Consider the following 56,164-nt stretch of genomic DNA (forward strand, 5'->3'; position numbering starts at 1 on the left):
GCTGTTCGCGAGCAAGCTCGCGCCTGCAGGTCAGGTCGGTCAGAGCGGCTTGACGATGAACAGGCCGTCGTCGTGGCCGTCTTCCGAACCGCTGTAGACCTGCTCGGCCACGGTGCGGATGCTGCTGCCGCGGGCCTGGAGAATCTGGTCCATGGCGCCGGCGAACCAGCCGGTGAACATGTAGTCGACCTTGCGGTTGACCTTGCCGTACACGTACACGAAGGCGGAGTGCTTCAGGCGCACCTGGGCGGTGCCCTTGTCGAGGTCGATCTGCTCGATCTGGAACAGGCCCCAGCCGCGCTGCGACAGGCGCTTCATGTAGTGCTCGAACACCGCCACGCCTTCGATGCCATGGCATTCGGCCTCTTTCTCGCACCAGTGCCAGGCGGACTTGTAGCCGGCCTTGTAGAGGATTTCGGCATAGCGCTCGGCGCCCAGCTCTTCCTCGATGCCCATGTGGTTGTTGACGAAGAAGTGCCGCGGCACGTAGAGCATCGGCAGGGCGTCGGTGGTCCAGACGCCGGTTTCGCTGTCGACTTCGATGGGCAGTTCGGGGGCGTGTTTGGCCATGGTTCGGTTCTCGGAATCCGGTTGATGATCTTGGCCGGCGGGGCGCCGGCATGGTGGGTATCGCTGCGCGCCACCCACCCTACGAAGGAGGTCGGCGACCCGGGCTTACTCGCCCCAGACGTCCGCCAGGACGCGCACCCAGTTCTCGCCCATGACCTTGCGCACCACGCGCTCGGGCATGCCGCGCTTGAGCAGGGTCTCGGTGAGGTTGGGGAACTCGCCCACGGTGCGGATGCCCAGCGGGTTGACAATCTTGCCGAAGTTGGTCAGGCGGCGGGCGTAACCCTTGTCGTGGGTCAGCCACTCGAAGAAGTCCTGGCCATGGCCCTGGGTGAAGTCGGTGCCGATGCCGATGGCGTCCTCGCCGACGATGTTCATCACGTACTCGATGGCCTCGGCGTAGTCGTCGATGGTCGAGTCGATGCCCTTGGCGAGGAAGGGCGCGAACATGGTCACGCCGACGAAGCCGCCGTGGTCGGCGATGAACTTCAGTTCCTCGTCGGACTTGTTGCGCGGGTGCTCTTTCAGGCCCGAGGGCAGGCAGTGGGAGTAGCAGACCGGCTTTTTCGATTCGAGGATGACTTCCTCGCTGGTCTTGCTGCCGACGTGGGACAGGTCGCACATCACGCCAACGCGATTCATCTCGGCGACGATCTCGCGGCCGAAGCCGGAGAGCCCGCCGTCGCGCTCGTAGCAGCCGGTGCCGACCAGGTTCTGGGTGTTGTAGCACATCTGCACGATGCCCACGCCCAGCTGCTTGAACACCTCGACGTAGCCGATCTGGTCCTCGAACGCGTGGGCGTTCTGGAAGCCGTAGAGGATGCCGGTCTTGCCCAGCTCCTTGGCGCGGCGGATGTCGGCGGTGCTGCGCACCGGGATGACCAGGTCGCTGTTCTCGCGGATCAGGTTATTGCTGGCGACGATGTTGTTCACCGTGGCCTGGAAGCCTTCCCACACGGACACGGTGCAGTTCGCGGCGGTCAGGCCGCCCTTGCGCATGTCCTCGAAGAGTTCGCGGTTCCACTTGGCGATGATCAGGCCATCGATGACGATGCTGTCGGCGTGAAGTTCGGCTGGGCTCATCTGGCGTCTCTCTATATCAGGCAAGGCTTGTCGGGCTCGGCGCGCCGGGGCTTGTGCCGGCGCTTTGGAGGCAGCATATCCCCGGGTGGCGGGGCGGCCCGGTTCGAAAACGACCAGGGTCGTACCGAAAGCGTCAAGCCGGCGACATGCGCGACACCGAAGGCGTCGCGGGCGGGCATATGGGTATGAGGGGGGATGGCTTTTCGCGGGACAATGGCTGTTTCGCGGGACGATGGCTTTTCGTAGGAGCGAGCTTGCTCGCGAATGGGGTTTGCCGGAAGGAATTGGCGCAGGATGAAAGAGCACCCTCTCCCTAACCCTCTCCCTGAAGGGAGAGGGGACCGTTCGGAGCGCTTGGATATTCCTGAGTCAGCCGGCAGCTCTGCAGTTTCCGGCTAAAGCCATGCTCATCTCGGCACGGACTAGCCCCCTCTCCCTTCAGGGCGGGGCGCGCAGCCGAGGGCTGGGGAGAGGGAGCGGAGTCAACCCAACACACCAGAGCCGCCGGGAAACACCGTTCGCGAGCAAGCTCGCTCCTACGAAAAGCAGCCGAACCCTCAACGATTGCGCCAGCAGGCCACCAGGTTCCACACCATCAACCCGCCAACGACCACCGAACTGCCATAGAACAGCAGACTATCCACGCTCTCCCCTCCGAAATGCAGGCGCCCCCAGTGAAGGGGGCGCCGGGTGGACCTGGGTTTACTCGTGAGCGACCAGCCGCGCGTGGGCGGACTCTTCGCCGAGGTTGTTGAGCATCCGCTCGCTGTACCAGTCAAGGAAGTTGATCACGCCGAACTCGTAGGTCTTGGAGTACGGGCCCGGCTGGTAGGCGGTGGAGTTGATGCCGCGCTGGTTTTCCTCGGCCAGGCGGCGGTCCTGGTCGTTGGTGGCGTCCCACACTTCGCGCAGGCGCTGCACGTCGTAGTCCACGCCTTCCACCGCGTCCTTGTGCACCAGCCACTTGGTGGTGACGACGGTTTCCTGCGCGCTGATCGGCCACACGGTGAAGACGATCAGGTGGTCGCCCATGCAGTGGTTCCAGGAGTGAGGCAGGTGGAGGATGCGCATCGAGCCCAGGTCCGGGTTCTTGATGCGGCCCATCAGCTTCTTGCTGCCCTGCTTGCCGTCCATGGTCATGGACACGGTGCCGTCGAGCAGCGGCATGCGCACGATGCGGTTGCGCAGGCCGAAGCTGGCGTGGGCGTAGGGGATCTTCTCCTCGTCCCAGGCCTTGGTGCAGGCGGCCACCTGGTCCTTGAACGCCTGGCTGGCGCGGGGGTCGGTGACGTCGTCCCACTCCAGCAGGGTCTTCAGCAGCTCCGGGTGCGAACCGTTGCAGTGGTAGCACTCGCGGTTGTTCTCGAGCACCAGCTTCCAGTTGGCCGCTTCGCGGATGGTGGTCTGCACGGCGACCTTGGTGTTCTCCATGTCGTACGGCTCCATGTAGTGCTCGAGCGTACGCAGGAAGTCGTCGATGGCCGGCGGGTTCTCGGCCAGGGAGATGAAGATGTAGCCGCCGGCGGTCTTCACGTTCACCGGCTTCAGGCTGTAGTCCTTCATGTCGAAGTCGGCGCCCATCTCGGTGCCGGCGAACAGCAGGCGGCCGTCCAGCTCGTAGGTCCACTGGTGGTAGGGGCACACCAGCTTGGCCACCTTGCCCTTGTCGCTCACGCACAGGCGCGAGCCGCGGTGGCGGCAGACGTTGTGGAAGGCGTGGATCTTGCCTTCGGCGCCGCGCAGCACGATGACCGGGTTGTCGCCGATCTGCAGGGTGAGGAAGTTGCCCTTGGCGGGAATCTCGCAGGTCATGCCGGCGATCAGCCATTCCTTCTGGAAGATCTCCTGCATGTCGAGCTTGAACAGGCGCTCGTCGTTGTAGAACGGCTGCGGCAGGGAGAAGGAATGGTCGCGGGTGCGCAGCATCTCGGCGGTGGCCTTGCGGGCCGGTTCCAGCGGATCGCCCAGACTCAGGGTGGTAGTGACGTCCATCGGTTGGTCCTCATGCCGCGCCGGGGATCGGCGGCGGCGAAATTGGGTGGCTGATACGGTTCGACGCTACGCAAGGTGGCGTTCACGGCCTTCGGCACTCCGGTGGCTCCGGAATCCCGCCCTGCCGATGGGCGGGGCCCGCGGCGGCGGGCGTGAAGGTCAGGCGCTCTGGTGGATTACCTTCGTTTCGGCTGGGGGCAGTGTGCGTCCGGGCCTTTGCGGTGCCTTATCCATGGGCGACACGACCACATCCGTTTCCGACCTGGCAGCCCCCGCCCCAGGCGGCAGGTCGCGATAAGCATGCAAATGTCGCTGGCAGGTAAGTGAGGGGCACGGGGCGTGCGCACAATCGGCCCCATCAGGCATGCCGAAAAGGCCGGGGCGAGCGTCCCCGCCCGGCGCTGCCCCATTCGGCCGGGAAACGGCCTGCGTGCGCGGAGAGACACCATGTCGACGAGCAACTTCCTCAACCCGGTGAACACCCAGACCTGGACCAACGGCCGCCACCTGGTGCGCTGCGTCAAGGCCATCCAGGAGACCTGGGACGTACGCACCTTCTGCTTCATGGCCGACCAGCCGATCCTGTTCTTCTTCAAGCCCGGGCAGTTCGTCACCCTGGAGCTGGAGATCGACGGCCTGCCGATCATGCGTTCCTACACCATCTCCAGCTCGCCCTCGGTGCCCTACAGCTTCTCCATCACCATCAAGCGGGTGCCCGGCGGCAAGGTCTCCAACTGGCTGCACGACAACCTCAAGGAAGGCGACGTCGTTCCGGTGCACGGCCCGGTGGGCAACTTCAACGCCATCGACTTCCCCACCGACAAGGCGCTGTTCCTCTCCGGCGGCGTCGGCATCACCCCGGTGATGTCCATGGCGCGCTGGTTCTTCGATACCAACGGCTCGGTCGACATGGTCTTCGTGCACAGCGCGCGCACGCCGAAAGACATCATCTACCACCGCGAGCTGGACCACATGGCCTCGCGCATCGCCAACTTCAAGGTCCACCTGATCTGCGAGAAGTACGAGATGGGCGAGGCCTGGGCCGGCTACCGCGGCTTCCTGAACAAGGCCATGCTGCAGCTGATAGCCCCGGACTTCCTCGAACGCGAAGTCTTCTGCTGCGGCCCCACGCCCTACATGCACGCGATCAAGCGCCTGCTCGAAGCCGAAGGCTATGACATGTCGCGCTACCACGAGGAAGCCTTCGGCCCGACGCCGCCGGAAGTCCGCGAGGAAGTGAAGGAACTGGCCGCCGAAGCCGCCGAGGCCCCGGAAATCCCCGCCGCCGACCTGAACAACGTGGAGTTCTGCGAAACCGGCAAGAGCATCCGCGTGGGCCCCGGCGAAACCGTCCACGCCGCCGCAGCCAAGCTCGGCCTGCATATCCCGAAAGCCTGCGGCATGGGCATCTGCGGCACCTGCAAGGTGATGAAGCGCTCCGGCGAAGTGGAGATGGAACACAACGGCGGGATTACCGACGAGGATGTGGCCGAGGGCTACATCCTGTCGTGCTGCAGCGTGCCGAAGGGGGATGTGGTGATCGAGTATTGAGTGCGCTCGGGTAGGCCGCGGAGCGATGGTTCGAGCCCGCTCCCTCTCCCTAACCCTCTCCCTGAAGGGAGAGGGGACCGTTCGGAGCGCTTGGATGCTCTGGAGTCAGCCGGCCGCTCCGTCAATTTCCGGCTGAAACCATCACTTCTCTCGGCACGGACTGGCCCCCTCTCCCTTCAGGGAGAGGGCTGGGGAGAGGGCGCTCTCCCCCAAGCACCAGTCCCCCAAGGAATCCCAACCCGAAGATTTTTCAATTGCCCTCCCCGCCCCAACGGCTAAACACTCGTTCAACAACTCAAGGGACGAGTCCGCCATGCCCACCTTCACCCAGACCTACTACGAAGCCACCTCCGCAAAGCCGACCTACCCCACCCAGACCGGCCACCTCGACACCCGCGTCTGCATCCTCGGCGGTGGCCTCGCCGGCCTCAACACCGCCCTGGGCCTGGCTGAACGCGGCATAACCGACGTGGCGCTGCTGGAATCGCACTACGTGGGCCACGGCGCCTCGGGCCGCAACGGCGGCTTCGTCTTCGGCGGCTACAGCCTGGGCAACGCCGACCTGCTCGCCACCCTCGGCGCCGAGCAGGCGCGGCGGCTCTACCACCTGACCCTCGAAGCGGTGGACCTGATCCGCCAACGCGCGCGCCAATACGCCATCGACTGCGACCTGGTGGACCAGGGCGTGATCCTCGCCAACTGGTTCAACGACCCGTCACGCCTGGAAAAACCCCGGCGCCTGATGAAGGAAGCCTACGGCGTGGACTGGGAGCCCATCGCCACCGGAGCACTCCGCGAACAACTCAAGACCGACCGCTACTTCGGCGGCCTGCTGGAACGCAACGCCTTCCACTTCCACCCGCTGAAATACGTGCGCGGCGTGGCCCGCGCCGCCGCCGGCCTGGGCGTGCGCATCCACGAAGGCTCGCCAGCCCTGGGCATCGAAAAACGCGACGGCCGCTTCGTCGTGCGCACCGCCGGCGGCGAAGTGCACGCCGAACAGGTGGTGTTCTGCGGCGGCGGCTACGCCCGCGGCGTGTACCGCCCCATCGAACGCGCGGTGCTGCCCATCGCCACCTACGTCATCGCCACCGAGCCCCTGGGCGAGCGCCTGCAGGACGCCATCGCCTGCCAGGCCGCGGTCTACGACACCCGCTTCGCCTTCGACTACTACCGCCCGCTGGCCGACAGCCGCATCCTCTGGGGCGGGCGCATCTCCATCCTCGACCGCGGCCCGGAGGCCATCGCCGCCCTGCTCAAGCGCGACCTGACGCTGGTTTATCCACAGCTGGCCGAGGTGAAGGTGGACTACTCCTGGGGCGGCCTGATGAGCTACGGCCGCCACCAGATGGCGCAGATCGGCCAGGACGAAGCCGGCATCTGGCACGCCATCGGCTTCGGCGGCCACGGCATGGCGCCGACCACCGTGGCCGGCGAAGTACTGGCCGACGCCATCAGCGGCGCCAGGGCGGTGCCGCCCGGCTTCGCCCGCTTCGGCCTGACCCACGCCTTCGGCCTCGCCGGCCTGCTCGCCGCCCAGGCCACCTACAGCGCCTACGAGGCCCGCGACGCCTTCGACAGCCGCCGCCTCAACGGCTAGGGCTGGTGCCCGGCGCGCTCGCGGTCTAAGGTCGATGCAAGCCTCAAGACCGGAGCCCCCATGGCAATCAAGACCACCCCCAACCGCCAGCAGACGCACCTGGCCGTACTGATCGACGCCGACAACGCCCCCGCCGCCATCGTCGAAGGCCTGTTCGAGGAGATCGCCAAATACGGCGTGGCCAGCGTCAAGCGCATCTACGGCGACTGGACGCAGCCGCAACTGGGCAAGTGGAAGCAGGTGCTGCTCGACCACTCCATCCAGCCGATCCAGCAGTTCGCCTACACCAAGGGCAAGAACGCCACCGACAGCGCGCTGATCATCGACGCCATGGACCTGCTCTACACCCGCCGCTTCGACGGCTTCTGCCTGGTCTCCAGCGACAGCGACTTCACCCGCCTGGCCGCCCGCCTGCGCGAGGAAGGCCTGATGGTCTACGGCTTCGGCGAAAGCAAGACGCCCGACCCCTTCGTGCGCGCCTGCGACAAATTCATCTACACCGAAATCCTCCGCGCCGACCCGGTGACCCCGGCGGAACCTGCGGAAACCGGCCAGCCCCAGGAGCCCAAGGCCCCTGCCGCCAAGCCCAAGCCCCAGCGCGTGCCGCTGGACTTCATCGCCAAGGTGCTCGACGACATCGCCGACGACGAGGAAGACTGGGTGCAGCTCGGCGCCCTCGGCCAGAACATCAGCAAACTGCGTCCCGCCTTCGACCCACGGCTGTACGGCTTCAAGAAACTCAGCGACCTGATCAAGGGCCACCCCAAGCGCTTCGAACTCCAGGCCCGCGGCGGCAGCAACAGCGGCGGCAAGGACCTGTACGCGCGCAACGTGCGCAAGTGAGCCGCGTCAAAGGCCCGGGCCGGAGCGAGCCGGTATGCTGGGCCGGTCATCAAGGAGGAAAGCCATGACAGCCCTACCCCGCAGCCTCTTCGCCGCCCTGCTGCTCGGCCTGGCCCTGTGCACCGGCGCCCAGGCCTCGACGCTGCGCTGCGGCACGCAGCTGATCAACGAAGGCGACAAGATGGACGTGGTGCTGGAGAAGTGCGGCGCGCCGGCGAAACGTGAAGTCTTCCCGCCGGCCCCACCCCGCCGCGGCCCGGACGGCAAATTCATCCCCGGCGGCGCCACCATCGAAGTCTGGACCTATCCCCCACAGAACGGCGCCACGCGGGTGCTGCGCTTCCGCGAAGGCATCCTGATACTGATCGGCACCGAGTTCCGCTGAACCCCAGCTCTTCGTAGGATGGGTTGAGCGAAGCGATACCCATCACCACGACAGCATGGGTTTCGCAGGCTCAACCCATCCTACGAAGAGCGCCTCGGCACAGCCTGCAAGACAGCGAACCGCCCTTACCCCAACCGCGCCGCCATTTCCGCAATGACAATCGTCACCACGGCCCGCAGCAAGCGAAGCTCACCGGCCAGCGTAGGACGCAGTTCAGGACGAGCGGCCGACAGTTCCTGGTTCTCCCGCTCGACCTCCGCCAACAGCGCCTGCGCCTGCTCCCGCACTGCCCTGGTGAGCCTTGCCACATGCTCGCGCGCCGTAGCCGGCTTGATGCCCATGGCCTCTCCGGCAGCCACCAGCAGCGCCCCATCGATCTGTTGCAGGCGATCGATACCGAGAATCGGCCAAGCCATCGCGGCCTGCTGCGGCCAGCGCTCCTGCTCGAATGCCCGAGTCCCGTAGACAGCCGTGCAAAGCAGATCGTAGAAAGGCGCCAGGCTGAATCCCCGGCGCGTGACCAGCAGGCTCAGGTTCTTCAGGTGCGCATCCTCGTTGCCCACCAGCACGTTGAATACCAGCCAGCGGAACAGGCCCAGGCGCGCCCTCACCGAAGGCCGGCTATCGCTGGCGATCTCGCGCAGGCGCTCGATGCTGCCCTGGTTGTACTTGAAGGCGCGGTCCAGGCCGAGCAACTGGCAGGCATCGATGCAATGCAGGCGCTCCCATTCGCCCTCCACCTGGCGGCGGTCGAAACGCTGCACCAGATACACCGGCTGCGGCACATAGCACCGATGCACAGCGGGCACCTCCAGCCCGACACGTGCAGCCAGGGTCATCACGAACCACTCGTTGACCACCGAATGCGCCCAAGCCGGGTCCGGATGATCGGGCTTGAGGATATGCGTAGAAGGCGTGCTGCCAACCGGCTCGAACAGATCCCGCCCATCGAAGACGACGGCAACCTTGTGCTGCGCCCCCGCCAGCGACATGCGCTTGGCCGCGCGTTCGGCCAGCGGCACCTGGGGCATCTGCTCGATACGCCGGGACAGCTCCGCATCGGGCAATGCACGCAACTCGCCAGGAGCCGGCGATTGCCCCGGCGGCAGCAAGGTGAGCGACCCGGCCGACTCTGCGCCGAAGTGCTCCAGCAGGCCAAAGGCATCCGCCTCCGCCAGACGCACCGCACCCGCCAACAGGCGACGCTGCCCCTCCTCCGGGAGCAGATTGTCGAAATACCACTGCACCGGGCGCTGGCTCGCACCATCCACATGAGGCTCGCCACGAAGCGGCAGCCCCGGGCACAACGGATAGGCCTCGGGCGTATCCAGCCATTCGCGGGAATAGGTGAACGCCCAGACGCCGTTGTTCTCCTCCAGGGCGCCGACGCGGGTCTGGTTGATCCAGGCTTCCAGCTGCCGAGTCATCAGTCCTCCTTGCCGCTATCAGCCTTGTGGATAAGCCGTTGCAGCTGCTGCCGGGTCGAGTCCTCGTACGCCTCCGGCACCTCGACGGAAACCTGCAGGCCAAGCTCCTGCAGCACCTGGAACAGCTTGCCCCACTGCACACGCTCCGCACCGCGCTCGACCTTGCCGAGAAAGTTCTCGCTCACACCAATGCTGCCGGCGGCATCGTCCTGACGCAGGTTCATGGCCTTGCGGCTCGCTCGCACCAGCAGTCCGAGGGTGGCGGGTGAGTCGATTTCGATCTTCATGGAGAATCCTCATGATTGTGAGGATTATGCCAGCACCAGAGCGATGCCCCTATAAATCCTCACGACTGCGAGGATTTTAGTCAGCTGCTGTGGATATTCAAGGGAATCCTTATGGCCGTGAGGATTAATGTGCAGCGGTCACGAGCTGTTCGCGAGCAAGCTCGCTCCTACACCCACATCGGAAATATCGCCGTATCCCGGCCAGGGTCGCTTCCTATCCTGCTCCGGTCACAGCACGTGCCGCGATCGGGTTTGGCGACCCAAGGAAGTAGGTGGCGGCACTCGCGAACCACCACACGCCACGGTACAAGGCTTTTCATCAGGCATCCTTCCGGCTGGCTACCAACTGCCATAGGGAATTCCATGCTTTTCCATGTAGGCCTTGGATGCTGGTTCAAGCGGCAATGCATATTTGCCGTCCGTTTTCCCTTGGGATGGTCCTTTGGGCTCGACTTCGGCCTGGGCTTGCAGGATTTCGATACTTTCGCCGCAAGTGCTTCTCACCCAGCCACGCACCACTCCGCCGGGGGCCAACCCGATAGCCAGGGCCTGGCGGTATTGCATGGTTTTGCAAGGTGGATCGAGTTTCTCGACCATCAACTGACGAGCCCGCTCCGGAATGTCGAGGGTCACCCGATAGGTCTGCGGTTCGGCCAGGGATTGCCAACGCACGAAAATGCGCTTGGGGAGGTCCGCGTTGTCGACATTGCGACCAGCCCCCCAGTTGCTCCTCCACACCTTGGGCTGCCCACTGTCGTCATCCGGCACATGCACTGCCACGACTCCGCCACCCATATGGGGAAAGAAGCGGCCACGGATATCCTCCACATCCGCCGTCTCCACCCACACTTCCATATAGTCCGGCGCCAGGAAGCCCAACCGCCAATACCGGTAAGGCAGATCACCGGCGCCCTTATCGGCTTGGGCGCAGCCGCCTAGCAGCGCCAAGCACAGCATCAGTACAAGGCTTTTCATCAGGCATCCTTCCGGCTGGCTACCAACTGCCATAGGGAATGCCATGCTTTTCGATGTAGGCCTTGGATGCTGGCTCAAGCGGCAATGCATATTTGCCGTCCGTTTTCCCTTGGGATGGTCCTTTGGGCTCGACTTCGGCCTGGGCTTGCAGGATTTCGATACTTTCGCCGCAAGTGCTTTTTACCCAGGCCCGAACTACGCCGCCAGGAGCTAGCCCAATGGTCAACGCCTCTCGGTAGGCACTGTAGGGACAGGGTGGATCGAGTCTTTCAACCATCAATTGGCGTGCTCGCTCGGGGATATCAACAGTCACCCGATAGGTCTGCGGCTCGGCCAGGGATTGCCAACGCACGAAAATACGCTTGGGCAGATCGGCTCCATCGACATACCGGCCGGCTCCCCACCCCACCCGCGGCCCCCAGCCCTTGGCGTTCCCTCCCAAGTTTTCTGGAGTGCTGATGGACACGGTCCCTCCACCCATATGGGGAAAGAAACGGCCACGGATATCCTCCACATCCGCCGTTTCCACCCACACTTCCATATAGTCCGGCGCCAGGAAGCCCAACCGCCAATACCGGTAGGGCAGGTCACCAGCGCCCTTGTCGGCTTGGGCGCAGCCGCCCAGTAGCGCCAAGCACAGCATCAGTACAAGGCTTTTCATCAGGCATCCTTCCGGTTGGCTACCAGCTGCCATAGGGAATGCCATGCTTTTCGATGTAAGCCTTCGAGGCTTCGGAAAGCGGTCGATGTTTACCGCCTGAGGTGCCGTTATAAGGTCCCTTGGGCTCGACTTCAGCCTGGGCTCGCAGGATTTCGATGCTCTCGCCGCAAGTGCTTTTTACCCAGGCCCGAACTACACCGCCAGGAGCTAGCCCAATGGTCAACGCCTCTCGGTAGGCACTGTAGGAGCAGGGCGGATCGAGTCTTTCAACCATCAGTTGCCGCGCTCGCTCGGGGATATCAAGAGTCACCCGATAGGTCTGCGGCTCGGCCAGGGATTGCCAACGCACAAAAATGTGCTTGGGCAGATCAGCTCCATCGACATACCGGCCGGCTCCCCACCCCACCCGCGGCCCCCAGCCCTTGGCGTTCCCTTCCAAGTTTTCTGGAGTGCTGATGGACACGGTCCCTCCACCCATATGGGGAAAGAAACGGCCACGGACATCCTCCACATCCGCCGTCTCCACCCACACTTCCATATAGTCCGGCGCCAGGAAGCCCAACCGCCAATACCGGTAGGGCAGGTCACCAGCGCCCTTGTCGGCTTGGGCGCAGCCACCCAGTAGCGCCAAGCACAGCATCAGTACAAGTCTTTTCATCAGGCATCCTTCCTTGGTGGCTGGTCGGCATAGCGAGCACGGCCGCCATCGGCCGGGCGGTTGGGGAATACCACATCGACGCGGCTGGAGCCCTGACCAATTTCCGCATTCCAGTTCGAAGACTGATGAATATAGCGCTGACGCAGAAGCGCCTCTTGCTCAGGTGCAAGCCGGCCATTGCCGCGCCTAGCCCAGTCGATCAAGGCGGCGCTGATAGGCTGCAACTCCTCGGGCAACGACAGCGAGTCATCGCTTTCATCAATGAAATCCAAAGGCACCCCCGCCTCCCGCGCCAGCGCATGCATCACCCGCAAATAAACCCGCGACAGGTGGCCACGGACCCGGCGCCGCAGCAGCGGCGCCGCCAGTACGTATTTCATGCTATCGCGCCGGTCGCCACTGTAGGGCGCATAGTGCTCCCAGACGTCGGTCGTCAGGCTGGCCGAATCATCCTGCGGGTCGAGCAGGTCGGCTCGCTGGAGGTAGGCCGTGGCTTGTTCGGCATTGCGGTAGGCGAGGGTTCGCTGCGCCGGGGTATCCCGGCTGACCCAATCGCTGAGTGGGCGTCCCAGGTAGAGGCTTTCCTCCATCTCCGGCGGGTAACCGCCGCCGAGATCGGAGTGGGCGCCTGGCAGGCTGAGTTCCTGGAAGGGCGCGCTCACGCGGCTGAGCGGGAAGTTGTAGCGGTGTTCGTCGCGCGCGGTGAGGTGCACCACATGCTCGGCACAGCCCCATGGCAGGTAGAGGTCCACTTCGCCATTGAGTGCATCGCCGGGCACGCCCCAGGCGCCCAGGCCGCCTACCGAGAGCACGGTATCGAACAGGCCGATGAAGGTAATGCGCACATCGGTGCTCAAGGCGAAGCCCGGGGCGAACGCCTGGCGATTGTTCTGGACCAGTTCGTCGAGCGGCCCCTGCTCAGCCTTGAGTACCTGGTTTACGAAATGTCGCGCAGCCGCCGCCCCACGACTGAAACCGAAGATATCCAACTCCAGCGTTTCAATGGCATGTTCATGGTTCATATCCATGATCTGCCGGACAGTTTTCTTTAACGAGACAAAGGCCTCCTCAACTTTGGCAAGTACACCGGTGCTACCACGCCCCAGAGCCTGTCCTGGTAAAAGTGTGTCCGGGCCGCCTATTGTGGTTCCTATGCCTGTGACATAGATGCGTACAAGGCTCAGTGATTCCGATGGCTTGAGTACTCTGCCCACGTTATCCCGATACAACTCATGCATCCGCCAAACATTGCTCACATCGTTGGCATAGCTGCTATCGGGGTCGAGCTGATAGCGCTTGCAGCGCTCGTAGACCCCACGGGCCGCCTCGTCGTCGAGCTGTTGCGCGGCGGCGCGGCATTGCTTGCCGACTTCGCTGTTCGCGGCATTGTTGCCGGTGCCGTCGAAACCGATGAACACCCGCAGGCGGAGGCGCTGGCGGGTATCGGCTTCGAGTTCCTCTTCCTCCTCCTCTTCTTCCAGCACCTGCGGAAGCTCGTCGGGTGGGTTCGCGGAGGGAGTTGCCGAGCGGGCCATCGCGCTGGGCGCGGCCATTGCACCGGCGCCCTGCAGAGGCGCAGGCGGCGTGAAAGGCGCGGGGGTGTGCTGCTGGCCAATGATCACGCTGCCAGAACCACCGATGACCACGCCGCCGTGGCTGTCGATACTGCCCTGGACCACAGCGGGCCGGCCATTGATCAGGACGTTGGGAATGACCTGGCCGCTGATGGCGGCGCCACAGGTACAAACGTCGCCCTGGCGCGCAGCCGACAGGCCGTCGAACTGGACATCGGCAGAGCCACTGGCGATGGCCGACATGCCGCATCGGGGGCAGGCGACGGCATCGGTGAGACGGGCAGCGGGTTTACCGGTCATGGGCGTCCCCTTTTCTCCATGAAAAGGAGGACGTTGATTGGCCCCGCACACCCTGACAACCGGATAACTCTTAATCCGGTGTGCGAAATATTTGTTCCATCCTGAGGCTCTGTCGACGACAAACGAGAGGAACAGGCCTCTGCTCATCAGCAAGCCCACTCCTACGATCTCATCAGAAATATCACCATATGCGCTCCACCGGCCGCTCCCTATCCTGCACCGGTCACGGCCAGTCCGTGACTTGGGTTTGGCGACCCAATCACTAGCAGGCGCGTAATGCCAAAGGGAGTGCTCTTGCAGCTCCCACAAGCTCGCAGATTCTCTGCAATGCTCGATGGCAGATCGCGCGGGGAGACCTTCGGGTCTGCCGGGTCCTGTTAGCCGGTTCGCCAACCCCGCGCGGCCTGCCTCCCTACGCTTGGCGACGTGTGGTGGCAGCTCTCTTGATGGATAACAGGAGCTAGCAATGCACGACGCATACACCCCCACCTTCTTCATCCGCCACAACCGCCCCCTGCGCGCGGTCATGATCGACAACCAGCCCTGGTTCGCCTCCTACGACCTCGCCCGCCTCCTGGGCATCCGCCGTCCCCACACCTTCCAATACCGCGTCCTGCCCCACGAAACCCGGCGCATCCACCTGCTGTACGAAAGCGGCAGCGAAGAAGCCATCGACGTCCTCAACGAGGCTGCGCTCTACAAGGCCCTGGTGCGCTTCGGCAGCCCGGAAAGCCAGCACCTGGATACCTGGCTGACACGCGAAGTCATCCCCAGCCTGCGCGACCAATTAATGCCGGATGGCCAAGCACCGAGACGGGTGATGATGAGCTGGCAGGCGCGGCGGGTGATGTTGCTGGAGTGGCAGGGCGCGCTTTGGGTGCCCTTCGAGGAAATGCCGCGGCTGCTCGCCGATTGATGGGTATCGCTGCGCTCCACCCATCCTACGGGGGTATCTGCACGCTCCGGCATCAACGCCTGGCACGGACCCGTAGGATGGCGTTGAGCGCAGCGATACCCATCACCCCAAGGCCAAGGACGCGCCATGACTACTTACCGCCGTGACCGGACCCCAGGCGCCACCTGGTTCTTCACCCTGGCACTGCACGACCACCGATCCCGCCTGCTGGTCGAGCACATCGGCCCGCTCCGCGAGGCTTTCCGTTACGTCACCGAACGGCATCCCTGGGCAATCGACGCCATCGTCATCCTCCCCGACCATCTGCATGCCCTTTGCACCCTGCCCGAGGGCGACAATGACTATGCCCTGCGCTGGCGGCTCATGAAGGCGCACTTCTCCAGGGCCCTGCCACGCGGCGAAGCGCGCTCGCCAAGCCGCGCCAGCAAAGGCGAGCGCGGCATCTGGCAGCGCCGCTACTGGGAGCACCGCATCCGCGATGAGCAAGACTTTTCACGGCACGTCGATTACATCCATTTCAATCCGTGCAAGCACGGGCATACGCTGCGGGCGGTCGATTGGCCGTGGTCGTCGTTTCATCGCTATGTGCGCAATGGGGTGTTGCCGGCGGATTGGGCGGGAGGTAACGGGGAGGTCGAGTGGGCGGGGGAGTGAGGGAAATGATGGGTATCGCTTCGCTCAACGCCATCCTACAAACACCGATCCCCCAAGGCCCCGTAGGATGGGTTGAGCGAAGCGATACCCATCACGCCCCACAAACGAAAAAGGCCGATCAAATGACCGGCCTTTCCCTTACCTCACGCCACCTCAGCTATTGCTGGGGAACGCGAACTGCGCCGCCTCGTGGCTCTTGCGTTGCGGCCAGCGCTGGGTGATGGCCTTGCGCTTGGTGTAGAAGCGCACTCCGTCCGGGCCGTAGGCGTGGAGGTCGCCGAACAGGGAGCGCTTCCAGCCGCCGAAGCTGTGGTAGGCCACCGGGACCGGCAGCGGGACGTTGACGCCGACCATGCCCACTTCGATCTCGTCGCAGAACAGGCGGGCGGCTTCGCCGTCGCGGGTGAAGATGCAGGTGCCGTTGCCGTATTCGTGGTCGTTGATCAGTTGCATGGCTTCTTCCAGGCTGTTCACGCGGACGATGCACAGGACCGGGCCGAAGATCTCTTCCTTGTAGATGGTCATTTCCGGGGTCACGCGGTCGAACAGGGTGCCGCCGAGGAAGAAGCCGTTCTCGTGGCCGGCGACCTTGTAGCCGCGGCCGTCGACCACCAGCTCGGCGCCCTGGGCTACGCCGGTGTCGATGTAGCCGGTGACCTTGTCGCGGGCAGCGCCGGTGACCAGCGGGCCCATGTCCAGGCCGCAGGAAGTGCCGGCGCCGATCTTCAGGCCTTTGACCTGCGGGACGATCTTCTGCACCAGGGCATCGGCGATCTGGTCGCCCACGCACACCGCTACCGAGATGGCCATGCAGCGCTCGCCGCAGGAACCGTAGGCGGCGCCCATCAGAGCGCTGACGGCGTTGTCCAGGTCGGCGTCGGGCATCAGCACGGCGTGGTTCTTGGCGCCGCCCAGGGCCTGCACGCGTTTGCCGCGCTTGGTGCCTTCGCTGTAGATGTATTCGGCGATCGGGGTCGAGCCGACGAAGCTCAGGGCCTTCACTTCCGGGGCTTCGATCAGCGCGTCCACCGCGCCCTTGTCGCCGTGCACCACGTTCAGCACGCCTTTGGGCAGGCCGGCTTCCTGGAACAGTTCGGCGATCAGCAGGGTGGAGCTGGGGTCGCGCTCGGACGGCTTGAGGATGAAGGTGTTGCCGCAGGCGATGGCCAGCGGGTACATCCACAGCGGGACCATGGCCGGGAAGTTGAACGGGGTGATGCCGGCGACCACGCCGATCGGCTGGAAGTCGCTCCAGGCGTCGATGTTCGGGCCGACGTTGCGGCTGTACTCGCCCTTGAGGATTTCCGGGGCGGCGGTGGCGTATTCGACGTTCTCGATGCCGCGCTTGAGTTCACCGGCGGCGTCTTCGATGGTCTTGCCGTGTTCTTCGCTGATCAGTTTGACGATGCGCTCTTCGTTGGCTTCCAGCAGTTGCTTGAAGCGGAACAGCACCTGGGCGCGCTTGGCCGGCGGGGTGTTGCGCCAGGCCGGGAAGGCGGCCTTGGCGGCGTCGATGGCCTGCTGCATGGTTTCGCGGTCGGCCAGCGGGACCTTGCGCACGGCTTCGCCAGTGGACGGGTTGAAGACGTCGGCGGTACGGCCGGTGTCGGCGATCAGCTCGCCGCCGATCAGGTGCTTGATGATGGTCATCGTCTTGTCTCTTCTCGCTGAGTGGGGTTTGGAGGAGGAGCGTAAGAGCCCCTCTCCCTAACCCTCTCCCTGAAGGGAGAGGGGATTGTTCGGTGTGTTGGGTGGGCCGCGGGGCTCGCCGGGACGGCCAGGGTAAGCCCGGCCGAACCGGCATGCCTACGCGCGGGCCCGCGGGCTCAGTGTTGCTTGAGCTCGATCTCGATGAAGGCCACTTCGTGGTCGCAGGGGTTGATCACGTTGTGCTCGGTGCCGATCTGGCGGGTGTAGCTCTGGCCCAGGACCAGCGGCGCACGCCGCTCGCCCTCGGGGGTTTCCAGCAGCAGTTCGCCGTTGGTCACCGGGACCACCACGTATTCCATGCCGTGGCGGTGCCAGCCGGTCTCCGCTCCCGGGGCGAAGCGCCACTCGGTGACCAGGACCTTGTCGTTGTCGATCTGCACCGTCGGCACGGCCTTGGGACGCTCGCTCACTTACGCCACCCCGTTCAGCGCTTCGCCGACCGCGTCGAACAGGCGGTCGAGGTCTTCGGGCTTGGCGTTGAAGGTCGGCCCGAACTGCAGGGTGTCGCCGCCGAAGCGCACGTAGAAGCCTTCCTTCCACAGCTTCATGCTGGCTTCGAACGGGCGCACGATGGCGTCGCCGTCGCGGGCGGCGATCTGGATGGCGCCGGCCAGGCCGCAGTTGCGGATGTCGATGACGTTCTTCGTGCCCTTGAGGCCGTGCAGGGCCTTCTCGAAGTGCGGCGCAAGCTCGGCGGACTGCTGGATCAGGTTTTCTTTCTGCAGCAGGTCCAGCGCGGCGATGCCGGCGGCGCAGGCGACCGGGTGCGCGGAATAGGTGTAGCCGTGGCCGAACTCCACCGCGTATTCCGGCAGGTTCTGGTTCATGAAGGTGTCGTAGATTTCGCTGCTGGCGATCACCGCGCCCATGGGCACGGCGCCGTTGGTGACCTGCTTGGCGACGTTCATGATGTCCGGGGTCACGCCGAAGTATTCGGCGCCGGTGGCCTTGCCCATGCGGCCGAAGGCGGTGATCACTTCGTCGAAGATCAGCAGGATGTTGTTGGCGTCGCAGATTTCCCGCAGGCGCTGCAGGTAGCCCTTCGGCGGCACGATCACGCCGGCGGAGCCGGACATCGGCTCGACGATCACCGCGGCGATGTTGGAGGCGTCGTGCAGCTCGATCAGCTTCAGCAGTTCGTTGGCCAGCTCGACGCCGCCGGTCTCGGCCGCGCCCCTGGTGAAGGCCATGCCCGGCTGCAGGGTGTGCGGCAGGTGGTCGACGTCCATCAGCGGGCCGAACATCTTGCGGTTGCCGCCGATGCCGCCCAGGGCGGTGCCGGCGACGTTCACGCCGTGGTAGCCACGGGCGCGGCCGATCAGCTTGGTCTTCTGCGCCTGGCCTTTGATGCGCCAGTAGGCGCGGGCCATCTTGATCGAGGTGTCGGCGCACTCGGAACCGGAGCCGGTGAAGAACACGTGGTCGAGGGTGCCGGGGGTCATCTGGGCGATCTTCTCGGCCAGCTGGAAGGACAGCGGGTGGCCGTACTGGAAGCCCGGGGAGTAGTCGAGGGTGCCGATCTGCTTGGCCACCGCGTCGGCGATTTCCTTGCGCGAGTGACCGGCGCCGCAGGTCCACAGGCCGGACAGGCTGTCGTAGATGCGCCGGCCCTTGTCGTCCACCAGCCAGCTGCCCTCGGCGGCCACGATGATGCGCGGGTCCTTGTGGAAGTTGCGGTTGGCGCTGAAGGGCATCCAGTGGGCCTTCAGGTTCAGGTCGGCGGCGGCCGACGGCGCTACGTTCACTTGCTGGTTCATGGAGCTCGTCCTCGACGACTGTCTTGTTGGGCGCGCAGGCCGCGTCACGCCTGCTGCGATGGCTCAAGATTGGGCCTGACTTAACGTGAGTTAAAGCCTATTCTTCTCACGTTCAGTTTCGATTCGGTAAAACAAAAATGGCGAAAACCCGCAGCCCGTCCCTGGGCCAGGTCAGCGATTTCGAAATACGCCTGCTGCGCATCTTCAAGACCATAGTCGAGTGCGGCAGCTTTTCCGCCGCGGAAAGCACCCTGGGCATCAGCCGCTCGGCCATCAGCCTGCACATGGGCGACCTGGAGAAGCGCCTGGGCATGCGCCTGTGCCAGCGCGGCCGCGCCGGCTTCGCCCTGACCGACGAGGGCCGCGAGGTGTACCGCGCCACCCAGTCGCTGCTGGCGGCGCTGGAAGGCTTCCGCGCCGAGGTCAACGAGCTGCACCAGCACCTGCGTGGCGAGTTGAACATCGGCATCATCAACAACCTGGTGACCCTGCCGCAGATGCGCATCACCCACGCCCTGCGCGCGCTCAAGGCGAGCGGCCCGGGGGTGCGCATCAACATCGGCATGACCACGCCCAACGAGATCGAGCTGGGTGTGCTCGACGGCCGCCTGCATATAGGCGTGGTGCCGCTCATCAGCCCGCTGTCGGGGCTGGAGTATTCGCCGCTGTACGACGAACGGTCGCTGCTGTTCTGCAGCCGCGAGCACCCGCTGTTCGAACGCGAGGACGCCGGCATCACGGTGGCGGAAATCCACGCCTGCGACGCGGTGGCGCCCAGCTACCGCATCCCCGCCGAGGCCCAGGAGCGCCACCAGGAGCTGAACGCCAGCGCCAACGCCTCGGACCGCGAGGGCATGGCCTTCCTGATCCTCACCGGCAGCTACATCGGCTACCTGCCCGACCACTACGCCGCCGACTGGGTGGCCCAGGGCCGCATGCGCGCGCTGCGCCCAGAGCGCTTCCACTACGACATCCCGCTGACGGTGGTGACGCGCAAGGGGCGGCGGCCGAACCTGGTGCTGGAGCGGTTTCTGGAGGCGGTGGCGGAGAGCCGTTGATTCAAAGCCCTTGCCGGCTGCGCCGAGGCGCTCTGCGTAGGATAGGTTGAGCCTGCGAAACCCATGCGGCCACGGTGATGGGTATCGCTTCGCTCAACCCATCCTACGACTGACCCCCAATGCGCACGAATCGCGGACAGAGTCCGCTCCTACAGTTCCAGGGAAGCTCGGACGTAGGAGCGGACTCCGTCCGCGATTGGACACCGACCGCGCCGAACATCCCGGCGCCCCCGTCGCCACACCATCGAATTTGTCTTCCCTGCCACGCAAAAACCTATACCCCCTCCCCGCCGCCCCGCGCGGCGCTTGGCTCGCGGGCCCACAGTTTTTCCCTAGCCTGCGACTACAAAAATCATAATTTCGCTAATGCCCGGGTCTGAACAGAATGCGGCCAACACGCGGTGGACAGTCGCGACCGCAGAACAACAACGATCAGAGTCCGAGGAATCACCCCATGGCCGATCCGAACCAGACCGCCTTCGGCAAGCCCGCCGGCAAATCGCTCGATGGCATTGAAACCGACACCCTCGTGGTGGGCGCCGGGCAGGCCGGCGTGGCCATGAGCGAGCACCTGACCGCCCAGGGCGTGCCGCACATCGTGCTGGAGAAGAGCCGCATCGCCGAAGCCTGGCGCACCGGCCGCTGGGATTCGCTGGTGGCCAACGGCCCGGCCTGGCACGACCGCTTCCCGAACATGGAATTCTCCGTCGGCCCCGACGAGTTCCCGCACAAGGAGCAGGTGGCGGACTACTTCGTCGCCTACGCCAAGCAGTTCAACGCGCCCATCCGCACCGGCGTGGAAGTGAAGAAGGTGACCCGCAACGAAGGCCGCCCCGGCTTCACCGTGGAAACCTCCGAAGGCACCCTGCAGGCCCTGCGCATCGTCTCCGCCACCGGCCCGTTCCAGCGCCCGGTGATCCCGGCCATCGCGCCGAAGGACGAGCGCATCCAGCAGATCCACTCGGCCCAGTACTACAACCCGCAGCAGCTGCCCGAAGGCGCCGTGCTGGTGGTGGGCGCCGGCTCCTCCGGCGTGCAGATCGCCGACGAGCTGAACCGCGCCGGCAAGCAGGTGTTCCTCTCGGTGGGCGCCCATGACCGCCCGCCGCGCTCCTACCGCAACCGCGACTTCGTCTGGTGGCTGGGCGTGCTCGGCCTGTGGGACGCCGAGGAAGTGCAGCCGGGCCGCGAGCACGTGACCATCGCCGTGAGCGGCGCCCGTGGCGGCGAGACCATCGACTTCCGCCGCCTGGCCACCGAGGGCATCACCCTGGTCGGCCTGACCAAGGCCTTCGAAGGCGGCAAGGTGAGCTTCCAGGAAGACCTGGTGAAGAACCTGCAGGCGGGCGACCAGAACTATCTCGACCTGCTGGACGCCGCCGACGCCTACATCGAGCGCAACGGCCTGGACCTGCCGGAAGAGCCGGAAGCGCGCCGCGTCTACCCGGACGCCGAGTGCATCCGCAACCCGATCCTGGAACTGGACCTGGCCGCCGCCGGCATCACCTCGATCATCTGGGCCACCGGCTACGCCGTGGACTTCAACTGGCTGCAGGTGGACGCCTTCGACGACAAGGGCAAGCCCAAGCACCAGCGTGGCGTGTCCCGCGAGCCGGGCGTGTACTTCGTCGGCCTGCCGTGGCTGTCGCGCCGGGGCTCGTCGTTCATCTGGGGCGTGTGGCACGACGCCAAGCACGTCGCCGGGCACATCGCCACGCAACGCAAATACGTCGAATACCAGGACGCCTCGCAGCGCGGGGCCTCCGCTGAATCGCAAGCCAAAAAAGCCGCTTCCTGGGAGTAAGTGATGCCTACCCACACCCGCATCCGCATGTTCAACACCAAGGACACCTACCCGAACCAGTCCCTGGACAACGACCTCTGCCAGGCCGTGCGCGCCGGCAACACCGTGTACGTGCGCGGCCAGGTCGGCACCGATTTCAACGGCAACCTGGTGGGCCTGGGCGACCCGGCGGCCCAGGCCGAGCAGGCGATGAAGAACCTCAAGCAACTGCTGGAAGAAGCCGGCAGCGACCTGTCGCACATCGTCAAGACCACCACCTACATCATCGACCCGCGCTACCGCGAGCCGGTCTACCAGGTGGTCGGCAAGTGGCTCAAGGGCGTGTTCCCGATCTCCACCGGCCTGGTGGTCTCGGCCCTGGGCCAGCCGCAGTGGCTGATGGAGATCGACGTGATCGCGGTGATTCCGGACGACTGGGAAAAATAAGGAGCGGCCCATGACCTTCTCCATCGTCGGCCGTTGCGCCGAAACCGGCCAGCTGGGCATCGCCATCAGCTCGTCGAGCATCGCCGTCGGCGCGCGCTGCCCCTGGGTGCGCGCCGGCGTCGGCGCGGTGGCCACGCAGAACGTGACCCTGCCGGCCCTGGGCCCGCAGATCCTCGACCGCCTGGAAGCGGGCCTGGCGCCGGCCGCCGCGCTGGACCAGGCGCTGTCCAGCAACGGCTACAGCGAGTACCGCCAGGTGACGGTGATCGACCAGCACGGCCAGGTGGCGCTGTTCACCGGCAGCGAGGCGCTGGGCATAAACCACGCAGTGGCCGGCGAGAACTGCGTGGCGGCGGGCAACCTGCTGTCATCCACCGCGGTGATCGAAGCCATGACCAAGGCCTTCGAGGCGGCCGACGGCTGCCTGGCCGAACGCCTGCTGGCGGCGATGCAGGCGGCCATGGCCGCCGGCGGCGAAGCCGGGCCGGTGCATTCGGCGGCGCTGAAGGTGGTGGGCGACCTGGTCTGGCCGATGGTGGACCTGCGCGTGGACTGGGCCGACGAGGCGCCGATCGACGAACTGGAAAAACTCTGGGTAGCCTACAAGCCGCAGATGCAGGACTACATCACCCGCGCGCTGGACCCGACCAAGGCGCCGAGCTACGGCGTGCCCGGCGACGAGTGATATCCAACCTGTAGGAGCGAGGGGGACGCCCAGTTCTTGCTCGCGAACGGCCTCGCAGCGGGGCGGGTTCGCGAGCAAGCTCGCTCCTACGTTTAAAAGAAAGAATGCAGGAGCCGAACATGCCCAGCAGCCGTGACATCCTCGCCAGGCTGATCGCCTTCGACACCGTCAGCCGCAATTCCAACCTGGCGCTGATCAAGTACATCCAGGACTACCTGGCCGGCCTGGGCGTGGACAGCGAGCTGTTCTTCGACGAGGCCGGCGGCAAGGCCAACCTGTTCGCCACCCTCGGCCCGCGCGACCGTGGCGGCGTGTGCCTGTCCGGGCATACCGACGTGGTGCCGGTGGACGGCCAGAACTGGAGCGTCCCGCCCTTCGAACTGACCGAGAACGGCGGCCGCCTGTACGGCCGCGGCACCGCCGACATGAAGGGCTACATCGCCTGCGTGCTGGCCGCCGTGCCGGCCTTCCTCGCCCAGCCTTTGCGCGTGCCGCTGCACCTGGCCTTCTCCTACGACGAGGAGGTCGGCTGCCTGGGCGTGCGTTCGCTGCTGGCGGACCTGGAGCGGCGCGAGCACAAGCCCATCGCCTGCATCATCGGCGAGCCCACCGAGCTCAAGCCGGTGCTCGGGCACAAGGGCAAGCTGGCCATGCGCTGCCAGGTGCACGGCGCGGCCTGCCACTCGGCCTACGCCCCGCAGGGGGTGAACGCCATCGAATACGCGGCGAAGCTGATCAACCACCTGGGCGAGATCGGCACCCGCCTGGCCGCGCCGGAGCGCCACGACCCGCGCTTCGACCCGCCCTACTCCACGGTGCAGACCGGGGTGATCGGCGGCGGCCGCGCGCTGAACATAGTCCCGGCCGAATGCCAGTTCGACTTCGAGGTCCGCGCCCTGCCCAGCGACGATCCGCAGCAGGTCGCCGAGCAGCTGCGCGACTATGCCGAAACCGAGCTGCTGCCGAAGATGCGTGCGGTGAAGGCGGAGGCGGATATTCGCTTCAGTGAGCTGTCGGCTTACCCGGCGCTGGCTACCGATCCGGAGAGCGAGGTGGCGCAGTTGTTGGCGCGGCTCAGTGGGTCGGATGAGTTTTCCACGGTGGCTTTTGGTACCGAGGGGGGGCTGTTCGATCAGGCGGGCATTCCGACCGTGGTGTGCGGGCCGGGGAGCATGGACCAGGGGCACAAGCCGGATGAGTTCGTCAGTGTGGAGCAGTTGGCGGCTTGTGATGGGATGTTGGGGCGGTTGGTGGGGTGGATGAGGGCTTGATGGGTGTCTGCTGGGTGGGTTGGTGCTGTGCTTGAGAGCGCCCTCTCCCTAACCCTCGGCTGCGCGCCCCGCCCTGAAGGGAGAGGGGACCGTTCGGAGTGCGCTGACGTTTCGGCGTTAGCCGGCTCATACCAAGTATCCGGCTGACACCAGATCCCTTCTCGGCACGGACTAGCCCCCTCTCCCTTCAGGGCGGGGCGCGCAGCCGAGGGCTGGGGAGAGGGGCTCTTCAGGACACCGCACCCCCGGTTGGCCCCGTTCGCGAGCAAGCTCGCTCCTACGAAAAGCAGTCCGGTGTCAGCCAATCAGTTTGCGTGCTGCCTGGGTGTGCGCAGCGATCAGGCCCTTCAGGTCCAACCCTTCCACCTCGCCATCCACCACCCGCCAATTCCCCCCGACCATCACCCTGTCCGCCTTGTCCGCCCCACACAGCAACAGCGCCGACAGCGGATCATGGCTCCCGGAAAACCGCAGCTCGTCCAGCTTGAACAGCGCCAGGTCCGCCTGCTTGCCCGGCGCCAGTTCGCCGATGTCGCTGCGACCCAACAGCTTCGCCGACCCCCTGGTAGCCCAACCCAGCGCCCGCTCCGGGGTGATCTCTTCCGCACCGTAGCGCAGCCGCTGGATGTACAGGGCCTGACGCGCTTCGAGGATCATGTTCGAGGCGTCGTTGGAGGCCGAGCCGTCTACGCCGATGCCCACCGGCGCGCCGGCGGCTTCCAGGGCCACGGTGGGGCAGATGCCCGAGGCCAGGCGCATGTTCGAGCTGGGGCAGTGGCAGATGCCGGTGCCGGCTTCGCCCAGGCGCTTTATTTCCTCGTCGTTGAAGTGGATGCCGTGGGCCAGCCAGGTGCGCGGGCCGAGCCAGCCGACGCTGTCGAGGTAGTCCACGGTGCGCTGGCCGAAGCGCTGCAGGCAGAAGTCTTCCTCGTCGAGGGTTTCGGCCAGGTGGGTGTGCAAGCGCACGTCGTGGTGTTCGGCCAGGTCGGCGCTGGCGCGCATGATTTCCGGGGTCACCGAGAACGGCGAGCAGGGCGCCAGGGCGATCTGCACCTGGGCGCCGTCGCCGCGCTGGTGGTAGTCGCGGATCAACCGTTCGCTGTCGGCGAGGATGTCTTCGGCGCGCTGCACCGTCTGCTGCGGCGGCAAACCGCCATCGGCCTCGCCCAGGCTCATGGAGCCGCGGGTGAGCATGGCGCGCATGCCCAACTCGGCGACCACCCCGGCCTGCACGTCGATGGCCTGCTCCAGGCCGTCGGGGAACAGGTAGTGGTGGTCCGCCGCGGTGGTGCAGCCGGACAGCAGCAGCTCGGCCAGGGCCACCTTGGTGGCCAGCGCCAGCTGCTCCGGGGTCAGCCGCGCCCATACCGGGTAGAGGGTCTTCAGCCAGGGGAACAGCGGCTGGTTGACCACCGGCGCCCAGGCGCGGGTGAGGGTCTGGTAGAAGTGGTGGTGGGTGTTGATCAGGCCCGGCAACAGCACGTGCTGGCTGGCGTCGAACACCTGCTCGCAGGGTTGCGAGGGTTGCTGGCCAAGGGCGAGCAGTTCGACGATGCGGCCGTCCTGCACGACCAGGCCGCCACGGGCGTCGAGGCCGTTGGCGGTGAAGATGGCGAGGGGGTTGCGCAGCCACAGGCGGGGGGATGACATGGGTGAATCCTCTGAGTTGCGGAGCCGCCGCCCGAGGCGAGCCGGCTCCCGGTTGTACGGGAAGCCAGCTCAGTGTTCACCCTGTCTGCTGATCCAGGTACGCCTTGACCCGCAGGTCAGGCGTCGGCGCATGGTAACGCCGCCGCCGGCATCCGTCACCAGTCGATCGTCGTCCCCTGGTAGTTCAGGTAGTGCTGGCCGCCGCGCCCGGCGTAGGCCTCGACCTGGTCGATGAGCCCGGCGGCGCTGGTTTCCACGTCCAGCGGCGCGGCCTCGCCGCCCATGTCGGTGCGCACCCAGCCGGGGTGCAGGTTGAGCACCGTCAGGCCGGTTTCGCCCAGCCCGGCGACCAGGCTGCGCGTCAGCGAGTTCAGCGCCGCCTTGCTCGCCCGGTACAGGCCCATGCCGCCGGATTCGTTGTCGGCCACGCTGCCCAGTTCCGAGGTCATGAAGGCCAGCACCCCGCGCTGCGGCTCCAGCAGCGGCAGCAGGCGCTCGGCCAGGCGCAGCGGGGCCACGGCGTTGACCATGAACAGCTCGCCGACCTCGGCCAGGCTGGCGTCCAGCGCCGACTGGTGCGGCGGGCCGTAGATGCCGGCGTTGATGTAGACGAGGTCGAAGCGCTGCCCGGCCAGGGCTTGGGCGAGGCAGTCCTGGGAGGCCGCGTCGTCCAGCACCAGGGACTCGACGCGCACCGGCAGGCTGTCCAGCACGCCGGCATTGGCGGCGTCGCGCACGGTGGCGGTGACCTCCCAGCCGCGCGCCAGCAGCTGGTTCACCAGGCCCAGGCCGAGGCCGCGGGAGGCGCCGATGATCAGGGCGGAATTGGCAGTGCTCATGGGGCTCTCCCCTCGGGATGGAAAAGCCCCAGCATACCCGCTCAATCCTCGCCGCGCAGGCGGTCCAGGCGCAGGCGGTCGCGCTCGTCGGTGAGCCGCCAGGCCGACAGGTACACGGCGCCCAGGGCCGCGGCGAACCCTGCGCCGACCAGCAGGAACATCAGCAGGATCTGGTAGCGCGCGGCGTCCAGCGGGTCCATGCCGGCGAGGATCTGCCCGGTCATGATCCCCGGCAGGGTGATGATGCCGGCGGCGGCCATCTGGTTCAGGGTGGGGATCAAGCCGGTGTAGAGCGCGCGGCGCAGCACCCCGCCAAGCGCGGTGTAGCGGTCGGCGCCCAGGGCCAGGCGCGCCTCGATGGCGGCGCGTTCGCGGGTGACGCTGGCGAACACCTGGTTCAGCGCCAGGCTGGCGGCGTTCATCGCCGTGCCGAGGATGATGCCCACCAGCGGGATGGCATGCCGCGCGTCGTACCACGGCTGCGGCCGCAGACTGCCGGCCAGGGCGAAGAGCGCGATGCCCAGGGTGGCGATGCCGACGCTGCCGCCGCCGATGCCCAGGTGCCAGAACCCGGGCAGCCGGCGGCGTTGCCGCGAGCCGACCTCGAAGCTGGCCGCGGCGAGCATCGCCAGCACCACCCCGGCGGTCAGCCAGGGCGAGGACAGGGCGAACACCTGGCGCAGGAACAGCCCCACCAGCACCAGTTGCACCACCAGGCGCACGGCGCAGACCAGCAGGGTGCGCTGCAGGCCCAGGCGCAGCGCCCAGGACAGCCCGGCGGCGGCCACGATCAGCAGCGCCGCCAGGGCCAGTTCCGGCAGGCCGAGCTGCAGCGGCGTCATGGTTGCACCTCGCCCAGGCCGTGTTCGTCGAGTTGCAGGTGGACGTCCGCCAGGCGCCGCGCCTGCCCGGCATCGTGGCTGACCACCAGCAGGCCCAGGCCCTCGGCCTTCAGTGCCTGCAGCAGTTGCTCGACGCCCTCGCGGCTGGCCGCGTCCAGCGCCGCCGTGGGTTCGTCCAGCAGCAGGAAGCGCGGCCGCTGCACCACCGCGCGCAGCAGGGCCAGGCGCTGGCGCTCGCCTGTGGATAACTGCGCCACCCGCGCCTGCAGCAACGCCGGGTCGAGACGCACCCGCGGCAGCAGCGCCCGCACGGCATCGAGGTCGGCGAAGTGCGCGGCGACGCCCTCCTCCCACCAGCCGGACTCCGCCGCCACGTAGGTGACCAGCCGCCGCCAGGCGCTGGCCGGCATACGCTCGCGCGCCACCCCGGCCAGGCTGACCTGGCCCTGGTTGGGGTCGAGGTCGGCGAGCATGCGCAGCAGCAGGCTCTTGCCGATGCCCGAGGGGCCGCTGAGCACCGTACAGCGACCGGGCGCCAAGTCGAGGTCGAAGGGCCCGCTCAGCGCCCCGCGCAGGCCGCGGGCCCGCAGAGGCCCGAAGGGAATTTCCAAAAGGCTCATGAACTCGCTTCGTCAACGCCAAGTCGCCGAGCATAACGTAGGGCGTATAACCGTTCGCGGTTATACGCCGCTACCCCCATCTCCCCGCCCCTCATAAGCCCAGCCCAGGCGACCCCAAAACGACAAGACCCGGCATCTGCCGGGCCTCGCGGATAAAACGCCCCGGAGCAACCCCGGGGCCAGGGCACGCGCCCTATCAGTCGGTAGTGATCTTCGAATGCGTCCGGGTGTCCTTCATGGTCACGTAGACCAGCAGCGAGCAGGCGATGCAGCCGGTGACGTACCAGTAGAAGCCGCTCTCCATGCCGATGCTCTTGAACCACAGCGCCACGTACTCGGCGGTGCCGCCGAAGATGGACACGGTCAGCGCGTACGGCAGGCCCACGCCCAGGGCGCGGATTTCGGTGGGGAACAGCTCGGCCTTCACCACGGCGTTGATCGAGGTGTAGCCGCTGACGATCACCAGCGCCGCCATGATCAGGAAGAACGCGCCCCACCAGGTGTCGATGCTGTGCAGGGTGCTGAGGATCGGGTAGGTGAAGACGGTGCCCAGCACGCCGAAGGCGATCAGGATGGGGCGCCGGCCGATCTTGTCCGACAGCGCGCCGACGATGGGCTGCAGCAGCATGAACAGGAACAGGGTGGCGGCCGAGATCATGGTCGAGTCGGTCTTGCTCATGCCCACGGTGTTCACCAGGTACTTCTGCATGTACGTGGTGTAGGTGTAGAAGGCCAGGGTGCCGCCCATGGTCAGGCCGACCACGGTGAGGACTTCCTTGGGATGGCGCAGCAGGGCGCGCATCAGGCTTTCCTTGGGCTCTTCCTTCTTCTTGGCGAAGGACTCGGTCTCTTCCATGCCGCGGCGCAGGAACATGGCGGTCACCGCGCACAGCGCGCCGATGAAGAAGGGCACGCGCCAGCCCCAGCTTTCCAGCTGTTCGACGGTCAGGGTCTGCTGCAGCACGATGAGCACCGCCAGGGCGATGAGCTGGCCGGAGATCAGCGTCACGTACTGGAAGCTGGAGAAGAAGCCGCGTTGCTCCTTGTTGGCCATCTCGCTGAGGTAGGTGGCCGAGGTGCCGTACTCGCCGCCGACCGACAGGCCCTGCAGCAGCCGCGCGAGCACCAGCAGGATGGGCGCGCCGACGCCGATGGTCTCGTAGCTGGGGGTGAGGGCGATGATCAGCGAGCCGAAGCACATCAGCAGCACCGAGGCCAGCAGCGCGGCCTTGCGGCCCTTGCGGTCGGCGTAGATGCCCATCAGCCAGCCGCCGATCGGGCGCATCAGGAAGCCCACGGCGAAGATCGCGGCGGTGTTGAGCAGTTGGGCGGTCATGTCGCCCTGGGGGAAGAAGGCCTTGGCGAAGTACAGGGAGAAGGCGGCGTAGACGTACCAGTCGTACCACTCCACCAGGTTGCCCACCGAACCGCTGAAGATCGACTTGATGCGCTGGGAGGTCGTACGGGGCGCGGCAGAAGCGGAGACGGCGCTTGCGCTATCCATGGGTAATCCTCTTGTCGTTGTTGTCGTCGGGTGCGCGGACCACGAAACCACGCACCGGCGCGCCGCGAGGTGCGGCGCAGTGGGGAGGGCGATAGCAGGCAACGTGCCAAGGGCGCAAAGCCGCGTGGGGCAAGGGATTACGGGGTTTTCGTACAGTGTGGGCAGGCGGTTGGATGCCGATGGGCGGGGTGGGTGAGCGGAAATCCGCTTATTTGGAGTGGCTTTTCGTTGGGGCGAGATGGCTCGCGAATGGTGGTCTGCCGGGGCTTCGGTGTTTGTCTGAAGAGCGCCCTCTCCCTAACCCTCTCCCTGAAGGGAGAGGGGACCGTTCGGAGCGCGTGGGCATTCCTGAGTCAGCCGGCAACACCGAAGGTTTCCGGCTGAAACCATTCCTCCTCTCGGCACGGACTAGCTCCCTCTCCCTAAAAAGAGAGAGGGGACCGTTCGGCGTGCGTGGGTATTCCGGAGTCAGCCGGCAACGCCGAAGGTTTCCGGCTGAAACCATTCCTCCTCTCGGCACGGACAAGCCCCCTCTCCCTTCAGGGAGAGGGCTGGGGAGAGGGGCTCTTCAGGGCATGCACCACACCCAGCCGGTTGGCGCCGTTCGCGAGCAAGCTCGCTCCTACAGGAAGAAAGACCGCAGCGGCTCAACGCTGCTTGAACAACTCCCCCGGCGTAAAACCGAACAACCCCTTGAACGCAGCGATATAGGCCGAAGTGGAGTCATAGCCACAATCCAGCGCCGCAACGGTCACGCTGGCGCCATCCTCCAGCACACCCAGCGAGCCGAGCAGCCGCTGGCGTTGGCGCCAGAGGCGGAAGCTCATGCCGGTCTCGCGCTGGAACAGGCGCGAGAGGGTCTTTTCCGAGGTGCCCAGGCGCTGCGCCCAGTCGCCCAGGGTGAGGCTGGTACTGGGCTGTTCGATCAGCGCCTGGCACAGCTGCAGCAACCGTGGCTCCTGGGGCATGGGCAGGGAGAAGGCGACTTCCGGCAGGGTGCGCAACTGGTCCAGCAGCACGCTCACCAGGCGCTGCTCGGGGCTGTCGCCCTGTGGATAATCCACCGCCAGCTCGCAGAAGCTCTTGATCAGCTCGCGGGCCAGCGGCGTCACCTCCAGCACCCGGCAGCGTGGCTCCGCCCAGGCGCAGGCCTCGGCGCTCAGGTAGAGGCTGCGCATCTCCGCGCGGCCGGAGGTGACCACCTCGTGCTCCAGGTACGCCGGTATCCAGATGGCCCGCTGCGGCGGGGCGAAGAAGCTGCCCTCGGCGGTGTGCACGCCGAGCACCCCGCTGATGGCGTAGGACAGCTGCACCCAGGCGTGGTGGTGGCGGCCGGTCCAGGAGCCGGCGCGCAGGCTCTCGGCGCGCGCATAGACCGGCCGCGGCAGGTCGTCGAGCGTGGGAATCGCGCGTTGCAGATGGGGGTGCTGTCCGTTCATCGCTATGCTTTGGCTTTGTATCGCTAGTGGACAGAGTCTGGCAGGGCTACCCTGCCGCCTCAAGCCGTCAACGGAGCCCGCCCATGCTGAATTTCTCCGCCCAGGAATATCCCTATGCTTCGCAGCGCTCGCTGGTGTACGCCCGGCGCGGCATGGTGGCCACCTCGCAGCCGCTGGCGGCGCAGGTCGGGCTGGACATGCTCAAGCGCGGCGGCAACGCGGTGGACGCCGCGGTGGCCACGGCGGCGGCGCTGACGGTGGTGGAGCCCACCGGCTGCGGCATCGGCGGCGATGCCTTCGCCTTGGTGTGGGTCAAGGACAAGCTGCACGGCCTGGACGCCGCCGGCTACGCGCCCGGGGCGCTGGACATCGGCACGCTGCGCGGCGCCGGCCACGCGCGCATGCCGCTGTACGGCTGGACGCCGGTGACCGTGCCGGGCTGCCCGGCGGCCTGGGCCGAGCTGTCGGCGCGCTTCGGCCGGCTGCCCTTCGCCGAGCTGCTGGCCCCGGCCATCGAGCTGGCCGAGCAGGGCTTCCCGGTCTCGCCGGTGATCGCCGGCCTCTGGCAGAGCGGCCTGGACAAGTTCCGCGGGGTGCGCGACGCGCACCCGGAACTGGCGGCCTGGTTCGACGAATTCCTCATCGACGGCCGCGCCCCGCGCGCCGGGGAAATCTTCCGCAATCCCGGCCAGGCACAGACCCTGCGCGAACTGGCGCAAAGCCGCTGCGAGAGCTTCTACCGCGGCGCCCTGGCCCAGCGCATCGCCGCCCACGCCCGGGACAGCGGCGGCTACCTGGACGAGGCCGACCTGGCCGGCTACCGCGCCCAGTGGGTCGAGCCCATCGCGCTGAACTACCGCGGCTACGACGTCTGGGAAATCCCCCCGGCCGGCCAGGGCCTGGTGGCGCTGATGGCCTTGAACATCCTCAAGGGCTTCGAATTCGGCGAGCGCGACAGCCCGGACACCTGGCACCGCCAGCTGGAGGCCATGAAGCTGGCCTACGCCGACGGCCGCGCCTACATCGGCCAGCCGGACGCCATGCGCTTCAGCGTCGCCGACCTGCTCAGCGACGACTACGCCGCCAGCCGCCGCGCGCTGATCGGCGAGCGCGCCCTGGAACCGCACCCGGGCAAGCCGCGCGCCGGCGGCACCGTGTACCTCGCCACGGCCGACGGCGAGGGCAACCTGGTGTCGTTCATCCAGAGCAACTACCACGGCTTCGGCTCCGGCGTGGTGGTGCCCGGCACCGGCATCGCCCTGCAGAACCGCGGCGCCGAGTTCAGCCTCGACGCCGGTCACGTCAACGCCCTGGCCCCGGGCAAGAAGACCTTCCACACCATCATCCCCGGCTTCCTCAGCAAGGGCGGCGTGCCCCTGGGCCCGTTCGGCGTGATGGGCGCCTACATGCAGCCCCAGGGCCACGTGCAGATGGTGATGAACCTGGTGGACTTCGGCCTCAACCCCCAGGCCGCGCTGGACGCCCCGCGCTGGCAGTGGCTGGGCGACAAGCGCATCGGCATCGAGCACGGCGCGCCGCGCAGCCTGGCGGCGGTGCTCACCCGTCGTGGCCACCATGTGGAAGTGGCCCACGACCTGAGCAGCTACGGGCGCGGCCAGATCATCCTGCGCGACCCGCGCAGCGGCGTGCTCTGCGGCGGCACCGAGCCGCGCACCGACGGGCAGATCGCCGCCTGGTGAGGGCCGCCGCCGGGCCGGCGGAGGTGCTTGCGCGGCGCGGCTCTGGCATCATCCGCGCCCGGAAAGGCCGCGGCCGCCCGCAAGGTGGCCGCCGGGGCGCTTGTGTAGATTCTTCACAGCAAACCTGTATACACATTTTGAATTGATTCCATTCAACTCAACGCAATCGTGTATTCAATAAGCCCTGTCCATGCTCGCCAAAATGGCGCTTCGGCTCGTTGCACTGCCCTGTTTGAAGGCACGACTTGTCCCAGGAGTCAGGTTTTGCCCGATGCCAGGCCTTCGCCGGCCGCGGCGCAGGCCCATGAAACAGCATGGCTTTTCCCAAAACACAGAAGAAAACCGGGCCCGCGCCCCGCGTTGGCCCCGATCTTGCCTCGGCAGGCCAAGCCTGACCGAGTGGACAGGTTCAGAATTCCAATTAGATCGCAGCACTTCAAAACCTAGGAGCACCACATGACTCGCACCCTCGCATCCCTGCTGCTCGCCGGCGGGCTGCTGGCTACCGGCCAGGCCATGGCCGGCGGCGAAGACCTCACCCCCGCGCCGGCCAGCAACGACGGCCCGCTGATCTGGCACAACGAAAGCCTGACCTACCTGTGGGGCAAGAACTTCAAGGTCAACCCGCCGATCCAGCAGACCTTCACCTTCGAGAGCGCGAGCGCCTGGACCTGGGGCGACATCTGGTTCTTCGTCGACCAGATCAACTACAACGGCAAGGAAGACAGCCAGAACGGCAAGAACACCTACTACGGCGAGTTCAGCCCGCGCCTGTCGTTCGGCAAGATCACCGGCGCCGACCTGTCGCTGGGCCCGATCAAGGACGTGCTGCTGGCCACCACCTACGAATTCGGCGAAGGCGACACCGAGGCCTACCTGATCGGCCCGGGCTTCGACCTGGCCCTGCCTGGCTTCGACTACTTCCAGCTGAACTTCTACTACCGCAAGCCCGACGGCAACCGCGTGCCCTCCGGCGCCTGGCAGGTCACCCCGGCGTGGGCCGTGACCATCCCGGTAGGCAACTCCGACATCCTCTTCGACGGCTTCATGGACTGGGTGGTCAACAACAAGAGCGCCAGCGCCAGCGAACGCGGCCAGAGCGACTACCACGCCAACCTGCACTTCAACCCGCAGATCAAGTACGACCTGGGCAAGGCCATGGGCTACGAAGCCAAGCACCTGTACGTGGGCGTGGAGTACGACTACTGGTCCGACAAGTACGGGATCAAGGATTCGCAGTTCTTCACGACCGACCAGAACACCACCAGTCTGTTGGTGAAGTACCACTTCTGATTGGGGCTGGGCGCTTTTCTGTTCTGTAGGAGCGAGCTTGCTCGCGAACGGTGCTTGCTCGGGACTTTGGGTGTTGGGCTGTAGAACGCCCTCTCCCTAACCCTCTCCCTGAAGGGAGAGGGGACCGTTCGGAGTGCTTGGGTGTTCTGGAGTCAGCCGGCAACACCGCAGGTTTCCGGCTGAAACCATTCCTCCTCTCGGCACGGACTAGCCCCCTCTCCCTTCAGGGCGGGGCGCGCAGCCGAGGGCTGGGGAGAGGGTTGCGGAGTCAATCCAACACACCAGAGCCACCGGGAAACTCCGTTCGCGAGCAAGCTCGCTCCTACGAAAAGCCCCACAACCTCACCCCGCCAGCGCCTGCACCACCCCCATCACCAGCAACAGGCTCCCCCCCGCCAACAACGTCTGCAGCGTGATGATCCCCGCCATCAGGTGACTGTCCCCACCCAGCTGCCGCGTCAGCACATAGGCCGTAGGCGCCGTCGGCAAGGCGAAGAACAGCACGAACACCGCCGACTCCAGCGGCGCCAGGCCCAACAGCTGGGCGCAGGCGAAGGCCAGGGCGGGCATCGCCAGCAGGCGCGTGGCGCAGCTGCCCAGCAGCACCGGCAGTTCCGCGCGCAGTTCCTTCGGTTGCAGCGCCGCTCCCACGCAAAGCAGGCCCAGCGGCAGGCTGGCCACCGCCAGCAGGTCGAACAGCCGGGCGCTGCCGCCGCCCAGTTCCAGGCCGGCCAGGTTGACCAGGGCGCCGGCGGCGCAGGCGAGGATCAGCGGGTTCTTCAGGATCGGCAGCAGCAGCGCGCGGGCACTGATGCCGCGTTCGGCGGTCAGTGCCCAGACCGACATCAGGTTCACCGTCGGCACCATCAGCGCCAGCATCAGCGCCGCCAGGGTCAGGCCTTCCTTGCCGTACAGGCTGCCCACCGCGGCCAGGCCCAGGTAGGTGTTGAAGCGCAGCACCCCCTGGGCGATGGCGCCGAAGCGCGCCGCGCTCCAGGCGCGCAGCCGCCGGCTGGCCAGCAGCGCCAGCCAGGCGCCGCCCAGGCCCAGGGCCACCGCCAGGGCCAGGCGGCCCAGCCCCGGGTCGCGCAGCGGCGCCTTGGCCAGGCTGGCGAACAGCAGCGCGGGGAACAGGATGAAGTAGTTCAGGCGTTCGGCCGCCGGCCAGAAGGCCTCGCCGGGGAAGCCGCGGCGGCGCAGCAGGTAGCCGCCGACGATGAGCGCGAAGAGCGGCCAGAGGGCCTCGAAGAGAACGGACACGGATACCCCGCGGCGGTGGTTGGGCGCCCATCTTGCCCAGCCGCGCGCGGGGACGGCAAGCCGGGCCCGGAACCGCGAGGCGCTCAGGCCTTACCGGGACGGCAGCGCCGCATCACCAACCCGAGCAGCCTACGGCAGGCCTCGTCGGTGGAGGTGTCGGTGGCGTCCACTTCGAAGTCGGCGTCCAGCGGCGGCTCGTAGGGGCTGTCGATGCCGGTGAAGTTGCGCAGGCGGCCTTCCCGGGCGGCCTTGTACAGGCCCTTGGGGTCGCGCTCGGCGCAGGTCTGCAGCGGCGTGCTGAGGTAGACGCTGAGGAACTCGTCGGCCGGGAACAGCGCGCGGGCGGCGTCGCGCTCGGCGCGGAACGGCGAGATGGCGGCGACTATCACCACCAGCCCGGCCTCGGTCATCAGCCGCGCGGCCTGGGCCAGGCGGCGGATGTTCTCGCGGCGGCCCTCGGGGCTCATGTCCAGGTCGCTGCACAGGCCGCCGCGGACCTGGTCGCCATCGAGCAGGAAGCTGTGCACGCGCTCGCGGTGCAGGGCCAGCTCCAGGGCGTTGGCCAGGCTCGACTTGCCCGAGCCGGACAGGCCGGTCAGCCAGATGCAGCAGGGGCGCTGGCCCTTGAGGGCGGCGCGGGCCTCGCGGCGCACGCTGCCGGTGACGGGGAACAGGGGTACTTTGAGGTCACTCATAGCCAAGCAGTTGGTAGTCGCGTTGATAGGCGCGGCGCACCAGGCGCCGCGTGCGAGTGCTGCAGAATTCCCGGGCCGGGCCGGCCTGGCGCTGCCGAGAGGCGTTCAGGTGGGGCAGTTGGCCGCTCATGCCCAGGTGCTCGCACAGCGTCTGGAAGTCCGCTTCCAGGTTCTCCTGGCGGCCGATGAAGTCCAGCCCCAGGTGGCCGAGGGAGTCGCAGAGGAAGGCCACCTGCGGCACGAAATGCAGCTGGCGCTGGAGGTTGTCCGGGTGCAGCCAGCGGTCGACGAAGTCGTCGAAGTCGCGGTACTGGCAGACCAGTTGGTGCGCCGCCCGGTCGCGCTGCGGCAGCTGGTTGCCGCGCAGGTAGGCGTAGGCCGAGTAGGCGCGCTCCAGCGGGTCGCGGACGAAGCTGAACTTGAAGCTTTCGGCGTAGTCGCGGGGGAACTGCTGCTCATACCAGTACAGCGGCAGGTGGCCGGGGCGCCCGCCGTCGAACAGCGCCGCGCAGAGGCTGCTGCCGGCGCACTTGGGCACGTGCACGAACAGGCAGCGGCGCTCGCGGAAATACGCGGGGAAATGGGCGTTGCCGGACATCGCCTTGTTGACGATCTGTCGTTCCTGCACCGGCAGGCGGCTGAGCAGGAAGTTGCGCTGGACCTTGGGCAGCAGCTTCCAGAAGTAGCGTTGCAGCATGGGGACTCTCGAACGCCGGAGGGTCGCTCCGGTGGTTTTCCTTGGATGGCGGGAGGGCCCCGGCCTTAAGGAAACCTTAACAGGCCCGTGTCCGGTGATTATTCCTTCTTGGTCAAGAATGTAAGGTTTCCGATACATGGCTGTCCGGTCCGGGGCGCGGGCCTTGTGGCTTGCAGGCTGGCCTGGGGCGATTTCCGACGGCCGGGGAGTCTATTCCCGGCCCAGCGCGGCGCCCACGGCGAAAAGGATGCACAAAGCGTAGGAAAGCCCTGAGGAAGTGGCTGGCAGCCCGCCGCCGGTCGGGGCGCCACGAATGCGGCAAGCCCGGGCCCCGGCGGCGAAAGGCAGCTTTTTCTTATGTCGCAACGACATATTTAATAATTTTCCGAGCCTCCCGCTTCCGCCACCATCCGCCCTGTCACGTGCCGCCCGCCATTCGGGCCCAGGGGCCACAGAGCCCATCGCCACGCACGTTCCGCTTCGCTGTGAAATCTCCGGCCATCTGGCCACTGCCGCAGTTATCCAATAACAAGCCCAACAGGCTGTGGGAGTGCTTCATGAACAAGTCCTTGCTTGCGCGTTTCACCCGTCCCCTCGCCCTCGCCGGGCTGCTCGCCGGCGCCGCCGGAGCGGCCCAGGCCGGCACCCTGTCCATCGGTCATACCACCTGGGTCGGCTACGGCACCCTGTACCTGGCCCGCGACCTGGGCTACTTCAAGGAGCAGGGCCTGGACCTGCAGCTCACCCCCATCGAGGAAGCGGCGATGTACATGGCCGCCCAGGCCTCCGGCAAGCTCTCCGGCTCCGCCTCGACCATCGACGAAATCCTCAAGTACCGCCCGCAGTTCTGCTTCAAGGCCGTGGCCGCGCTGGACGACAGCCATGGCGGCGACGGCGTGCTGGTGGGCAAGGACGTCACCAGCCTGGCCCAGCTCAAGGGCCAGGAAGTGGCGGTCAACGAAGGCTCGGTGTCGCAGTTCTGGCTGGCGTACCTGCTGAAGAACGCCGGCATGAGCATGGGCGACATCAAGGTGCAGAACATGACCGCCGACGATGCCGCCACCGCCTTCATCGCCGGGCGCATCCCCGCCGCGGTGACCTGGGAGCCGCACCTGTCGATGGTGCGCCAGAAGCAGCAGGGCAAGGTGCTGGTGGACAGCACCAGCACCCCCGGGGTGATCGTCGACGTGGTGGCGCTGAACTGCGACGTCATCGACAAGCAGCCCGACGACGTCAAGGCCCTGGTCAAGGGCCTGTACAAGGCCGTGCAGTACACCAAGGAGCACCCGCAGGAGGCCTACGCCATCATGGCCAAGGGCGTCGGCGGCTACCTGTCCGACCCCAAGGACCTGGCCGAGGCGGCCAAGGGTGTGCGCTTCTATGACGAGGCCATGAGCGAGAAGCTCCTCGGCGCCCCCGGCAAGGCCGGCGACATCAAGGACATCATCGGCCTGGCCAACGAGACCTGGACGCAACTGCAGGGCAAGACCTTCCAGGTCAGCTACGACGACCTGGTGGACACCCGCTTCGTCGCCCAGTGAACCCGGCGGGCCGCGCGCCCGCCCTCCCCATCCCTCGTTCCACAGCATCCTGGCGGAAGGCTTGCGGCCGTCCGCATGGAGGTAATCCGCGATGTCACGTCCGAATAAATCCTGGCTCAGCCGCTGCCTGACGCCCAAGGTCGAGCTGCCGGTGCGCCTGGTGTGGTCCGCCAGCGCCCTGTGCTGGCTGCTGGTGTTCGGCCTCTGGGCCCTGCTCTCCTACGGCGGCGTGGTGCCGGCGATGTTCCTGCCCAGCCCCGGCGCGGTACTGGACGCCGCCGTGCGCCTGGGCCGCGACGGCACCCTGGGCACCCACGTGCTGGCCAGCGTCGAGGTGGTGATGATCGGCTTCCTGGTCTCGTCCCTGGTTGCCGTGCCCCTGGGCCTGCTGATGGGCAGCTTCCGCATCGTCCAGGCCTTCCTCGAACCGCTGGTGAACTTCATCCGCTACCTGCCGGTGACCTCCTTCGTGCCGCTGTTCATCCTGTGGATCGGCATCGGCATCGAGCAGCGCGTCACGGTGATCATCTTCGGCGTGTTCTTCCAGCAGCTGGTGATGATCGCCGACGTCTCCCGCGGCGTCGCCAAGGACCTGGTCAACGCCTCCTATACCCTGGGCTGCACGCGCCGCGACGTGGTGCTGCACGTGCTCGGCCCGGCCTCGCTGCCCGGCGTGCTGGACACCCTGCGGGTGACCATGGGCTGGGCCTGGACGTACCTGGTGGTGGCCGAGCTGGTCGCCGCCTCCAGCGGCCTGGGCTACATCAGCCTCAAGGCCATGCGCGGCTTCCAGGTGGACGTGATCTTCCTGGCCATCGCCATCATCGGCCTGCTCGGGCTGATCACCGACCAACTCTTCCGCATCCTCCGACTGAAGGTGGCCTCATGGGCGCAGTAGCAGCCATGCAACGCAACGACGCGGCACCGGCCGCACAAGGGGCGCAGCCGGCGCGGCTGCGCGTGGACCAGGTCAGCCTGCGCTACCGCACCCCCGAGGGCGGCACCTTCGCCGCGCTGGAGAAGGTCTCCTTCGAGGTGCCGGACCAGCAGTTCGCGGTGATCGTCGGCCCCTCCGGCTGCGGCAAGTCGAGCCTGCTGTACCTCACCGCCGGGCTGTCCGAGCCCACCGAGGGCGACATCTACGTCGGCGGCCAGCGCGTCGACGGCCCCGGCGCCGACCGCGGCATGGTGTTCCAGAGCTACACCCTGTTCCCCTGGCTGACCGTGCGCGAGAACGTCGAGTTCGGCTTGAAGCGCCGCGGCCTGCCGGCCGCCGAGCGCAAGGAGATCGTCGACTACTACCTCAACGAGGTGGGCCTGGCCAACTTCGCCGGCAACTACCCCAAGCAGCTCTCCGGCGGCATGATGCAGCGCGTGGCCATCGCCCGCGCGCTGGCCAACGACCCGCAGATCCTGCTGATGGACGAGCCCTTCGGCGCCCTCGACAGCCAGACGCGCATGCAGATGCAGAAGCTGCTGCTGCGCGTGTGGGACCACAGCAAGAAGACCGTGGTGTTCGTCACCCACGACATCGACGAAGCCATCCTGCTGGGCGACCGCGTCTACGTCATGGGCGCCCGCCCGGGGCGCATCAAGCGCATCCTCGACGTGCCCATCGAGCGCCCGCGCTCGCTGGACATGGTGATGGACCGCCAGTTCATCGAGATGAAGCGCGAAATCCTCGGGCTGCTCCACGACGACCTGGAAGAAGCGCACTGAGGCCCACCGCGGGGGCGGGGCGCCCGCCTCGCTCCCGCGGCCGGCTCAGAGACCGAGATCGCTCAGCGACGGGTGATCGTCCGGGCGCCGGCCCAGCGGCCAGCGGAACAGCCGCTCGTCCTCGCTGATGGGCAGGTCGTTGATGCTGGCGTGGCGTTCGACCATAAGGCCGTTCGCGTCGAAGGCCCAGTTCTCGTTGCCGTAGGAGCGGAACCAGTTGCCCGAGTCGTCGTGCCACTCGTAGGCGAAGCGCACGGCGATGCGCTCGCCGGTGAAGGCCCAGAGCTCCTTGATCAGCCGGTAGTCCAGTTCGCGGCGCCACTTGCCGGTGAGAAATTCGACGATCTGCACGCGGCCACGGATGAAAGTGGAGCGGTTGCGCCAGCTGCTGTCCGGGCTGTAGGCCAGGGACACGCGCTGTGGGTCGCGGCTGTTCCAGCCATCCTCGGCGGCGCGCACCTTCTGGATGGCGGTCTCGCGGGTGAAAGGCGGCAGGGGTGGGCGGGGTTCGCTCATGATGGGGGCTCCTGGGGTGGGGGTTCTGGTCATGGTGCGCCGTAGGTGGGTTTGGAGGAATGACAGGCATCCCACGGATGTTGCCAAGGTGATGGGTGTAGTGGTCAACTCATCCCGGACACGGTTTTAAGTTTTTCTTCAGCTTTCGCTGGAGCCAGTCCATCGTTGAACTGATGCGGCCGGATCCAGTTGTAGTGGCCCATCAGGTATTGGCCAATGTCTCGTTGAGCTTGCTGCCCGGTCAGGTAGCCCGTGGTCGGTATCCACTCTGATTTCAAACTGCGAAATACTCGCTCCATCGGTGCATTATCCCAACAGTTGCCTCGGCGGCTCATGCTCTGGCGCATGCGGTAGCGCCACAGTCTCTGGCGGAACTGACGGCTGCCATATTGCGATCCCTGGTCGGAGTGGAACAGGAGTCCTTGAGGCTTTCCACGTTGTTCGTAGGCGACGTCCAGCGCTTTGACCACCAGGTCTCCATCCGGCTTTTCTGATAAGGCCCAACCAACCACTCTGCGTGCATACAGATCCAGGACAACCGCCAGATAGTGCCATTTGCCCTGTGCCCAGACGTAAGTGATGTCTCCACACCAGACCTGATTTGGCGCTTCGACATCAAACGCTCGGTTCAAGGTGTTCGGAATATCTGGCCGCTCCACTGTGGCCTTTTTGTACGCATGTGATCCTGGCTGCTTACTGATCAACGCCAGCTCACGCATCAGGCTGCGGACCTTGAACCGCCCGATTTGCTCACCTTCTTCTTGCATCATTGCCATGATGGTACGGCTGCCGGGCGCACTTCGACCTCGCGTAAACAACTCATTCACTCGACTGCGCAACCGCAGTCGTTCAACGTCCGGAGTTCGCCTTCTGTGACGATGTGCGTAGTAACTTGAGCGAGTGACTTCGAACACTTCGCACAAACAATCAACGGGCTCATGGTCGCTGAGCTGGCGGATCAGCGCGTACGCTCGAGATCTTCCGACATCAAGAGCGCGGTAGCCTTTTTTAGTATCGATTTCTCGCGTTCAAGGCGCGTGATCCGGGCTTCCAACTCTTGGATTTTTTGCTGCTCTGGCGTCAACGCTTTGCTGGCCGGCGTAACGCCGCCGCGCTCCTGCTGAAGCTGATTAACCCATCGGCGTAGGGCCGACTCGACCAAGCCGAGCGAACGGGCCGCTTCGGCATGGCTGTAGCCTTGATCGAGCACCAGGCAGGCAGCTTCGCGCTTGAACTCAGGGGTAAAGGTACGGCGTTGCTTGGTCATCGGACACCTCTCTGTGGCGAGCATTCTCGCCTAAATGGGTGTCCGGGGTTAGTAGACCACTACACTTGCTCGCGAACGGTGTCCACCTGTGGCTTCGGTGCTCATCCTGGAGAGCGCCCTCTCCCTAACCCTCTCCCTGAAGGGAGAGGGGACCGTTTGGAGTGCATGGGCATTCCTGAGTCAGCCGGCAGCGCCGAAGGTTTCCGGCTGAAACCATCACCTCTCTCGGCACGGACTGCCCCCTCTCCCTTCAGGGAGAGGGCTGGGGAGAGGGGCTCTTGGAAACCCCCACCAACGCCCCACCCGCAAACACCCCCCGATCCTCCCGCGGACAAACCCCGAACCTGGCCCGATAACTCCGCGACAGATACGAAGGCGACTCGAACCCACAAGCCAACCCCACCTCCAGCACACTCATCTCCGTCTGCCGCAACAACTGCCGGGCCTTGTCCAGGCGCAACCCGAGGTAGAAGTTCGATGGCGTATCGTTCAGGTGCAGGCGGAACAGGCGCTCCAACTGGCGGCGGGTGACCTGGATGCGCTCGGCCAGGTCCAGGGTGGAGAGCGGCGGCTCGGTGTGCCTTTCCATCTCGCCCAGCACCTGGATCAGCTTCTTGTTGATCACCCCGTAGCGCGTCGCCAGTTGCAAGCGCTGGTGGTCCTGGCGGGTGCGGATGCGCCCGACCACGAACTGCTCGGACACCTGCACCGCCAGCTCCGGGCCCTGGGCGCGGGCGATCAGGTCGAGCATCAGGTCGATGGACGCCGTGCCGCCGGCGGAGGTGATGCGCGAGCCGTCGATCTCGAACAGCTCCTGGGTCGCCTGCAGCTGTGGATAAGTCTCCCGGAAGGCATCCAGCGCCTCCCAGTGCAGCGTGCAGCGATGGCGGTCGAGCAGCCCGGCCTCGGCGAGGACGAAGCTGCCGGTGTCGATGCCGCCGAGGGTCACGCCCTCGCGGTCAAGGCGGCGCAGCCAGTGCAGCAGCGCCGGGGTGCAGGCCTGCAGCGGGTCGAAGCCGGCCACCACGAACAGCGTGTCGCCACGGCCCAGGGCCTCCAGGGCGCCGTCGGCGTTCATCGACATGCCGCTGCTGGCCAGCATCGGGCCGCCGTCGACGCTCAGCAGGTGCCAGCGGTAGAGCCCGCCGCGGAAGCGGTTGGCGACGCGCAGCGGCTCCACGGCGGAGATGAACCCCATCAGGGAAAAACCGGGCAGCAGGAGGAACCAGAAGTCATTCGACATGGCGTCATCCAGGCGATTCGAGCGGCGATCCGTTGGTATGGAACATTTGCCCGGCCCTGGCAATGGCCGAGGTCGCCAGCGTGCAAGTGCAGGTCGCCGGAGTGCGATTTTCCGTCGCAGGCTGTGCGTAATTTGAACACCAGCCACCGCCTCGCGGGGCCATGACACAACAACGATAACCACTGCCGCAAAGGCCTTGAGGAGAAGTCATGAAGCTATCGATCAAAGCGGGCGCCTGCGCCGCGCTGTTCACCCTGGTCAGCAGCGCCTGGGCCGCCGAGCCGGCGTCGTGCCAGAACGTGCGCATGGGCTCGGTGAACTGGACCGACGTGGTGGCCAGCAGCGCCGTGGCCGAGGCCCTGCTCGACGGCCTGGGCTACAAGGTCAAGCAGACCAGCGCCTCGCAGCAGATCATCCTGGCCGGCATGGCCGACAAGCAGCTCGACGTCTTCCTCGGCTACTGGCAGCCGACCATGCAGCCGGTGGCCAAGCCCTACCTGGACAAGCAGCAGATCGAAGTCATCACCCCGGCCACCCTGGGCGACGCGCAGTCCACCTACGCGGTGCCCACCTACGTCTACGACGGCGGCCTGAAGACCTTCGCCGACATCGCCAAATTCCGCGACAAGCTGGACAACAAGATCTACCTGATCGAGCCGGGCAGCGGCTCCAACCGCATCACCGCGGACATGATCGCCAAGGACAAGTTCGGCCTGAAGGGCTTCCAGGTCGTCGAGTCCAGCGAGGCCGGCATGCTCACCGCGGTCAAGCGCGCCATCAAGCGCCAGCAGTGGGTGGTGTTCTTCGGCTGGAAACCGCACCCGATGAACCTGCAGATCGACATGAAATACCTCACCGGCAGCGACGACGTGTTCGGCCCCAACGAAGGCGCCGCCACCGTCTCCATCATGACTGCCACCGGCTACCAGGAGCAGTGCGGCAACGTCGCCAAGCTGCTGCACAACCTGCGCTTCAGCAGCCAGGAAGTCAGCCAGGTGATGGAACCCATCCTCGACCGCAGCCAGCCGCTGGACGCCGCCCGCACCTGGCTCAAGGCCCATCCCGACCAGCTCAAGGCCTGGCTCGCCGGGGTGACCACCTTCGACGGCAAGCCGGCAGAACCCGCCTTCGTCGCCAGCCTGAAATAAGCCAACAACGCCCCACCCTTGCGCGGCGCGCCCGCCGCGCAGGGCCCCCGTACGCCTGAAGAAAGGACAGCCACCGTGAACCATGAAGTCATAGTCACCTGCGCGGTGACCGGCGCCGGCGACACCGTCGGCAAGCACCCGGCCATCCCCGTCACCCCCAAGGAAATCGCCGCCGCCGCCATCGAGGCGGCCAAGGCCGGCGCCACCGTGGCCCACTGCCACGTGCGCGACCCGCAGACCGGCAAGCCCAGCCGCGACGTGAACCTCTACCGCGAAGTGGTGGAGCGCATCCGCGAGAGCGACACCGACGTCATCATCAACCTCACCGCCGGCATGGGCGGCGACCTGGAGATCGGCAAGGGCGAGCAGCCCCTGGAATTCGGCGCCGGCACCGACCTGGTCGGCCCGCTGGAACGACTGGCCCACGTCGAGGCGCTGCTGCCGGAAATCTGCACCCTGGACTGCGGCACCCTGAACTTCGGCGACGGCGACTTCATCTACGTCTCCACCCCGGCCCAGCTGCGCGCCGGCGCCAAGCGCATCACCGAGCTGGGGGTGAAGGCCGAGCTGGAAATCTTCGACACCGGCCACCTGTGGTTCGCCAAGCAGATGCTCAAGGAAGGCCTGCTGGAAGACCCGCTGATCCAGATCTGCCTGGGCATCCCCTGGGGCGCGCCGGCCGACACCACCACCATGAAGGCCATGGCCGACAACATCCCCGCGGGCCTCACCTGGGCCGGCTTCGGCATCGGCCGCTCGCAGATGCCCATGGTCGCCCAGGCCATGCTGCTGGGCGGCAACGTGCGGGTGGGCCTGGAAGACAACATCTGGCTGGACCGCGGCGTGCACGCCAGCAACGGCAGCCTGGTGGAGCGCGCCATCGAGATCATCGAACGCCTCGGCGGCCGCGCCCTCACCCCGGCCGAAGGGCGCAAGAAGATGAACCTCAAGCCCCGCCCCTGACACCCGCTTTTCGTAGGAGCGAGCTTGCTCGCGAACGGCTCCGCAGCGGACCCGGTTCGCGAGCAAGCTCGCTCCTACAGGCAATCCCCCTTTCCCGCTGGAGCCCTTCATGTCCTACATCACCGAAATCAAGACCTTCGCCGCCCTCGGCAGCGGCGTCATCGGCAGCGGCTGGATCGCCCGCGCCCTGGCCCACGGCCTCGACGTGGTCGCCTGGGACCCGGCGCCGGGCGCCGAGGCCGCCCTGCGCCAGCGCGTGGCCAACGCCTGGCCGGCGCTGCAGAAGGCCGGGCTGGTGCCCGGCGCGTCCCAGGAACGCCTGAAGTTCGTCGACACCATCGAGGAATGCGTGCGCGACGCCGACTTCATCCAGGAAAGCGCCCCCGAGCGCCTGGACCTGAAGTGCGAGCTGCACGCCAAGATCAGCGCCGCCGCCAAGCCCGACGCGCTGATCGGCTCCAGCACCTCGGGCCTGCTGCCCAGCGAGTTCTACGCCGACGCCACGCACCCCGAACGCTGCGTGGTCGGCCACCCGTTCAACCCGGTGTACCTGCTGCCGCTGGTGGAAGTGGTGGGCGGCGAGAAGACCGACCCGGCGGCCATCCAGGCGGTCATCGCGGTGTACCGCAGCCTGAGCATGCGCCCGCTGCACGTGCGCAAGGAAGTCCCCGGCTTCATCGCCGACCGCCTGCTCGAAGCGCTCTGGCGCGAAGCCCTGCACCTGGTCAACGACGGCGTCGCCAGCACCGGCGAGATCGACGACGCCATCCGCTTCGGCGCCGGCCTGCGCTGGTCGTTCATGGGCACCTTCCTGACCTACACCCTGGCCGGCGGCAACGCCGGGATGCGCCACTTCATGGCCCAGTTCGGCCCGGCCCTGCAACTGCCCTGGACCTACCTGCCGGCGCCGGAACTGACCGAATCGCTGATCGACAAGGTGGTCGAAGGCACCAGCGAACAGCAGGGCAACCGCAGCATCGCCGAGCTGGAACGCTACCGCGACGACTGCCTGCTGGCAGTGCTCGGCGCCATCAAGGACACCAAGGCACGCCACGGCTTCGCCTTCGTCGACTAAGAACCTGCCAGGATTTGCTGCGCGTCGGCATAACTGCGTTAAAAACAGGCGGTGACTGCTCATTTACGGCAAGTAAACTCCGCGTCCCCGCCTGTTTTTGCCTTGTTCTGCTCTAGCTCGCGAAATCCTGATCAGGTTCTACCCTGTCTATCCGCCCACTCCGAGCGGCCCCCTCTCCCTTCAGGGAGAGGGCTGGGGAGAGGGGCTCTTCGGAATGACCACCATGCCCACCCTGAAAACCTACGAAACCCCGGTACTGGCCGAGTGGACCGACTACAACGGCCACCTGCGCGACGCCTATTACCTGCTGATCTTCAGCTACGCCACCGACGCCCTGATGGACCACCTGGGTCTGGACAGCGCCAGCCGCGAGGCCAGCGGCCACTCGCTGTTCACCCTGGAGGTGCACCTGAACTACCTGCACGAAGTGAAGCAGGGCGAGCCGGTGGAAGTGCGCACCCAACTGCTGGCCCACGACCGCAAGCGCCTGCACGTGCACCACACGCTGCACCGCCCCGGCGAGGACGAACCGCTGGCGGCCAGCGAACAGATGCTGCTGCACGTGAGCCTGGACGGCCCGCGCTCGGCGCCCTTCGAGGGCGTGGTGCTGGAGCGCGTGCTGGCCCTGGCCGAGGCGCACCGCGGCCTGCCGCGGCCGGCGCACGTCGGCCGGATGATCGGCCTGCCGGGCTGAGCATGGCGCGCGAGTATCCGTTGTCCGCCGGCATGGCGGACTTCGTCGCGCGCACCCGCGCCTTCGCCAGCGCCGATCCGTCCCTGGCGGCGCAGCGCAAGGCCTACTCGCGCATGGCCGCCGCCTTCACCCCACCACGCCCACCGGGCCTGCGGATAAGCGACCTGGCCCTGGCCGGCCTGCCGCCGCTGCGCCTGTTCCGCCCGGCGGGCACACCGCCGGCAACGGGCTGGGCAGCGGTGCTGTTCCTCCACGGAGGCGGCTGGATGCTCGGCGACCTCGACTCCCACGCCTTCTTCTGCGCCGAACTGGCCGCCCGCCTGGGCCTGCTGGTGCTGTCGGTGGACTACCGGCTGGCCCCGCAACACCCCTTCCCCGCCGCTCTGCAAGACAGCCTGGCGGCCTGGCGCGCCCTGCGCGACGGCGCGCTGGACGACCCCCTCGACCGCACCCGCCTGGCGGTGGCCGGCGACAGCGCCGGCGGCAACCTGGCCGCCGCCCTGTGCCTGGCCCTGCGCGATGCGGGCGAGGCGCAGCCGCGGGTCCAGGTGCTGGTCTATCCGGCCCTGGGTGACGAGGCTACGGATTCGCGAGTCGAGTGTGCGGATGCGCCGTTGTTGTCCGCCGCTGACATGCGGGTGTGCATCGATGCCTATTTGCCCGATCCACTGCAACGGCATCGGCCTCTCGCCTTACCTTTGCGTGCTCATGACTTCGCGGGGTTGGCGCCGGCGTTCGTGGGGGTGGCCGAGTTCGATCCGTTGCGGGATGACGGGCGGCGCTATGCCGAGCGGCTGCGCAGGGATGGGGTGGAGGTGGACTATTTTCCCGGTCCGGGGTTGGTGCACGGCTGCTTGCGGGCACGGGAACTGGCGGAGGTGGATAGGTTGTACGAGGCCTTGTTCGAGGCGCTGGCCCGGCGTCTGGATTGAGCGCAGGCGGTTTTCCGCTTTTCCGCTTTTCCGCTTTTCCGCTTTTCGTAGGAGCGAGCTTGCTCGCGAATGGCGTTCTGCTGGTCAGGTTCGGTGCATATCCTGAAGAACGCCCTCTCCCTAACCCTCTCCCTGAAGGGAGAGGGGACCGTTCGGAGCGCTTGGGTGTTCCTGAGTCAGCCGGCAGCTCCGTCGGTTTCCGGCTGAAACCATCACTTTTCTCGGCACGGACAAGCCCCCTCTCCCTTCAGGGAGAGGGCTGGGGAGAGGGAGCGGAGTCAAACCGAGACACCCAGGCCACCTGGAAACTCCGTTCGCGAGCAAGCTCGCTCCTACGAAAAGCCAACCAGGGCGAACAATAAAAAAATCCCCCGCCGCGCCCGACGCGCGACAGGGGACGAAAGCGAGCCGTCAAGGCTCCCAGTGTGACAAGCACCTACTTCGGTATCGACCGCAGCGGTATGGCTCCAGTGTGGCTGCTTCGCCAACTTCGGGTTTGCCGAAAACGACGTGCGCGTATCCGCCGCGGACAGGCAACGAAACTAGGCACGGCCCCTTAAGCAATCCTTAAGGCGACGACATCGAGAATCCTTCTTGTTTGCATTCTCAGCCGCCGCCGACCCCCGCGCCGCGCGGCCCTGCCCCAGGTGAAACCATGCTGGTCCCCTTCCTGATCATGCTCCGCGAGGGCATGGAGGCCGCGCTCATCGTCGGCATCATCGCCAGCTACCTGCGCCGCACCGGGCGCGCGCACTGGATGCCGGCGGTGTGGATCGGGGTGTTCCTCGCCGCCGCCCTGGCGCTGTTCGTCGGCGCCGGGCTGGAGCTGGCCAGCGCCGAGTTCCCGCAGAAGCAGCAGGAACTGTTCGAGGCCCTGGTGGGCCTGGCTGCGGTGGCCATCCTCACTTCCATGGTGTTCTGGATGCGCAAGATGGCGCGCTCCATCAAGGGCGAGCTGCAAGCCGCGCTGGACCACGCCTTCCACTCCCGCCACCAGGGCTATGCGCTGATCGCCATGGTGTTCCTCGCCGTGGCCCGCGAAGGCCTGGAGACGGTGTTCTTCCTGCTCGCCGTGTTCCAGCAGAGCGAGGGCCCCGGCGCGCCGCTGGGGGCGCTGCTCGGCCTGGCGCTGGCGGTGGCCCTGGGCTACGGCATCTACAGCGGCGGCGTGCGCCTGAACCTGGCGCGCTTCTTCCGCTGGACCGGGCTGTTCATCCTGGTGGTGGCCGCCGGCATCCTCGCCAACGCAGTGCGCTCGCTGCACGAGGCCGGGGTCTGGAACCTGCTGCAGGCGCCCCTGTGGGACAGCGGCGCCAGCCTGCCCGAGGACGGCGCCCTGGGCTCGCTGCTGGCCGGGTTGTTCGGCTACCAGCAGAGCCCCACCCTGAGCACCCTCGGCGCCTGGCTGGCCTACCTGGCGCTGAGCCTGACGCTGTTCTTCCTGCCGCCGCGCCCCGCGGCCCCTGCCCGGAGCACCGCCGAATGAGCCTGCCGGAACCCCAGCCGCCGGTGGGCGCCCGCCGCCTGCTGCTCAACGCCGCGGTGGCGGCCTCGGCGGCCCTGGCCGTGCTCGCCGCGGCGGCCTTCTACTACGCCGCGCGCCATGCCCACCAGGCCAAGCTGGAAAACGACGAAGTACAGGTCACGGTGCTGCCCCACGGCTGCCAACCCAACGCCCTGAGCGTGCCGGCCGGGCAGGCGCGCTTCCGCATCCTCAACCGCTCCGACCGCGCGGTGGAGTGGGAAATCCTCGACGGCGTGATGGTGGTGGAGGAACGCGAGAACATCGCCCCGGGCATGAGCCAGTCGCTCTCGGCCTACCTCGCCCCCGGCGACTACCAGGTCACCTGCGGCCTGCTCAGCAACCCCCACGGCAGCCTGCACGTCACCCCCAGCGCGGCCGCCAGCGCCGCCCAGCAGGCGCGCTCGCCGCTGCTGGACTTCGTCGCCCCGCTGGCCGAATACCGCGTCTACCTGGCCGGCCAGCTGCGCCAGCTGCAACGCGCCCTGGATGCCCTGAGCCAGGCCCTGGCGGCCAACGACCTCGGCGCCGCGCGCACGCATTACCTGGAAGGCCGCGCCGCCTACCAGCGCATCGCCGCCAGCGCCCAGCGTCTGGCCGAGCTGGACAACCGCATCGCCCCGCGCGCCGACGCCTTCGAGCAGCGCGAGCAGGACCCGGCCTTCGGCGGCTTCCACCGCATCGAGTACGGCCTGTTCGCCCAGGACTCGACCGCCGGCCTGGCGCCGGTCGCCACGCAACTGCAGGCCGACGTCGCCACCCTGAAGGACGCCCTCATGGCCCAGTCGCTGCCGCCCGAACAGCTCTCCGGCAACGCCGCGCGGCTGCTGCGCAACCTGGCCGAGCAACGCGTGAACGGCGACGAGGAACGCTACAGCCACAGCGACCTGGCCGGCTTCACCGCCAACCTGGAGGGCGCGCGCAAGGTCATCGACCTGCTGCGCCCGCTGCTGCAACGCAAGGCCGCCGAACTGCCCGCGCGCCTGGACGCCGCCGCCGCGGCGCTCGACACCGGCCTCGCGCAACTGGCCGGCAGGCCCTACGACCAGGTCACGGCCGCCCAGCGCCAGCAGCTGGCCGCCGCGGCCGCCCGCCTGGCCGAGGCGCTGGACGCCGTGGCGCCGGCCCTGGGCCTGGCCCAACCCTGATCCGAGGAAGTACCGATGCACAGTAACGACGACAGCCCCGCCAACGCCCAACGCCGCCGCGTGCTGCTCGGCCTCGGCGCCGCCGGCATGGCCCTGGCCGGCGCCAGCCTGGCGGGCCCGGCGCGGGCCGCCGACACCGCGGCCGTCACCCACGCGCCGGCCAGCGAACGCACCCAGGAGCGCAACGCCTGGTTCGGCCGCCACCAGCCGGGCATCGTCACGCCGCGCCCGGCGGCCGGGATGATCGTCGCCTTCGACGTGCTGGCCAGCGACCGCGCCGGCCTGGAGCGGCTGTTCCGGGTGCTCGACGAGCGCATCCGCTTCCTCATGGCCGGCGGGGCGGTGCAGCAGGTCGACCCCAAGCTGCCGCCGCTGGACTCGGGCATCCTCGGCCCGGTGGTGATCCCGGACAACCTGACCGTCACCGTCTCGGTGGGCGACTCGCTGTTCGACGAGCGCTTCGGCCTGGCGGCGCGCAAGCCACGCCACCTGCAACCCATGGCCGGCTTCCCCAACGACGCCCTGGACCCGGCGCGCTGCCACGGCGACCTGTGCCTGCAGTTCTGCGCCAACACCCCGGACACCAACATCCACGCCCTGCGCGACATCGTGAAGAACACCCCGGACCTGCTGCTGGTGCGCTGGAAGCAGGAAGGCAGCGTGCCGGTGCAGCCCAGCCGCCCCGGCCAGACCACCGAGAGCGCGCGCAATTTCCTGGGCTTCCGCGACGGCTCGGCCAACCCCGACTCCAGCGACGAGGCGGCCATGCGCCGCATCGTCTGGGTGCAGCCCGGCAGCGGCGAGCCGGCCTGGGCGGCGGGCGGCAGCTACCAGGCGGTGCGCATCATCCGCAACTTCGTCGAACGCTGGGACCGCACCCCGCTGCAGGAGCAGGAAAGCATCATCGGCCGGATCAAGGCCAGCGGCGCGCCCCACGACGGCCGGGTGGAAACCGACGTGCCGGACTATGCCCGCGACGCAGAGGGCAAGCGCACGCCGCTGGACGCCCACATCCGCCTGGCCAACCCGCGCACCGCGCAGAGCCAGGCCAACCTCATCCTGCGCCGGCCGTTCAACTACTCCAACGGCGCGGCCAGCAACGGCCAGCTGGACATGGGCCTGCTGTTCATCTGCTACCAGGCGGACCTGGCGCGCGGCTTCATCGCCGTGCAGACGCGCCTGAACGGCGAGCCGCTGGAGGAATACCTGAAGCCGCAAGGCGGCGGCTACTTCTTCGTCCTGCCCGGGGTCACCGGGCCGGACGACTTCCTCGGCCGCAGCCTGCTGGCCTGAACAACGACAACGCACTGGAGCCATCGGACATGAAACGCACCTCCCTCGCCCTGCTGTTCAGCCTCGGCCTGCTCGCCGCGCCGCTGGCCACCTTCGCCGCCACCGGCTCGCCGCTGGACCTGGTCGGCCCCATCGCCGACTACAAGCTCTACGTCACCGACAACCTCGACGAGCTGGTCAAGCGCACCCAGCAGTTCACCGACGCGGTGAAGCAGGGCGACCTGGCCACGGCGAAGAAGCTCTACGCGCCGACCCGCGTGTTCTATGAGTCGATCGAACCGGTGGCCGAGCTGTTCAGCGACCTGGACAGCGCCATCGACTCCCGCGAGGACGACCACGAGAAGAAGGTCGACGCCCCGGACTTCACCGGCTTCCACCGCATCGAGTACGGCCTGTTCACCAAGAACAGCACCGAGGGCCTCGGCCCGCTGGCCGACAAGCTGATGGCCGACGTGCACGAGCTGCGCAAGCGCGTGGAAGGCCTGCCCTTCCCGCCGGAGAAGGTAGTGGGCGGCGCCGCCGCGCTGATGGAGGAAGTGGCCGCGACCAAGGTCAGCGGCGAGGAAGACCGCTACAGCCATACCGACCTGTACGACTTCCAGGGCAACGTCGACGGCGCCAAGAAGATCGTCGAACTGTTCCGCCCGCAACTGGCCAAGCAGGACCCGGCCTTCGTCGCCAAGGTGGAGAAGAACTTCGCCACGGTCGACGGCATCCTCGCCAAGTACAAGACCAAGGACGGCGGCTACCAGACCTACGACAAGCTCAGCGCCAAGGACCGCAAGGCCCTGGCCGGGCCGGTCAACACCCTGGCGGAAGACCTTTCGACCATGCGCGGCAAGCTGGGACTGAACTAAAGCCGGTCGCGGGCCGTCCCGGTCGGAAAACGACCTGCTCTTGCCTGTGAAGGACACTCCGCCGGCCGGGTGCTTGCGCCCGGCCGGCGCTGTTCCGAGAATCCGGGGAAGCCCAACCTCACGGAGGACTCCGCGATGATGCACGCCGACCTGATCGACCAGGACGATTTCCGCGAACGCCTGCAGGCGCTGGGCTTTGCCGTTCCGCCGGACGTCACCGCGGAACAGGCCTGCGAATACGCGGTGCGCGCCCTCACTCCCGAACGCTCCATGGCCCTGCGCCGGCTGGTGGAGGAGATGCTGGGCGGCAACGCGACGCTGCTGCCGGCGGTGCGCGAGGCGATTTCGCGGCAGCTGTTGCCGGCGTTGGTGCCGCGGCCCTGAGTCGCACTCGTTCGCGCTCTTTGCTCTTTGCTTTTTGCTCTTCGTAGGAGCGAGCTTGCTCGCGAACAGCGTTCTGCCGGGGCTTCGGGGCTTCCCCTGAAGAGCGCCCTCTCCCTAACCCTCTCCCTGAAGGGAGAGGGGACCGTTCGGAGCGTGTGGATATTCCCGAGTTAGCCGGCAGCTCTGCGGTTTCCAGCTAAAGCCATGCTCATCTCGGCACGGACAAGCCCCCTCTCCCTTCAGGGAGAGGGCTGGGGAGAGGGAACCACGGGCGGGCCAGCCTCCCCAAACCACCGGCCTCTCCCAAAGTCGCCCAGTTCGACCACCCCCGTTCGGCAACCAAGGCCAAACGGCGGATAACGCGGAGCGTTATCCGCCCTACACCGCCATAGGCTAGGGTTGTGCCATGGCCCACCGCCGGAGTCCCCCATGACCGCGCTGCACGATCTCACCGCCGTCCAGCTACTGGCCCTGTACCGTTCGCGCCAGCTGTCCCCCGTGGAATACCTGCAGCACCTGATCGCCCACATCGAACGCTGGGAGCCGCACCTCTGCGCGCTCTACGCCTATGCCCCGGAACGCGCCCTGGGCGAGGCGCGGGAGGCCGAGGCGCGCTGGCTGAAAGGCGAGCCGCGCGGCGAACTGGATGGCGTGCCGGTGACCATCAAGGAACTCATCGCCAGTGTCGGCGACCCGATTCCCCAGGGCAGCGCCGCCGTGCCGCTGCTGCCCGCCACCCGGGACGCCCCGCCCACCGCGCGGCTGCGCGAGGCCGGGGCCATCCTGCTGGCCAAGACCACGGTGCCGGACTTCGGCATGCTCTCCTCCGGCCTGTCCAGCTTCCACAAGCTGGCGCGCAACCCCTGGAACCTGGCGATGAACCCCGGCGGCTCCAGCGCCGGTGCCGCGGCGGCCGCTGCCGCCGGCTACGGCCCATTGCACGTGGGCACCGACATCGGCGGCTCGGTGCGCCTGCCGGCCGCCTGGTGCGGCCTGGTGGGCTTCAAGCCGAGCCTCGGGCGGATTCCCATCGACCCCTACTACACCGGGCGCTGCGCCGGGCCCATGACGCGCAGCCTGGACGACGCCGCGCTGCTGATGAAGCACCTGTCGCGCGCCGACTGGCGCGACGCCACCAGCCTGCCGCCGGCCGAGCTGGACTGGAACATCCGCCCGGCCGAGGTGCGCGGCCTGCGCATCGGCCTGCAACTGGACCCCGGCTGCGGCCTGCAGCCCGAGCCGGAAGTGCGCCGCGCCGTGGAGGCCGCCGCGCAGCGCTTCGCCGAAGCCGGCGCGGAAATAATCGAAGTGCGGCCGATCCTCGACCGGGGTCTGCTCGACGGCCTGGACCTGTTCTGGCGCGCGCGCCTGTGGGCCGAGATCGAGACGCTGCCCGCCGAGCGCCAGGCGCAGGTGCTGCCCTACATCTACCAGTGGGCGGAAGGCGGCGCGCAGGTCTCCGGCGTGCAGGCGGTGCGCGGCTTCAACCAGACCTTCGAGATGCGCAGGCGCGCCGCCGAGCAGTTCCACGGCATCGACTGCCTGCTCAGCCCGACCAACCAGGTGGCCGCCTTCCCCGCCGAGTGGGCCTCGCCCACCAACGACCCGGCGCTGCCCTTCGAGCACATCTGCTTCACCGTGCCCTGGAACATGTCCGAGCAGCCGGCGCTGTCGATCAACTGCGGCTTCACCGCCGCCGGCATGCCTATCGGCCTGCAGATCGTCGGCCCGCGCTTCGCCGACGTGGCCGTGCTGCGCCTGGGCAAGGCCTACGAAACCTGGCGTGGCGAACTGCCGGGATGGCCGCGGCCCCCCGAGCGAGGCTAAGCTGCGGGAACACGCACGGCAGAAGGACTCGTTCGCGCGCATGCATTACTCCGCCTACATCGCCCATTTCCTGGTGGCCATCCAGATCCTCGGCGTGGTCGCCGCCGTCCACGCGGTGCTCACCGTGCGCACCGCGCAGGGCGCCATCGCCTGGGCCATTTCCCTGGTGTTCATGCCGCTGCTCACCCTGCTGCCCTACCTGGTGTTCGGCCGCAGCCGCTTCGACGCCTACATAGGCGCGCGGCGCCAGGCCAACGAGGAGATGCACCTGGCCGCCGCCGAGCTGAACTGGCGGCCCTGGGTGGAAGAGGCCCTGACGGCGAGCCAGTCGGAGAACTACAAGGCGCTCAAGGCCCTGTCCGCGCTGGCGCGCATGCCGACCCTGGCGAACAACCACGTGCGCCTGCTGGTCAACGGCAAGGCCACCTTCGACGCCATCTTCGAGGCCATCGCCCAGGCCAGGAAGGTGGTGCTGGTGCAGTTCTTCATCGTCCGCGACGACGCCCTCGGCCAGCGCCTGGCGCAGCTGCTGCTGGAGCGCGCGGCCAACGGCGTGGAAGTCTTCCTGCTCTACGACGCCATCGGCAGCCACGGCCTGCCCGGGCGCTACGTCGAGCGCCTGCGCGCCGGCGGCGTGCAGGTGCAGGCCTTCAGCACCGGCCACGGCGCGATCAACCGCTTCCAGCTGAACTTCCGCAACCACCGCAAGGTGGTAGTGGTCGACGGTCTGCGCGGCTTCGTCGGCGGGCACAACGTCGGCGTCGAGTACCTGGGCGAGAAGCCGCCGCTGTCGCCCTGGCGCGACACCCACGTGGAGCTGCGCGGCCCGGCCGTGGCCTGCCTGCAGGAGTGCTTCGCCGAGGACTGGTTCTGGGCCACCCACGCCCTGCCCACCCTGCTGCTGCCGGACAGCTACGACGAGCAGGGGGTGATCTGCCAGGTGCTGGCCAGCGGCCCGGCGGACAAGCAGGAAACCTGCTCGCTGCTCTTCGTCGAGATGATCAACGCGGCCAGCGAAAGGGTGTGGATAACCACCCCGTACTTCATCCCCGACGAGGCGGTCAGCTCGGCCCTGCGCCTGGCCGCGCTGCGCGGCGTGGACGTGCGCATCCTGCTGCCCTCGCGCCCGGACCACCGCACGGTCTACGCCGCCTCCAGCCTCTACGCCCAGGACGCGGTGCGCGCCGGGGTGAAGGTGTACCGCTACCAGCCGGGCTTCCTGCACCAGAAGGTGGTGCTGGTGGACCACGACTGCGCCGCGGTGGGCAGCGCCAACCTGGACAACCGCTCGTTCCGGCTGAACTTCGAG

Annotated in this window: 52 protein-coding genes (1 of these 52 cut by a window edge); 28 read left to right on the top strand and 24 right to left on the bottom strand. The window is 67.2% G+C overall.

Annotated elements, in window-relative coordinates; all coding sequences use genetic code 11:
* Positions 1-39 precede the first annotated feature (39 nt).
* The 3 genes from ACTWJ5_RS31410 to gbcA all read right to left on the bottom strand — a co-directional run bounded on the left by ACTWJ5_RS31410 (position 40) and on the right by gbcA (position 3,645).
* Positions 40-570 (bottom strand): DUF5943 domain-containing protein, encoded by a 531-nt coding sequence (locus ACTWJ5_RS31410; RefSeq protein ID WP_009614265.1) that lies wholly within the window; start codon positions 568-570, stop codon positions 40-42.
* 105 nt (positions 571-675) lie between these two features.
* Positions 676-1,653 (bottom strand): dipeptidase, encoded by a 978-nt coding sequence (locus ACTWJ5_RS31415; protein WP_074986123.1) that lies wholly within the window; start codon positions 1,651-1,653, stop codon positions 676-678.
* Between the two features lie 702 nt (positions 1,654-2,355).
* Positions 2,356-3,645, bottom strand: a complete 1,290-nt coding sequence (gene gbcA / locus ACTWJ5_RS31420) for a glycine-betaine demethylase subunit GbcA (RefSeq protein WP_009614269.1) — start codon at positions 3,643-3,645, stop codon at positions 2,356-2,358.
* A 447-nt stretch (positions 3,646-4,092) separates the two neighbouring features.
* Here gbcA and gbcB point away from each other — a divergent pair, with 447 nt between their 5' ends.
* The 4 genes from gbcB (at position 4,093) to ACTWJ5_RS31440 (ending at position 8,024) form a co-directional block, all read left to right on the top strand.
* Positions 4,093-5,196, top strand: a complete 1,104-nt coding sequence (gene gbcB / locus ACTWJ5_RS31425) for a glycine-betaine demethylase subunit GbcB (RefSeq protein ID WP_074986125.1) — start codon at positions 4,093-4,095, stop codon at positions 5,194-5,196.
* 313 nt (positions 5,197-5,509) lie between these two features.
* Positions 5,510-6,796, top strand: coding sequence for an NAD(P)/FAD-dependent oxidoreductase (locus ACTWJ5_RS31430; protein WP_444437193.1), 1,287 nt, complete (start codon positions 5,510-5,512; stop codon positions 6,794-6,796).
* A 60-nt stretch (positions 6,797-6,856) separates the two neighbouring features.
* On the top strand, positions 6,857-7,639 hold the full coding sequence (locus ACTWJ5_RS31435) for an NYN domain-containing protein (RefSeq protein WP_249918357.1): 783 nt from the start codon (positions 6,857-6,859) through the stop codon (positions 7,637-7,639).
* Positions 7,640-7,703: 64 nt separating this feature from the next.
* Complete coding sequence (locus ACTWJ5_RS31440; protein ID WP_444437194.1) at positions 7,704-8,024, top strand: DUF2845 domain-containing protein; 321 nt, start codon at positions 7,704-7,706, stop codon at positions 8,022-8,024.
* Positions 8,025-8,149: 125 nt separating this feature from the next.
* Here ACTWJ5_RS31440 and ACTWJ5_RS31445 read toward each other — a convergent pair whose 3' ends face one another.
* The 6 genes from ACTWJ5_RS31445 to ACTWJ5_RS31470 form a co-directional block, all read right to left on the bottom strand.
* Positions 8,150-9,451 (bottom strand): HipA domain-containing protein, encoded by a 1,302-nt coding sequence (locus ACTWJ5_RS31445; protein ID WP_253412426.1) that lies wholly within the window; start codon positions 9,449-9,451, stop codon positions 8,150-8,152.
* Positions 9,451-9,738 carry a helix-turn-helix domain-containing protein gene (locus ACTWJ5_RS31450; protein WP_058071616.1) on the bottom strand — a complete coding sequence of 96 codons (288 nt, stop codon included), beginning with the start codon at positions 9,736-9,738 and terminating at the stop codon, positions 9,451-9,453. Before ACTWJ5_RS31450 ends, ACTWJ5_RS31445 begins: the two co-directional genes overlap by 1 nt.
* Before the next feature lie 339 nt (positions 9,739-10,077).
* Positions 10,078-10,713 (bottom strand): DUF2931 family protein, encoded by a 636-nt coding sequence (locus ACTWJ5_RS31455; RefSeq protein ID WP_444437195.1) that lies wholly within the window; start codon positions 10,711-10,713, stop codon positions 10,078-10,080.
* Positions 10,714-10,732: 19 nt separating this feature from the next.
* Complete coding sequence (locus ACTWJ5_RS31460; RefSeq protein ID WP_444437196.1) at positions 10,733-11,374, bottom strand: DUF2931 family protein; 642 nt, start codon at positions 11,372-11,374, stop codon at positions 10,733-10,735.
* 19 nt (positions 11,375-11,393) lie between these two features.
* Positions 11,394-12,032: a DUF2931 family protein gene (locus tag ACTWJ5_RS31465; protein WP_444437197.1), complete on the bottom strand. Its 639-nt coding sequence runs from the start codon at positions 12,030-12,032 to the stop codon at positions 11,394-11,396.
* Positions 12,032-13,906, bottom strand: coding sequence for a PAAR domain-containing protein (locus tag ACTWJ5_RS31470; RefSeq protein ID WP_444437198.1), 1,875 nt, complete (start codon positions 13,904-13,906; stop codon positions 12,032-12,034). The genes ACTWJ5_RS31465 and ACTWJ5_RS31470 overlap by 1 nt, the downstream gene beginning before the upstream one ends.
* Positions 13,907-14,372: 466 nt before the next feature.
* On the opposite strand from ACTWJ5_RS31470, the gene ACTWJ5_RS31475 reads away from it, so the two are divergent.
* The gene (locus ACTWJ5_RS31475; RefSeq protein WP_444437199.1) at positions 14,373-14,822 is read left to right on the top strand and encodes a BRO-N domain-containing protein; all 450 of its coding nucleotides are present in this window, start codon (positions 14,373-14,375) and stop codon (positions 14,820-14,822) included.
* A gap of 126 nt (positions 14,823-14,948) precedes the next feature.
* Entirely contained in the window at positions 14,949-15,476 is a 528-nt protein-coding gene (locus tag ACTWJ5_RS31480) for an REP-associated tyrosine transposase (RefSeq protein WP_444437200.1), read from the top strand.
* Between the two features lie 153 nt (positions 15,477-15,629).
* Here the strand turns inward: ACTWJ5_RS31480 and ACTWJ5_RS31485 are convergent, their stop codons facing one another.
* The 3 genes from ACTWJ5_RS31485 to ACTWJ5_RS31495 form a co-directional block, all read right to left on the bottom strand.
* Positions 15,630-17,126 carry a CoA-acylating methylmalonate-semialdehyde dehydrogenase gene (locus ACTWJ5_RS31485; RefSeq protein WP_074986260.1) on the bottom strand — a complete coding sequence of 499 codons (1,497 nt, stop codon included), beginning with the start codon at positions 17,124-17,126 and terminating at the stop codon, positions 15,630-15,632.
* 176 nt (positions 17,127-17,302) lie between these two features.
* Complete coding sequence (locus ACTWJ5_RS31490) at positions 17,303-17,596, bottom strand: cupin domain-containing protein (RefSeq protein WP_069862934.1); 294 nt, start codon at positions 17,594-17,596, stop codon at positions 17,303-17,305.
* Entirely contained in the window at positions 17,597-18,943 is a 1,347-nt protein-coding gene (locus ACTWJ5_RS31495; RefSeq protein WP_285644602.1) for an aspartate aminotransferase family protein, read from the bottom strand.
* A gap of 137 nt (positions 18,944-19,080) precedes the next feature.
* On the opposite strand from ACTWJ5_RS31495, the gene ACTWJ5_RS31500 reads away from it, so the two are divergent.
* The 5 genes from ACTWJ5_RS31500 to argE all read left to right on the top strand — a co-directional run bounded on the left by ACTWJ5_RS31500 (position 19,081) and on the right by argE (position 24,187).
* Positions 19,081-20,001, top strand: a complete 921-nt coding sequence (locus ACTWJ5_RS31500; RefSeq protein WP_009614289.1) for a LysR family transcriptional regulator — start codon at positions 19,081-19,083, stop codon at positions 19,999-20,001.
* 454 nt (positions 20,002-20,455) lie between these two features.
* Positions 20,456-21,805, top strand: coding sequence for a flavin-containing monooxygenase (locus tag ACTWJ5_RS31505; RefSeq protein WP_253392491.1), 1,350 nt, complete (start codon positions 20,456-20,458; stop codon positions 21,803-21,805).
* Between the two features lie 3 nt (positions 21,806-21,808).
* Entirely contained in the window at positions 21,809-22,231 is a 423-nt protein-coding gene (locus tag ACTWJ5_RS31510) for a RidA family protein (protein ID WP_074986270.1), read from the top strand.
* Positions 22,232-22,241: 10 nt separating this feature from the next.
* Complete coding sequence (locus tag ACTWJ5_RS31515; protein ID WP_444437201.1) at positions 22,242-22,916, top strand: DUF1028 domain-containing protein; 675 nt, start codon at positions 22,242-22,244, stop codon at positions 22,914-22,916.
* A 119-nt stretch (positions 22,917-23,035) separates the two neighbouring features.
* Positions 23,036-24,187 carry an acetylornithine deacetylase gene (gene argE / locus ACTWJ5_RS31520; protein ID WP_116425786.1) on the top strand — a complete coding sequence of 384 codons (1,152 nt, stop codon included), beginning with the start codon at positions 23,036-23,038 and terminating at the stop codon, positions 24,185-24,187.
* Positions 24,188-24,484: 297 nt separating this feature from the next.
* Here argE and ACTWJ5_RS31525 read toward each other — a convergent pair whose 3' ends face one another.
* The 6 genes from ACTWJ5_RS31525 to ACTWJ5_RS31550 form a co-directional block, all read right to left on the bottom strand.
* Positions 24,485-25,837, bottom strand: a complete 1,353-nt coding sequence (locus ACTWJ5_RS31525) for an 8-oxoguanine deaminase (protein ID WP_444437202.1) — start codon at positions 25,835-25,837, stop codon at positions 24,485-24,487.
* A 155-nt stretch (positions 25,838-25,992) separates the two neighbouring features.
* Complete coding sequence (locus ACTWJ5_RS31530) at positions 25,993-26,676, bottom strand: SDR family oxidoreductase (protein WP_444437203.1); 684 nt, start codon at positions 26,674-26,676, stop codon at positions 25,993-25,995.
* 41 nt (positions 26,677-26,717) lie between these two features.
* Positions 26,718-27,518: an ABC transporter permease gene (locus ACTWJ5_RS31535; RefSeq protein WP_444437204.1), complete on the bottom strand. Its 801-nt coding sequence runs from the start codon at positions 27,516-27,518 to the stop codon at positions 26,718-26,720.
* Entirely contained in the window at positions 27,515-28,138 is a 624-nt protein-coding gene (locus ACTWJ5_RS31540) for an ABC transporter ATP-binding protein (protein ID WP_444437205.1), read from the bottom strand. The genes ACTWJ5_RS31535 and ACTWJ5_RS31540 overlap by 4 nt, the downstream gene beginning before the upstream one ends.
* 196 nt (positions 28,139-28,334) lie before the next feature.
* Positions 28,335-29,642: an MFS transporter gene (locus ACTWJ5_RS31545; protein ID WP_074986284.1), complete on the bottom strand. Its 1,308-nt coding sequence runs from the start codon at positions 29,640-29,642 to the stop codon at positions 28,335-28,337.
* A gap of 647 nt (positions 29,643-30,289) precedes the next feature.
* On the bottom strand, positions 30,290-31,087 hold the full coding sequence (locus ACTWJ5_RS31550) for an AraC family transcriptional regulator (protein ID WP_301501906.1): 798 nt from the start codon (positions 31,085-31,087) through the stop codon (positions 30,290-30,292).
* 77 nt (positions 31,088-31,164) lie between these two features.
* On the opposite strand from ACTWJ5_RS31550, the gene ACTWJ5_RS31555 reads away from it, so the two are divergent.
* Positions 31,165-32,781 (top strand): gamma-glutamyltransferase family protein, encoded by a 1,617-nt coding sequence (locus tag ACTWJ5_RS31555; protein WP_249918342.1) that lies wholly within the window; start codon positions 31,165-31,167, stop codon positions 32,779-32,781.
* Between the two features lie 456 nt (positions 32,782-33,237).
* Positions 33,238-34,074: an outer membrane protein OmpK gene (locus ACTWJ5_RS31560; protein ID WP_043270226.1), complete on the top strand. Its 837-nt coding sequence runs from the start codon at positions 33,238-33,240 to the stop codon at positions 34,072-34,074.
* A gap of 342 nt (positions 34,075-34,416) precedes the next feature.
* Here the strand turns inward: ACTWJ5_RS31560 and ACTWJ5_RS31565 are convergent, their stop codons facing one another.
* From ACTWJ5_RS31565 to ACTWJ5_RS31575, 3 genes are all read right to left on the bottom strand, one after another.
* Positions 34,417-35,334, bottom strand: a complete 918-nt coding sequence (locus ACTWJ5_RS31565) for an AEC family transporter (protein ID WP_074986292.1) — start codon at positions 35,332-35,334, stop codon at positions 34,417-34,419.
* Positions 35,335-35,417: 83 nt separating this feature from the next.
* Positions 35,418-36,029 (bottom strand): adenylyl-sulfate kinase, encoded by a 612-nt coding sequence (cysC, locus tag ACTWJ5_RS31570; protein ID WP_444437206.1) that lies wholly within the window; start codon positions 36,027-36,029, stop codon positions 35,418-35,420.
* Positions 36,022-36,726 (bottom strand): sulfotransferase family 2 domain-containing protein, encoded by a 705-nt coding sequence (locus tag ACTWJ5_RS31575; RefSeq protein ID WP_444437207.1) that lies wholly within the window; start codon positions 36,724-36,726, stop codon positions 36,022-36,024. The genes cysC and ACTWJ5_RS31575 overlap by 8 nt, the downstream gene beginning before the upstream one ends.
* Positions 36,727-37,283: 557 nt before the next feature.
* On the opposite strand from ACTWJ5_RS31575, the gene ACTWJ5_RS31580 reads away from it, so the two are divergent.
* The 3 genes from ACTWJ5_RS31580 to ACTWJ5_RS31590 all read left to right on the top strand — a co-directional run bounded on the left by ACTWJ5_RS31580 (position 37,284) and on the right by ACTWJ5_RS31590 (position 39,986).
* Entirely contained in the window at positions 37,284-38,267 is a 984-nt protein-coding gene (locus tag ACTWJ5_RS31580; RefSeq protein WP_249918339.1) for an ABC transporter substrate-binding protein, read from the top strand.
* A 91-nt stretch (positions 38,268-38,358) separates the two neighbouring features.
* Positions 38,359-39,165 carry an ABC transporter permease gene (locus ACTWJ5_RS31585; RefSeq protein WP_061563149.1) on the top strand — a complete coding sequence of 269 codons (807 nt, stop codon included), beginning with the start codon at positions 38,359-38,361 and terminating at the stop codon, positions 39,163-39,165.
* A complete protein-coding gene (locus ACTWJ5_RS31590; RefSeq protein WP_043270214.1) occupies positions 39,153-39,986 on the top strand; it encodes an ABC transporter ATP-binding protein in 834 nt (277 codons plus the stop codon). Before ACTWJ5_RS31585 ends, ACTWJ5_RS31590 begins: the two co-directional genes overlap by 13 nt.
* Positions 39,987-40,031: 45 nt before the next feature.
* Here the strand turns inward: ACTWJ5_RS31590 and ACTWJ5_RS31595 are convergent, their stop codons facing one another.
* From ACTWJ5_RS31595 to ACTWJ5_RS31605, 3 genes are all read right to left on the bottom strand, one after another.
* On the bottom strand, positions 40,032-40,502 hold the full coding sequence (locus ACTWJ5_RS31595) for a nuclear transport factor 2 family protein (protein WP_444437208.1): 471 nt from the start codon (positions 40,500-40,502) through the stop codon (positions 40,032-40,034).
* 104 nt (positions 40,503-40,606) lie between these two features.
* Positions 40,607-41,769, bottom strand: a protein-coding gene (locus ACTWJ5_RS31600) for an IS3 family transposase (protein WP_112302876.1) whose coding sequence is annotated in 2 segments (ribosomal slippage) — positions 40,607-41,514 and positions 41,514-41,769 — 1,164 coding nt in all. Because the reading frame shifts where the segments join, the coding sequence is not laid out codon by codon here.
* A 250-nt stretch (positions 41,770-42,019) separates the two neighbouring features.
* A complete protein-coding gene (locus tag ACTWJ5_RS31605) occupies positions 42,020-43,012 on the bottom strand; it encodes a GlxA family transcriptional regulator (protein ID WP_444437209.1) in 993 nt (330 codons plus the stop codon).
* 209 nt (positions 43,013-43,221) lie between these two features.
* Between ACTWJ5_RS31605 and choX the strand changes: the two genes are divergently transcribed.
* The 12 genes from choX to cls all read left to right on the top strand — a co-directional run.
* Entirely contained in the window at positions 43,222-44,160 is a 939-nt protein-coding gene (gene choX / locus ACTWJ5_RS31610; protein WP_074980720.1) for a choline ABC transporter substrate-binding protein, read from the top strand.
* Positions 44,161-44,235: 75 nt separating this feature from the next.
* The gene (locus tag ACTWJ5_RS31615) at positions 44,236-45,123 is read left to right on the top strand and encodes a 3-keto-5-aminohexanoate cleavage protein (RefSeq protein WP_249918337.1); all 888 of its coding nucleotides are present in this window, start codon (positions 44,236-44,238) and stop codon (positions 45,121-45,123) included.
* A 109-nt stretch (positions 45,124-45,232) separates the two neighbouring features.
* On the top strand, positions 45,233-46,198 hold the full coding sequence (locus tag ACTWJ5_RS31620) for an L-carnitine dehydrogenase (RefSeq protein WP_444437210.1): 966 nt from the start codon (positions 45,233-45,235) through the stop codon (positions 46,196-46,198).
* A gap of 223 nt (positions 46,199-46,421) precedes the next feature.
* Positions 46,422-46,892, top strand: coding sequence for a thioesterase family protein (locus ACTWJ5_RS31625; protein ID WP_444437211.1), 471 nt, complete (start codon positions 46,422-46,424; stop codon positions 46,890-46,892).
* Positions 46,893-46,894: 2 nt separating this feature from the next.
* Positions 46,895-47,824 carry an alpha/beta hydrolase gene (locus ACTWJ5_RS31630; protein WP_444437212.1) on the top strand — a complete coding sequence of 310 codons (930 nt, stop codon included), beginning with the start codon at positions 46,895-46,897 and terminating at the stop codon, positions 47,822-47,824.
* A gap of 655 nt (positions 47,825-48,479) precedes the next feature.
* The gene (efeU, locus tag ACTWJ5_RS31635; RefSeq protein WP_009614336.1) at positions 48,480-49,310 is read left to right on the top strand and encodes an iron uptake transporter permease EfeU; all 831 of its coding nucleotides are present in this window, start codon (positions 48,480-48,482) and stop codon (positions 49,308-49,310) included.
* A complete protein-coding gene (gene efeO / locus ACTWJ5_RS31640; protein WP_116425800.1) occupies positions 49,307-50,494 on the top strand; it encodes an iron uptake system protein EfeO in 1,188 nt (395 codons plus the stop codon). Before efeU ends, efeO (ACTWJ5_RS31640) begins: the two co-directional genes overlap by 4 nt.
* Positions 50,495-50,509: 15 nt before the next feature.
* A complete protein-coding gene (efeB, locus tag ACTWJ5_RS31645; protein ID WP_301501826.1) occupies positions 50,510-51,787 on the top strand; it encodes an iron uptake transporter deferrochelatase/peroxidase subunit in 1,278 nt (425 codons plus the stop codon).
* A gap of 29 nt (positions 51,788-51,816) precedes the next feature.
* Complete coding sequence (efeO, locus tag ACTWJ5_RS31650; RefSeq protein WP_116425802.1) at positions 51,817-52,644, top strand: iron uptake system protein EfeO; 828 nt, start codon at positions 51,817-51,819, stop codon at positions 52,642-52,644.
* Positions 52,645-52,779: 135 nt separating this feature from the next.
* On the top strand, positions 52,780-53,028 hold the full coding sequence (locus ACTWJ5_RS31655) for a hypothetical protein (protein WP_009614343.1): 249 nt from the start codon (positions 52,780-52,782) through the stop codon (positions 53,026-53,028).
* A 429-nt stretch (positions 53,029-53,457) separates the two neighbouring features.
* On the top strand, positions 53,458-54,855 hold the full coding sequence (locus ACTWJ5_RS31660; RefSeq protein ID WP_444437213.1) for an amidase: 1,398 nt from the start codon (positions 53,458-53,460) through the stop codon (positions 54,853-54,855).
* A 40-nt stretch (positions 54,856-54,895) separates the two neighbouring features.
* Positions 54,896-56,164 carry the 5' portion of a cardiolipin synthase gene (gene cls, locus ACTWJ5_RS31665; protein WP_444437214.1) on the top strand. It continues 156 nt past the right edge of the window, so the window shows 1,269 of its 1,425 coding nt (coding positions 1-1,269); its start codon is at positions 54,896-54,898; its stop codon lies beyond the right edge, outside the window.

The organism is Pseudomonas sp. A6 (assembly GCF_052367875.1).
Classification (GTDB): domain Bacteria; phylum Pseudomonadota; class Gammaproteobacteria; order Pseudomonadales; family Pseudomonadaceae; genus Pseudomonas; species Pseudomonas citronellolis.

Coding starts and splice junctions, on each gene's coding strand:
- ACTWJ5_RS31500 (WP_009614289.1), top strand. CDS start 19,081: ATGGCGAAAACCCGCAGCCCGTCCCTGGGCCAGGTCAGCGATTTCGAA.
- ACTWJ5_RS31510 (WP_074986270.1), top strand. CDS start 21,809: ATGCCTACCCACACCCGCATCCGCATGTTCAACACCAAGGACACCTAC.
- ACTWJ5_RS31480 (WP_444437200.1), top strand. CDS start 14,949: ATGACTACTTACCGCCGTGACCGGACCCCAGGCGCCACCTGGTTCTTC.
- ACTWJ5_RS31475 (WP_444437199.1), top strand. CDS start 14,373: ATGCACGACGCATACACCCCCACCTTCTTCATCCGCCACAACCGCCCC.
- ACTWJ5_RS31620 (WP_444437210.1), top strand. CDS start 45,233: ATGTCCTACATCACCGAAATCAAGACCTTCGCCGCCCTCGGCAGCGGC.
- ACTWJ5_RS31455 (WP_444437195.1), bottom strand. CDS start 10,713: ATGAAAAGCCTTGTACTGATGCTGTGCTTGGCGCTGCTAGGCGGCTGC.
- ACTWJ5_RS31595 (WP_444437208.1), bottom strand. CDS start 40,502: ATGAGCGAACCCCGCCCACCCCTGCCGCCTTTCACCCGCGAGACCGCC.
- ACTWJ5_RS31505 (WP_253392491.1), top strand. CDS start 20,456: ATGGCCGATCCGAACCAGACCGCCTTCGGCAAGCCCGCCGGCAAATCG.
- ACTWJ5_RS31625 (WP_444437211.1), top strand. CDS start 46,422: ATGCCCACCCTGAAAACCTACGAAACCCCGGTACTGGCCGAGTGGACC.
- choX (WP_074980720.1), top strand. CDS start 43,222: ATGAAGCTATCGATCAAAGCGGGCGCCTGCGCCGCGCTGTTCACCCTG.
- ACTWJ5_RS31580 (WP_249918339.1), top strand. CDS start 37,284: ATGAACAAGTCCTTGCTTGCGCGTTTCACCCGTCCCCTCGCCCTCGCC.
- ACTWJ5_RS31445 (WP_253412426.1), bottom strand. CDS start 9,451: ATGACTCGGCAGCTGGAAGCCTGGATCAACCAGACCCGCGTCGGCGCC.
- ACTWJ5_RS31410 (WP_009614265.1), bottom strand. CDS start 570: ATGGCCAAACACGCCCCCGAACTGCCCATCGAAGTCGACAGCGAAACC.
- ACTWJ5_RS31575 (WP_444437207.1), bottom strand. CDS start 36,726: ATGCTGCAACGCTACTTCTGGAAGCTGCTGCCCAAGGTCCAGCGCAAC.
- ACTWJ5_RS31465 (WP_444437197.1), bottom strand. CDS start 12,032: ATGAAAAGACTTGTACTGATGCTGTGCTTGGCGCTACTGGGTGGCTGC.
- ACTWJ5_RS31545 (WP_074986284.1), bottom strand. CDS start 29,642: ATGGATAGCGCAAGCGCCGTCTCCGCTTCTGCCGCGCCCCGTACGACC.
- ACTWJ5_RS31470 (WP_444437198.1), bottom strand. CDS start 13,906: ATGACCGGTAAACCCGCTGCCCGTCTCACCGATGCCGTCGCCTGCCCC.
- ACTWJ5_RS31555 (WP_249918342.1), top strand. CDS start 31,165: ATGCTGAATTTCTCCGCCCAGGAATATCCCTATGCTTCGCAGCGCTCG.
- cysC (WP_444437206.1), bottom strand. CDS start 36,029: ATGAGTGACCTCAAAGTACCCCTGTTCCCCGTCACCGGCAGCGTGCGC.
- ACTWJ5_RS31485 (WP_074986260.1), bottom strand. CDS start 17,126: ATGACCATCATCAAGCACCTGATCGGCGGCGAGCTGATCGCCGACACC.
- ACTWJ5_RS31660 (WP_444437213.1), top strand. CDS start 53,458: ATGACCGCGCTGCACGATCTCACCGCCGTCCAGCTACTGGCCCTGTAC.
- ACTWJ5_RS31590 (WP_043270214.1), top strand. CDS start 39,153: ATGGGCGCAGTAGCAGCCATGCAACGCAACGACGCGGCACCGGCCGCA.
- ACTWJ5_RS31460 (WP_444437196.1), bottom strand. CDS start 11,374: ATGAAAAGCCTTGTACTGATGCTGTGCTTGGCGCTACTGGGCGGCTGC.
- ACTWJ5_RS31540 (WP_444437205.1), bottom strand. CDS start 28,138: ATGAGCCTTTTGGAAATTCCCTTCGGGCCTCTGCGGGCCCGCGGCCTG.
- ACTWJ5_RS31435 (WP_249918357.1), top strand. CDS start 6,857: ATGGCAATCAAGACCACCCCCAACCGCCAGCAGACGCACCTGGCCGTA.
- ACTWJ5_RS31525 (WP_444437202.1), bottom strand. CDS start 25,837: ATGTCATCCCCCCGCCTGTGGCTGCGCAACCCCCTCGCCATCTTCACC.
- ACTWJ5_RS31450 (WP_058071616.1), bottom strand. CDS start 9,738: ATGAAGATCGAAATCGACTCACCCGCCACCCTCGGACTGCTGGTGCGA.
- argE (WP_116425786.1), top strand. CDS start 23,036: ATGCCCAGCAGCCGTGACATCCTCGCCAGGCTGATCGCCTTCGACACC.
- efeB (WP_301501826.1), top strand. CDS start 50,510: ATGCACAGTAACGACGACAGCCCCGCCAACGCCCAACGCCGCCGCGTG.
- ACTWJ5_RS31605 (WP_444437209.1), bottom strand. CDS start 43,012: ATGTCGAATGACTTCTGGTTCCTCCTGCTGCCCGGTTTTTCCCTGATG.
- ACTWJ5_RS31535 (WP_444437204.1), bottom strand. CDS start 27,518: ATGACGCCGCTGCAGCTCGGCCTGCCGGAACTGGCCCTGGCGGCGCTG.
- ACTWJ5_RS31440 (WP_444437194.1), top strand. CDS start 7,704: ATGACAGCCCTACCCCGCAGCCTCTTCGCCGCCCTGCTGCTCGGCCTG.
- efeO (WP_116425802.1), top strand. CDS start 51,817: ATGAAACGCACCTCCCTCGCCCTGCTGTTCAGCCTCGGCCTGCTCGCC.
- gbcA (WP_009614269.1), bottom strand. CDS start 3,645: ATGGACGTCACTACCACCCTGAGTCTGGGCGATCCGCTGGAACCGGCC.
- ACTWJ5_RS31515 (WP_444437201.1), top strand. CDS start 22,242: ATGACCTTCTCCATCGTCGGCCGTTGCGCCGAAACCGGCCAGCTGGGC.
- ACTWJ5_RS31585 (WP_061563149.1), top strand. CDS start 38,359: ATGTCACGTCCGAATAAATCCTGGCTCAGCCGCTGCCTGACGCCCAAG.
- gbcB (WP_074986125.1), top strand. CDS start 4,093: ATGTCGACGAGCAACTTCCTCAACCCGGTGAACACCCAGACCTGGACC.
- ACTWJ5_RS31655 (WP_009614343.1), top strand. CDS start 52,780: ATGATGCACGCCGACCTGATCGACCAGGACGATTTCCGCGAACGCCTG.
- ACTWJ5_RS31415 (WP_074986123.1), bottom strand. CDS start 1,653: ATGAGCCCAGCCGAACTTCACGCCGACAGCATCGTCATCGATGGCCTG.
- efeO (WP_116425800.1), top strand. CDS start 49,307: ATGAGCCTGCCGGAACCCCAGCCGCCGGTGGGCGCCCGCCGCCTGCTG.
- ACTWJ5_RS31530 (WP_444437203.1), bottom strand. CDS start 26,676: ATGAGCACTGCCAATTCCGCCCTGATCATCGGCGCCTCCCGCGGCCTC.
- ACTWJ5_RS31495 (WP_285644602.1), bottom strand. CDS start 18,943: ATGAACCAGCAAGTGAACGTAGCGCCGTCGGCCGCCGCCGACCTGAAC.
- ACTWJ5_RS31630 (WP_444437212.1), top strand. CDS start 46,895: ATGGCGCGCGAGTATCCGTTGTCCGCCGGCATGGCGGACTTCGTCGCG.
- efeU (WP_009614336.1), top strand. CDS start 48,480: ATGCTGGTCCCCTTCCTGATCATGCTCCGCGAGGGCATGGAGGCCGCG.
- ACTWJ5_RS31430 (WP_444437193.1), top strand. CDS start 5,510: ATGCCCACCTTCACCCAGACCTACTACGAAGCCACCTCCGCAAAGCCG.
- ACTWJ5_RS31560 (WP_043270226.1), top strand. CDS start 33,238: ATGACTCGCACCCTCGCATCCCTGCTGCTCGCCGGCGGGCTGCTGGCT.